This window comes from Paenibacillus thailandensis (assembly GCF_042685365.1).
Classification (GTDB): domain Bacteria; phylum Bacillota; class Bacilli; order Paenibacillales; family Paenibacillaceae; genus Paenibacillus_AP; species Paenibacillus_AP thailandensis.
In genome coordinates, this window is record NZ_JBHUMY010000006.1 from 115,344 (window position 1) to 172,185 (window position 56,842).

At 55.7% G+C, this 56,842-nt stretch carries 57 protein-coding genes (2 of these 57 only partly in view); 48 read left to right on the forward strand and 9 right to left on the reverse strand.

Going from position 1 to position 56,842, the window contains the following annotated elements:
• From ACFSW5_RS05420 to ACFSW5_RS05465, 10 genes are all read left to right on the forward strand, one after another.
• Positions 1-700, forward strand: the 3' portion of a protein-coding gene (locus tag ACFSW5_RS05420; RefSeq protein WP_379270393.1) for a glycoside hydrolase family 88/105 protein. The gene continues 335 nt to the left of window position 1, outside the view; the window shows 700 of its 1,035 coding nt (coding positions 336-1,035); its start codon lies off the left edge, out of view; the stop codon is at positions 698-700.
• 253 nt (positions 701-953) lie between these two features.
• Complete coding sequence (locus tag ACFSW5_RS05425) at positions 954-2,255, forward strand: ABC transporter substrate-binding protein (protein ID WP_379271015.1); 1,302 nt, start codon at positions 954-956, stop codon at positions 2,253-2,255.
• Positions 2,256-2,424: 169 nt separating this feature from the next.
• Positions 2,425-4,035 carry a serine/threonine-protein kinase gene (locus ACFSW5_RS05430; protein WP_379270394.1) on the forward strand — a complete coding sequence of 537 codons (1,611 nt, stop codon included), beginning with the start codon at positions 2,425-2,427 and terminating at the stop codon, positions 4,033-4,035.
• A 203-nt stretch (positions 4,036-4,238) separates the two neighbouring features.
• Positions 4,239-4,937 carry a response regulator transcription factor gene (locus tag ACFSW5_RS05435; RefSeq protein ID WP_379270395.1) on the forward strand — a complete coding sequence of 233 codons (699 nt, stop codon included), beginning with the start codon at positions 4,239-4,241 and terminating at the stop codon, positions 4,935-4,937.
• Entirely contained in the window at positions 4,934-6,289 is a 1,356-nt protein-coding gene (locus ACFSW5_RS05440; RefSeq protein ID WP_379270396.1) for a HAMP domain-containing sensor histidine kinase, read from the forward strand. The genes ACFSW5_RS05435 and ACFSW5_RS05440 overlap by 4 nt, the downstream gene beginning before the upstream one ends.
• An 11-nt stretch (positions 6,290-6,300) precedes the next feature.
• On the forward strand, positions 6,301-7,164 hold the full coding sequence (locus ACFSW5_RS05445) for a carbon-nitrogen hydrolase family protein (protein WP_379270397.1): 864 nt from the start codon (positions 6,301-6,303) through the stop codon (positions 7,162-7,164).
• Between the two features lie 55 nt (positions 7,165-7,219).
• Positions 7,220-7,897 (forward strand): GNAT family N-acetyltransferase, encoded by a 678-nt coding sequence (locus ACFSW5_RS05450; RefSeq protein WP_379270398.1) that lies wholly within the window; start codon positions 7,220-7,222, stop codon positions 7,895-7,897.
• 37 nt (positions 7,898-7,934) lie between these two features.
• Complete coding sequence (locus tag ACFSW5_RS05455; RefSeq protein WP_379270399.1) at positions 7,935-8,606, forward strand: GNAT family N-acetyltransferase; 672 nt, start codon at positions 7,935-7,937, stop codon at positions 8,604-8,606.
• A complete protein-coding gene (locus ACFSW5_RS05460) occupies positions 8,603-9,379 on the forward strand; it encodes an MBL fold metallo-hydrolase (protein WP_379270400.1) in 777 nt (258 codons plus the stop codon). Before ACFSW5_RS05455 ends, ACFSW5_RS05460 begins: the two co-directional genes overlap by 4 nt.
• A 469-nt stretch (positions 9,380-9,848) precedes the next feature.
• Entirely contained in the window at positions 9,849-11,891 is a 2,043-nt protein-coding gene (locus ACFSW5_RS05465; RefSeq protein ID WP_379270401.1) for an endonuclease MutS2, read from the forward strand.
• 91 nt (positions 11,892-11,982) lie between these two features.
• Here the strand turns inward: ACFSW5_RS05465 and ACFSW5_RS05470 are convergent, their stop codons facing one another.
• Positions 11,983-12,621 carry a thiamine diphosphokinase gene (locus tag ACFSW5_RS05470; RefSeq protein ID WP_379270402.1) on the reverse strand — a complete coding sequence of 213 codons (639 nt, stop codon included), beginning with the start codon at positions 12,619-12,621 and terminating at the stop codon, positions 11,983-11,985.
• Between the two features lie 179 nt (positions 12,622-12,800).
• Between ACFSW5_RS05470 and ACFSW5_RS05475 the strand changes: the two genes are divergently transcribed.
• Positions 12,801-13,448: a trimeric intracellular cation channel family protein gene (locus ACFSW5_RS05475; protein WP_379270403.1), complete on the forward strand. Its 648-nt coding sequence runs from the start codon at positions 12,801-12,803 to the stop codon at positions 13,446-13,448.
• A 163-nt stretch (positions 13,449-13,611) separates the two neighbouring features.
• Positions 13,612-14,091 (forward strand): low molecular weight protein-tyrosine-phosphatase, encoded by a 480-nt coding sequence (locus tag ACFSW5_RS05480; RefSeq protein ID WP_379270404.1) that lies wholly within the window; start codon positions 13,612-13,614, stop codon positions 14,089-14,091.
• An 84-nt stretch (positions 14,092-14,175) separates the two neighbouring features.
• On the opposite strand, the gene ACFSW5_RS05485 is transcribed toward ACFSW5_RS05480, so the two are convergent.
• On the reverse strand, positions 14,176-14,916 hold the full coding sequence (locus tag ACFSW5_RS05485; protein ID WP_379270405.1) for an alpha/beta hydrolase: 741 nt from the start codon (positions 14,914-14,916) through the stop codon (positions 14,176-14,178).
• A gap of 291 nt (positions 14,917-15,207) precedes the next feature.
• Between ACFSW5_RS05485 and pdhA the strand changes: the two genes are divergently transcribed.
• From pdhA to ACFSW5_RS05535, 10 genes are all read left to right on the forward strand, one after another.
• The gene (gene pdhA, locus ACFSW5_RS05490) at positions 15,208-16,275 is read left to right on the forward strand and encodes a pyruvate dehydrogenase (acetyl-transferring) E1 component subunit alpha (protein WP_379270406.1); all 1,068 of its coding nucleotides are present in this window, start codon (positions 15,208-15,210) and stop codon (positions 16,273-16,275) included.
• A gap of 33 nt (positions 16,276-16,308) precedes the next feature.
• The gene (locus tag ACFSW5_RS05495) at positions 16,309-17,286 is read left to right on the forward strand and encodes an alpha-ketoacid dehydrogenase subunit beta (RefSeq protein WP_379270407.1); all 978 of its coding nucleotides are present in this window, start codon (positions 16,309-16,311) and stop codon (positions 17,284-17,286) included.
• A gap of 142 nt (positions 17,287-17,428) precedes the next feature.
• On the forward strand, positions 17,429-18,721 hold the full coding sequence (locus ACFSW5_RS05500; protein ID WP_379270408.1) for a dihydrolipoamide acetyltransferase family protein: 1,293 nt from the start codon (positions 17,429-17,431) through the stop codon (positions 18,719-18,721).
• Positions 18,722-18,724: 3 nt separating this feature from the next.
• The gene (gene lpdA, locus ACFSW5_RS05505) at positions 18,725-20,140 is read left to right on the forward strand and encodes a dihydrolipoyl dehydrogenase (RefSeq protein ID WP_379270409.1); all 1,416 of its coding nucleotides are present in this window, start codon (positions 18,725-18,727) and stop codon (positions 20,138-20,140) included.
• Positions 20,141-20,399: 259 nt separating this feature from the next.
• A complete protein-coding gene (locus ACFSW5_RS05510; protein WP_379271020.1) occupies positions 20,400-21,341 on the forward strand; it encodes a thymidylate synthase in 942 nt (313 codons plus the stop codon).
• Between the two features lie 31 nt (positions 21,342-21,372).
• The gene (locus tag ACFSW5_RS05515) at positions 21,373-21,867 is read left to right on the forward strand and encodes a dihydrofolate reductase (protein WP_379270410.1); all 495 of its coding nucleotides are present in this window, start codon (positions 21,373-21,375) and stop codon (positions 21,865-21,867) included.
• 340 nt (positions 21,868-22,207) lie between these two features.
• The gene (locus ACFSW5_RS05520; RefSeq protein ID WP_379270411.1) at positions 22,208-23,695 is read left to right on the forward strand and encodes a glutamate synthase subunit beta; all 1,488 of its coding nucleotides are present in this window, start codon (positions 22,208-22,210) and stop codon (positions 23,693-23,695) included.
• Between the two features lie 114 nt (positions 23,696-23,809).
• Entirely contained in the window at positions 23,810-24,130 is a 321-nt protein-coding gene (locus tag ACFSW5_RS05525) for a hypothetical protein (protein ID WP_379270412.1), read from the forward strand.
• A 51-nt stretch (positions 24,131-24,181) separates the two neighbouring features.
• The gene (locus ACFSW5_RS05530) at positions 24,182-25,327 is read left to right on the forward strand and encodes a hypothetical protein (protein WP_379270413.1); all 1,146 of its coding nucleotides are present in this window, start codon (positions 24,182-24,184) and stop codon (positions 25,325-25,327) included.
• A 16-nt stretch (positions 25,328-25,343) separates the two neighbouring features.
• On the forward strand, positions 25,344-27,692 hold the full coding sequence (locus ACFSW5_RS05535) for a type IA DNA topoisomerase (RefSeq protein WP_379270414.1): 2,349 nt from the start codon (positions 25,344-25,346) through the stop codon (positions 27,690-27,692).
• A gap of 140 nt (positions 27,693-27,832) precedes the next feature.
• On the opposite strand, the gene ACFSW5_RS05540 is transcribed toward ACFSW5_RS05535, so the two are convergent.
• Positions 27,833-28,567, reverse strand: coding sequence for an HAD family hydrolase (locus tag ACFSW5_RS05540; protein ID WP_379270415.1), 735 nt, complete (start codon positions 28,565-28,567; stop codon positions 27,833-27,835).
• 150 nt (positions 28,568-28,717) lie between these two features.
• On the opposite strand from ACFSW5_RS05540, the gene ACFSW5_RS05545 reads away from it, so the two are divergent.
• On the forward strand, positions 28,718-28,855 hold the full coding sequence (locus tag ACFSW5_RS05545) for a hypothetical protein (RefSeq protein WP_379270416.1): 138 nt from the start codon (positions 28,718-28,720) through the stop codon (positions 28,853-28,855).
• A gap of 149 nt (positions 28,856-29,004) precedes the next feature.
• Here the strand turns inward: ACFSW5_RS05545 and ACFSW5_RS05550 are convergent, their stop codons facing one another.
• On the reverse strand, positions 29,005-29,229 hold the full coding sequence (locus ACFSW5_RS05550) for a hypothetical protein (RefSeq protein ID WP_379270417.1): 225 nt from the start codon (positions 29,227-29,229) through the stop codon (positions 29,005-29,007).
• A 154-nt stretch (positions 29,230-29,383) separates the two neighbouring features.
• Here ACFSW5_RS05550 and ACFSW5_RS05555 point away from each other — a divergent pair, with 154 nt between their 5' ends.
• From ACFSW5_RS05555 to ACFSW5_RS05605, 11 genes are all read left to right on the forward strand, one after another.
• Complete coding sequence (locus ACFSW5_RS05555; RefSeq protein WP_379270418.1) at positions 29,384-30,109, forward strand: phosphonate ABC transporter ATP-binding protein; 726 nt, start codon at positions 29,384-29,386, stop codon at positions 30,107-30,109.
• Positions 30,110-30,191: 82 nt separating this feature from the next.
• Positions 30,192-30,806: a DUF3298 and DUF4163 domain-containing protein gene (locus ACFSW5_RS05560; protein WP_379270419.1), complete on the forward strand. Its 615-nt coding sequence runs from the start codon at positions 30,192-30,194 to the stop codon at positions 30,804-30,806.
• Positions 30,807-30,851: 45 nt separating this feature from the next.
• On the forward strand, positions 30,852-31,520 hold the full coding sequence (locus tag ACFSW5_RS05565) for a response regulator (RefSeq protein WP_379270420.1): 669 nt from the start codon (positions 30,852-30,854) through the stop codon (positions 31,518-31,520).
• Positions 31,498-31,785: a hypothetical protein gene (locus tag ACFSW5_RS05570; protein ID WP_379270421.1), complete on the forward strand. Its 288-nt coding sequence runs from the start codon at positions 31,498-31,500 to the stop codon at positions 31,783-31,785. Before ACFSW5_RS05565 ends, ACFSW5_RS05570 begins: the two co-directional genes overlap by 23 nt.
• Positions 31,786-31,800: 15 nt before the next feature.
• Positions 31,801-32,115, forward strand: coding sequence for a hypothetical protein (locus ACFSW5_RS05575; protein WP_379270422.1), 315 nt, complete (start codon positions 31,801-31,803; stop codon positions 32,113-32,115).
• A gap of 242 nt (positions 32,116-32,357) precedes the next feature.
• A complete protein-coding gene (locus tag ACFSW5_RS05580) occupies positions 32,358-33,047 on the forward strand; it encodes an MOSC domain-containing protein (RefSeq protein WP_379270423.1) in 690 nt (229 codons plus the stop codon).
• A complete protein-coding gene (locus ACFSW5_RS05585) occupies positions 33,031-34,053 on the forward strand; it encodes a phosphotransferase (RefSeq protein ID WP_379270424.1) in 1,023 nt (340 codons plus the stop codon). Before ACFSW5_RS05580 ends, ACFSW5_RS05585 begins: the two co-directional genes overlap by 17 nt.
• 137 nt (positions 34,054-34,190) lie before the next feature.
• The gene (locus ACFSW5_RS05590) at positions 34,191-35,120 is read left to right on the forward strand and encodes a polysaccharide deacetylase family protein (RefSeq protein WP_379270425.1); all 930 of its coding nucleotides are present in this window, start codon (positions 34,191-34,193) and stop codon (positions 35,118-35,120) included.
• Between the two features lie 156 nt (positions 35,121-35,276).
• Complete coding sequence (locus tag ACFSW5_RS05595) at positions 35,277-36,236, forward strand: AAA family ATPase (protein WP_379270426.1); 960 nt, start codon at positions 35,277-35,279, stop codon at positions 36,234-36,236.
• 13 nt (positions 36,237-36,249) lie between these two features.
• Entirely contained in the window at positions 36,250-37,374 is a 1,125-nt protein-coding gene (locus ACFSW5_RS05600) for a DUF58 domain-containing protein (protein WP_379270427.1), read from the forward strand.
• On the forward strand, positions 37,371-38,699 hold the full coding sequence (locus ACFSW5_RS05605) for a DUF4129 domain-containing protein (RefSeq protein WP_379270428.1): 1,329 nt from the start codon (positions 37,371-37,373) through the stop codon (positions 38,697-38,699). Before ACFSW5_RS05600 ends, ACFSW5_RS05605 begins: the two co-directional genes overlap by 4 nt.
• 103 nt (positions 38,700-38,802) lie before the next feature.
• Here ACFSW5_RS05605 and ACFSW5_RS05610 read toward each other — a convergent pair whose 3' ends face one another.
• The gene (locus tag ACFSW5_RS05610) at positions 38,803-39,786 is read right to left on the reverse strand and encodes a YpdA family putative bacillithiol disulfide reductase (RefSeq protein ID WP_379270429.1); all 984 of its coding nucleotides are present in this window, start codon (positions 39,784-39,786) and stop codon (positions 38,803-38,805) included.
• A gap of 139 nt (positions 39,787-39,925) precedes the next feature.
• Between ACFSW5_RS05610 and ACFSW5_RS05615 the strand changes: the two genes are divergently transcribed.
• The gene (locus ACFSW5_RS05615; protein WP_379270430.1) at positions 39,926-40,447 is read left to right on the forward strand and encodes an ADP-heptose synthase; all 522 of its coding nucleotides are present in this window, start codon (positions 39,926-39,928) and stop codon (positions 40,445-40,447) included.
• Between the two features lie 30 nt (positions 40,448-40,477).
• Here ACFSW5_RS05615 and xerS read toward each other — a convergent pair whose 3' ends face one another.
• Positions 40,478-41,572 (reverse strand): tyrosine recombinase XerS, encoded by a 1,095-nt coding sequence (gene xerS / locus ACFSW5_RS05620; protein ID WP_379270431.1) that lies wholly within the window; start codon positions 41,570-41,572, stop codon positions 40,478-40,480.
• Between the two features lie 270 nt (positions 41,573-41,842).
• Between xerS and ACFSW5_RS05625 the strand changes: the two genes are divergently transcribed.
• From ACFSW5_RS05625 to ACFSW5_RS05640, 4 genes are all read left to right on the forward strand, one after another.
• On the forward strand, positions 41,843-42,559 hold the full coding sequence (locus ACFSW5_RS05625) for a cell wall hydrolase (RefSeq protein WP_379270432.1): 717 nt from the start codon (positions 41,843-41,845) through the stop codon (positions 42,557-42,559).
• Positions 42,560-42,748: 189 nt separating this feature from the next.
• Positions 42,749-43,828 (forward strand): GNAT family N-acetyltransferase, encoded by a 1,080-nt coding sequence (locus ACFSW5_RS05630; protein ID WP_379270433.1) that lies wholly within the window; start codon positions 42,749-42,751, stop codon positions 43,826-43,828.
• 122 nt (positions 43,829-43,950) lie between these two features.
• The gene (locus ACFSW5_RS05635) at positions 43,951-44,904 is read left to right on the forward strand and encodes a nucleoside hydrolase (protein ID WP_379270434.1); all 954 of its coding nucleotides are present in this window, start codon (positions 43,951-43,953) and stop codon (positions 44,902-44,904) included.
• Between the two features lie 91 nt (positions 44,905-44,995).
• Complete coding sequence (locus tag ACFSW5_RS05640) at positions 44,996-46,015, forward strand: oxidoreductase (RefSeq protein WP_379270435.1); 1,020 nt, start codon at positions 44,996-44,998, stop codon at positions 46,013-46,015.
• A gap of 185 nt (positions 46,016-46,200) precedes the next feature.
• Here the strand turns inward: ACFSW5_RS05640 and cdaS are convergent, their stop codons facing one another.
• A complete protein-coding gene (cdaS, locus tag ACFSW5_RS05645; protein WP_379270436.1) occupies positions 46,201-46,821 on the reverse strand; it encodes a sporulation-specific diadenylate cyclase CdaS in 621 nt (206 codons plus the stop codon).
• A gap of 178 nt (positions 46,822-46,999) precedes the next feature.
• Here cdaS and ACFSW5_RS05650 point away from each other — a divergent pair, with 178 nt between their 5' ends.
• Complete coding sequence (locus ACFSW5_RS05650) at positions 47,000-47,887, forward strand: hypothetical protein (protein ID WP_379270437.1); 888 nt, start codon at positions 47,000-47,002, stop codon at positions 47,885-47,887.
• A 170-nt stretch (positions 47,888-48,057) separates the two neighbouring features.
• Here the strand turns inward: ACFSW5_RS05650 and msrA are convergent, their stop codons facing one another.
• Both msrA and ACFSW5_RS05660 read right to left on the reverse strand, forming a co-directional pair.
• Complete coding sequence (gene msrA / locus ACFSW5_RS05655) at positions 48,058-48,573, reverse strand: peptide-methionine (S)-S-oxide reductase MsrA (RefSeq protein WP_379270438.1); 516 nt, start codon at positions 48,571-48,573, stop codon at positions 48,058-48,060.
• 27 nt (positions 48,574-48,600) lie between these two features.
• Complete coding sequence (locus ACFSW5_RS05660) at positions 48,601-49,083, reverse strand: GAF domain-containing protein (RefSeq protein WP_379270439.1); 483 nt, start codon at positions 49,081-49,083, stop codon at positions 48,601-48,603.
• A 154-nt stretch (positions 49,084-49,237) separates the two neighbouring features.
• Here ACFSW5_RS05660 and ACFSW5_RS05665 point away from each other — a divergent pair, with 154 nt between their 5' ends.
• The 8 genes from ACFSW5_RS05665 to ACFSW5_RS05700 form a co-directional block, all read left to right on the forward strand.
• Positions 49,238-50,236 (forward strand): ABC transporter substrate-binding protein, encoded by a 999-nt coding sequence (locus ACFSW5_RS05665; RefSeq protein ID WP_379270440.1) that lies wholly within the window; start codon positions 49,238-49,240, stop codon positions 50,234-50,236.
• Positions 50,237-50,283: 47 nt separating this feature from the next.
• Entirely contained in the window at positions 50,284-50,622 is a 339-nt protein-coding gene (locus ACFSW5_RS05670) for an antibiotic biosynthesis monooxygenase (RefSeq protein ID WP_379270441.1), read from the forward strand.
• 384 nt (positions 50,623-51,006) lie between these two features.
• Positions 51,007-52,227 carry a branched-chain amino acid ABC transporter substrate-binding protein gene (locus ACFSW5_RS05675; RefSeq protein WP_379271022.1) on the forward strand — a complete coding sequence of 407 codons (1,221 nt, stop codon included), beginning with the start codon at positions 51,007-51,009 and terminating at the stop codon, positions 52,225-52,227.
• A 19-nt stretch (positions 52,228-52,246) separates the two neighbouring features.
• A complete protein-coding gene (locus tag ACFSW5_RS05680; protein ID WP_379270442.1) occupies positions 52,247-53,233 on the forward strand; it encodes a branched-chain amino acid ABC transporter permease in 987 nt (328 codons plus the stop codon).
• A gap of 8 nt (positions 53,234-53,241) precedes the next feature.
• Positions 53,242-54,534 (forward strand): branched-chain amino acid ABC transporter permease, encoded by a 1,293-nt coding sequence (locus ACFSW5_RS05685; RefSeq protein WP_379270443.1) that lies wholly within the window; start codon positions 53,242-53,244, stop codon positions 54,532-54,534.
• Positions 54,531-55,316, forward strand: coding sequence for an ABC transporter ATP-binding protein (locus tag ACFSW5_RS05690; RefSeq protein ID WP_379270444.1), 786 nt, complete (start codon positions 54,531-54,533; stop codon positions 55,314-55,316). Before ACFSW5_RS05685 ends, ACFSW5_RS05690 begins: the two co-directional genes overlap by 4 nt.
• Positions 55,313-56,017, forward strand: a complete 705-nt coding sequence (locus ACFSW5_RS05695) for an ABC transporter ATP-binding protein (protein ID WP_379270445.1) — start codon at positions 55,313-55,315, stop codon at positions 56,015-56,017. The genes ACFSW5_RS05690 and ACFSW5_RS05695 overlap by 4 nt, the downstream gene beginning before the upstream one ends.
• A 2-nt stretch (positions 56,018-56,019) precedes the next feature.
• Positions 56,020-56,842 carry the 5' portion of a DMT family transporter gene (locus tag ACFSW5_RS05700; protein ID WP_379270446.1) on the forward strand. It continues 194 nt past the right edge of the window, so 823 of the gene's 1,017 nt are visible here — the first part of the coding sequence; its start codon is at positions 56,020-56,022; the stop codon falls past the right edge of the window.

Genomic DNA, 56,842 nt, shown 5'->3' on the forward strand with positions numbered 1-56,842 from the left:
CGGGGACGGCATATTTCAGCACACGGTCAATTCCGAGGAGTATGTGTTCCCCGAGCAGGCTTGGGTCGACACGATGATGATGGCCGGCTACTTCCTGGTGCGGATGGGCAAGCTGCTCGACAACCAAGAATATATGGAGGACGGCATCAAGCAATACCATGGCCACGAAGAGTATCTTCAGGATCCGGTTACGAACCTGTATTACCACGGCTGGGATAATGTAGCCAAAAACCATATGTCGGCCGTCTTCTGGGCGCGCGGCAATTCCTGGGCGGCGCTGACGATGGCGAAGGCGCTGCGGGAAGTGCATGTGGCGCATCCGGCGTATATGATTATCGAGGGTTCGCTTCGCGACCAGCTCAGCGCGCTGGTGCGGCTGCAATCCGAAGAAGGCTTGTGGCACACCGTATTGGACGATCCGACTTCCTACCTCGAAACGTCCGGCTCGGCCGGCATCGCGACCGGATTGTTCGCTTTCGGCTCGCTTTACAACAAATACATTAACAAGTCGATCAAGGGCATCTTGAGCCAAATTGACGCAGACGGCTCCGTGCGCAACGTATCGGCCGGCACGGCGGTTATGTTCGACAAGGAAGGCTACAAAAACACGGGCCGCAAACGGGTGCAAGGATGGGGGCAAGGGCTGGCGCTTGCGTTCCTGGCCGAGCTGCTGAATTCGAAAAAAAGAACTTTTTCCTAAGATTGTAAAATGACGAGATGAAAACCTTGCTATTGCATAGATAATCCTATGTAAAGGCAAGGTTTCTCTTTTTTCTGAAATAAGGTTCGGCTATAGTTTTTTATGGCTATCTGTGTAAATATCTGTTTTTTTAACAAAAAAAGCGGTTTTTTAATATTCCGTAAGCGATTACATTGGCATATACTGATGGTGTGACTTTCATTCAGCCGTTTAGTAACGAAAGGGGAGTTTTCACGTGAAGCAAAAGAAAAAGATGCTTACCTTCGCGGCGGCCGCGATGCTTCTGTTCACTGCCGCTTGCGGCGGTAACGGGGGAAGCGCAAACGAGGATGCCGCGGCTTCCAACGCCGGTGGCGACAGCAGCGGCAATAAGCCCGTAACGCTTCGGATCGCTTGGTGGGGCGGCGACGCCCGCCACGAGTACACGAAAAAAGTGATCGACATGTACGAAGAGAAAAATCCGAACGTGACGATCGAAGTCGAGTATGCCAACTATGACGACTACTGGAAAAAAATCGCGCCGCAAGCGGCGGCCGGAGAACTGCCCGACATTATTCAAATTGATACAAGCTATTACTCCCAATACGCCGGCAAAAAGCAGCTTGCGGATCTGACGCCGTTTTTCGGCAAAGAAATCGACGTCACCAACATCAGCGAAAACGCGTTAAACGCGGGCATTTACGGCGACGGCAACTACGGCATGAACTTAGGCGTCAACTCGCTTGGCTTCCAATACGATCCCGAGCTGCTCAAAAAAGCGGGCGTCGACAGCATTCCCGAGAACTGGACTTGGGACGACTACGTAGCCATCGCGGCCAAGGCGAAGGACGCGGGTCTCTTCATCGACGACGGCATGCGTCCGGAAATTTTCTTCGCCTATTATCTCCGTACGAAAGGCGAAACGCTCTATAATGCGGAAGGCAACGGCCTGGGCTACGAAGACGATTCCCTGTTCGTCGATTATTTCGGCCGCATCGCCCAGCTCGTCAAAGATAAGGCGTCTCCTACGGCCGACGCGAAAGCGCAAATCAAAGGCTTTGAAGACAACTTCTTGACGAAGGGCACGCAAATCGGCATTTGGCAATGGTCGAACCAATTCGTAGCGCTGCAGCAAGCGGTAAACCGTCCGCTGGAATTCGCGCCGATGGTCGGGCCGGATATGCAGAAAGGCCTTTACCTGAAACCAAGCATGTTCTTCTCGATCGCGGAAAGCTCCAAGTTGAAGTCCGAAGCGGCGAAATTCATTAACTTCTGGGTCAACGACGTAGAGGCGAACAAGCTCATTCTCGGCGAACGCGGCGTTCCGGTGTCCTCGGCCGTGCAGGAAAGCATCAAACCGCTTCTGAGCCCTGCGCAGCAGCAAGTGTTCGAATACGTCGCTTGGTCCGAAAAGAACAGCTCGCCGGCGGATCCCGTCGATCCGATCGGTTCCGCCGAAATCATCGACAAGCTGAAGACGCTCTCCGAGCAGATGGAATACGATCAAATTACGGTGGAAGACGCGGCGAAAAACTTTAGAACCGAAGCGAACGCGATTCTTGGCAAAAATAAATAAGTCCCGCTTGTCATTGGCGGCAGCGTATGGTAAATTACTGCTGAAATGACAGACGGGAAAGAATCCCGGTCACGTGCATGCATTGCGCGAGACCGGGATTTTTTTGTTGAAATATAAGAATTTATAAGTTTTGCGCTATAAATTGTCTTCTAATGGGGAGGAATTGGGCATGGCGTCGCAACAGTTATCGGAATGGAGCGCAGGAAGCGTGATCGGCGGCCGTTACCGGATTGCCGGAATATTGGGGAGAGGGGGCATGGGCACCGTTTACGCCGCGGAAGACTTAAAGCTTCACGGCAAGCTCCGCGCCATTAAAGCGCCCGGCGGACAGGCGGGCAACAAGCGGTCCTTCGCCGAAGAGGCGGAGGTGCTTATGAAGCTGAGCCATCCCCATTTGCCGCAAATCGTCGATTATTCGCCTCCTAACGAAGAAGGGCCGGCATGGTTTGCGATGGACTACATTCCGGGCGATACCATTGCGACGTTAATCCGGGAGCGCGCGAGACCGATTCCGTTTACGGATATAATCCGGATCGCGCTGCAGCTTTGCTCGGCGCTCGCCTATATGCACGGGCAAAGCCCGCCAGTCATCCACCGGGATTTGAAGCCGTCCAACGTCATGATCGACAAGAGCGGGTATGTCCGGCTGATTGACTTCGGCATCGCAAGAAGCTATAAGCCGGAAGGCGGGGAGGACACGGAGCTGCTCGGCACGCCCGGCTTCGCCGCCCCGGAGCAGCAGGGAGGAAGCCAAAGCGGCGTATGGACCGACGTGTACGGGCTTGGGGCGCTTCTCTATTACATGGCCACGGGCGGCAGAAGGTATGAAGGCGCTGGAAGGCGCGGAGAGCCGTGGAAATGGCTCAAGCCCGATATTCCGGTGCCGTTCCGCCGGGTGCTGGAGCGGATGCTGGACGAGGTTCCGTCACGCCGCTACGTTTCCATGGACGATGCGGCGGCTGCGCTGCAATCGATTCTGCCGGAGGAGCAAGGGCGTTCGCCGCGGGAGCCGGGAATGACGGCAAGCGGAACGTTTGCCGTGCACGTATTGTCTCTATCGGGAGGAACCGGAGGAAGCTTTATCGCCGTTACGCTGGCGAAGCTGCTCGCCAAGCAAGGAGTGAAGGTTGCGGCCGCGGAACATCCGCTGGTCCGGCCCGAATGGCATGCGCTGATCGGCGGAGGGGCCGGAAGGTTATGGAGGAAAGGACCGGCGGTCCGCGCCGCGGACGCATCCGACAGCCGTTATATGACGTGGACAAACGCCGATAACGTATTGTGGCACGGGCTGAAGCCGGACGGACCCGCGGATTGGCACGGCGGCGGCCGGGAGTCGTTTGAGCTGATGCTTCAAGCCGTTTCGGCTTCCGTTACGGTGATCGACCGGTCCGCCTATTGGGAAGAAGAAGCGGCGCGGAAAGAGCTGCTTGATGCGGACGCAGTCGTGATCGTGGCCGATCCGTTCCCGTCGAAATGGCGGGCGGCCCGGCTCGAGCTGTTGCGCCGGCTCACGCTCGAGCGCGGCAAGGACGGCAAGTATACGGTATGGATCGCGAACAAGGATATGCCTTTTCGCGGGCGCCTGGAGTGGCTGGACTTGCTGCCGCCCGAGGGGACGATACGCTTTCCGCTGATGCCGGCGGCCGAGGTATGCGGCTTGGTCTGGAAAGGGCTGTGGATGACGGACGACAAGAAGATGGCGGCAGCCGCGGAACGGGCGCTCCGTCCCTTGCTGGACGGCTTGAAGCGGCGGCTGCGGACAAGGGCGGGGCGGCTATGATACAATGGTACGGACGGAAATCGCCGATCCGTTACGAAAGTTCTATTAGAACGATAGGCGCCAAGTCCTTGTCGTTCGCTGCATGATTGCATCCCGCCAAGCCGGTCCGCCTCCGCAGCGGACGGGCTAGCTTGCTTTTCAATATCAGCTTCTTTATGATGAAATCAATGCAGCCATTATTGGAAGAGCAGGTGACATAAACGATGAAACAAAATATATTGGTCGTAGAAGATGAAGCGGGAATCGCCCGCATATTGCAATTGGAGCTTGAACATGAAGGTTACAATGTAGGGATGGCCGCCGACGGGCGCACTGGCTACGAAATGGCCGCTTCCGGCGAATGGGAGCTGGTGCTGCTGGACGTCATGCTGCCGGAATTAAACGGCATCGAGGTTCTCCGCCGGCTGCGTCAGGCGGGCAATCCCGTTCCGGTCATTTTGCTGACCGCAAGGGATACGGTGCCGGACAAGGTCAGCGGTTTCGAGCACGGGGCGAACGATTATATTACGAAGCCGTTTGCGATGGAGGAACTGCTTGCCCGCGTCCGCAACATACTGCGAATATTCCAGCAAAATCCGCGCGAAGCGGAAGGCAACGACATCATGAAGGTCGGGGATTTGACGATCGAGCTGCGTACCCGCAAAGTGTTCCGCAAGGATATCGTTATCGAGCTGACGCCGCGCGAATTCGAGCTGCTCGTTTATTTGGTCGAGCATAAGAACGAGGAGAAATCGCGGGAAGATATTTTGTCCGACGTATGGGGTTACGATTTTATCGGCGAGACGAATCTCGTGGACGTTTATATCCGATACTTGCGCCAGAAGCTTGACAAAGGCTACCGGCACAAGCTGATCCACACGGTGAGGGGCGTCGGTTACATGATTAAGGAGCCCGATGCATGACCCTTCGCAAACGATTTACGCTGTTCACGATTTTTTGGCTCATCTTTATTTTAATTTTGTTCAATATTTTCGTTTATTTTTACGTGATCAAAATCACGACGGACAGCGAAGAGCGGGTGCTTACGAATAAAGTGAACCTGATTCTGGAAAACCCGAAAATCCAGAACAGCACCGGCCTCAGCGATCCGGACCTGCTGAAGGAATATTACAACGTCAACGAGCTGATCCGGATCGTGCTGCCGGACGGCAAGGTCGCGAACATTACCGGATCCGACCCGACATTGCTCGAGCTGCCGGCGGAATTTAAAACCCAGCACAGCACCGGGATGATTAGCCGGGGCGGCGAGCGGATTTTGCAAATGCAGGTCCCGCTGTACGATGGACAGGACATCGTGGCCATGCTTGAAATCAACCGGGTGCTGAACGAGCTCGACAGCTATTTGCAAATATTGGTCGCCGCGCTAACGGTTACGACGGTCGGCGCTATTTTGTTTGCGATTTTCGGGACGTATTGGTTTACGTCGCGGCTAACGTCGCCGATTCAGCAAATGGTGTCGACGATCCGCGAAATCGACCGGAGCGGCAAGCTCCGCAAAATCGAAAATACGAATCCGGAGGAATCGGCCGAGCTGCAGCAGCTCGTTCGCGCCTTCAACCAGATGATCGACCGGCTGGACCGGACGTTCGAGGCGCAGAAGCAATTCGTTGCGGACGCTTCCCATGAGCTGAAAACGCCGCTTACCGTCATCAGCAGCTATACGACGATGCTGAAACGATGGGGACGCAACGACGAGAACGTCCGCAACGAAGCGATCGAAGCGATCGACAAAGAAACGGCGCGCCTGCAAAGCCTGATCAAGTCGATGCTGACATTGGCCGAGGCGGAACAGGAGGATTGGCTGAATCAGGAGCAATTCGACGTTGTCCAGCTGGCGAACGAAACGGCGTCCATGCTGCAAACGACGTTCCAGCGCCCGATTCGCGTCAAATCTTCGGCGAAGGCCGTCCGCATGTATGCGGACAAAAACAAAATCAGGCAGCTGCTCGTTATTTTGCTGGACAATGCGATCAAATACAGCAAAGATCCGATCGACGTATCCGTTACGCTTATGAAGAACATCGTTCAGATCGAAGTGAAGGACAAAGGGATCGGCATTCCCGAGGAAGACATTCCGAACCTGTTCGAACGGTTCTTTCGGGTCGACGGGGCGCGTGCCCGTTCAACGGGCGGCGTCGGCCTTGGGCTGTCCATTGCCAAACGGATCGTCGATCTTCACGAGGCGAAAATCGACGTCTTCAGCTTGCCTGATCTGGGCACGACGATTACGCTGCAATTCAAACAAAAACGCTAGGGGGAAACGAATTGAAATACCGCGTCGCAGCCGTTCAATATCATCTGGAGGATATAACGTCATTCGAGCAATTTGCCGCGCAAGTCACCCATTATGTGCGCAACGCGGCGGAATACGGGACGGAATTTCTGCTGTTCCCGGAATTTATGACGACGCAGCTGCTGTCGATCGGAGACGGGAGCGGCGGCGCATTGCCGATTGAAGCGCTCCCTTCGTTTACGGATCGATACGTGTCGCTGCTTGGCGGGTTGGCGGCCGAATACGGCATGTATATCGTCGGCGGCACGCATGTCGTGGACGCGGGCGAAGGGAAGCGCCAAAATACGGCGTTTCTGTTCCATCCCGACGGCAAAGTCGACCGCCAAGCGAAGCTTCATTTAACCCCGACGGAAGTGAAGGATTGGGATATGGCTCCGGGGGAAGGGCTGCAAGTATTCGAAACGCGTTTCGGAACGGTCGCAATGCTGACCTGCTACGATATCGAGTTTCCGGAAATCGTTCGGATGGCGCGGGCGAAGGGCGCGGACGTCATTTTTTGCCCGTCCTGCACGGACGACCGGCACGGCTTCTACCGGGTCCGTTATTGCTGCCACGCAAGAGCGGTGGAAAACCAGGTGTACGTCGTCACGACCGGTACGGTCGGCTCGCTCCGCAAAGTCGATTTCATGCGGGCGAACTTCGGTCAGGCTGCCGTCATCACGCCGAACGACATTCCGTTTCCTCCCGCCGGCGTTATGGCGGAAGGGGTTATAAACGACGATATGCTTATCGTGGCGGACATCGATTTAAAGCTGCTTGAAGACGTAAGGGCCGCAGGCTCGGTTACGACCTGGCGCGACCGCCGCACCGACCTGTATCCCGACTGGCGGCCGTAAGAAGCGGGCGGCCGGGGCATACAAGAGCATCGAAGCATTGGCGAGGAGGGATACGTTGTACAAGAAACTGATCGTATTTCATGACGGCAAGCCGGTGCCGGCCATTATCCGGAATTATACGAAACATGACTTCGCCGGATTGATCGCGCTGCAGAAGGAAAGCTTTCCTCCTCCTTATCCGGAGGAGCTGCTATGGAACGAGACGCAGCTGACGGCGCATGTCGATCATTTTCCGGCCGGCGCGTTATGCGTCGAGACGGGAGGCCGCATCGTCGGCTCGATGACCGGCCTGATTATCCGGCTGGACGATTACGGACATCACCACAGCTGGGAGTCCATAACGGACAACGGCTACATTCGAAACCACGATCCGGAAGGGGATACGCTGTACATAGCCGACGTGTGCGTAACGCCGGAGTACCGCAAAGCGGGCATAGGCAAGTGGCTGATGCAATCGATGTACGAAACCGTCGTTTATCTCGGATTGAAGCGGCTGCTCGGAGGAGGGCGGATGCCGGGGTACCACCGGTATGCGGACGAGATGACGGCGAAGCAATATTTGGAGAACGTGGTGCTCGGTCAAATCAAGGATCCGGTCATCACGTTTCTGCTTCGCTGCGGCCGGATGCCGATCGGCGTCGCCGCCAATTATTTGGATGACGAGGAATCGTGCAATTACGCCGCGCTGATGGAATGGAACAATCCGTTCCTGCAGCAGGCCGCAACCGAATAACAGACGATAAAAAGAACGGGAGAAGGAGAGGGTGACTATGCTTTACCATCGCATCGTTTCGATCGAGGATCCGTATTTCGCCAAGCTGCATCAGTTGCTGCAAAACATTTTTCCGCCGGAAGAGGTTCTGGCGTACGAGCTTTGGAAGGAGCCGCTGGAGGACGAAGGAATCCATGTCTATGTAGCTGTACATGACGGAGAGGTAGTCGGCGCCACCGAATACCGTTATTATCCCGACATGAAGGTGGCGATGACCGACTTTACGATTATCGGCCGCCCGGCCTTAGGTATCGGACGATTTCTGCTGCGCAACCGGGAGCGGGATCTCGAGCGTCTGGCGCGGGAATCCGGAACGGCGTCGATCGGCATGTTCGCCGAGGTGTACGATCCGTACCGGGACCTGGGACACGGCTTCGGAGACGTCTCGCCGATGAATCCGCATGTGCGGCGGGAAGTGCTGTCCCATATCGGTTATAAGAAACTGGACTTGCGGTACGTTCATCCTTCGTGGGACCACGAAGGGCAAGCGGTGGAAGGGCTTGATTTATGCTTCCTGCCGGCCGACGAGGAACGCTCCGATATTCCGGCTGCGCTTGTCGCGCAATTTTTGAAGACGTATTATTCCGCGCTGCCGAATAAGCCGCAGGCTTGGCTCGATATGGTCGAGGAGCTGGAGAAGCGGGAGACGATCGGGCTGTTGCCGTTATGACTACGATTACGTTTAGAGGCACCGGCGACTCGATGGGAGTGCCGCGCGTCTATTGCGATTGCGCCGTATGCGAGGAAGCGAGGACGACCGGGGCGAATCGGAGACTTCGGTCGCTTGTTCAGATCGACGACGAAGAGGCGGGCACGGTTCTAATCGACTGCGGACCGGACTGGGGCCGCCAGATGGAAGCGGCAGGACTGAAGCGTCTGGACCAAATGTTGATTACCCATGCCCATTTCGACCATATCGGCGGTCTCGTGGAATGGGCCGACGCGTGCCGCTGGCTCGGCGAACGCGGCGACGCTTATGCGCCGGCCGAGGTGATCGGGGAAATCGTAGCGCGGTTTCCTTGGCTGGACCGCCACATCGCCTTCACGCCGATCGACGGACCGTTGATGCTCGGCAGCTGGCGAACGTACTGCTGGCGGGTCAACCACGGCAAAAACGGCTATTCGTACGCCTACCGGTTCGACAACGTCCGCACGGGGAAGAAGTGGGTTTATTGCTCCGATTCGATCGGGTTGACCGAAGAGATGCAGCGGCATATGTACGGTCTCGATTTTCTTGTGCTCGGCACAAGCTTCTATCAGGAGCCATTCGCGTACGAGACCCGATCCGTCTACGATGTGGTGGAAGCGTTGGAATTGCTGAACGTTTGGCAACCGGCGCAAACCGTCTTTACCCATATGTCGCATGACATCGATATATTGCGCGACTATGGACTTCCGGAAGGCGTCCGTTTTGCGGAAACGGGAATGAAGGTCGTTCTGTAAAGGAATGGAAAAGGATTTGTTGACAGGAAGCCTGTCCGTCATTTATGATGTATTTAACTTTTTGTCGTTTAGAAAGGGGCAATTTTAATGATTACGGGTGTTCTTAACTCCTAATTGGATAGCCGGGACTCGTTTCCCGCCGAGCGGTTGTACGGGCTTAACGCATTTCGGATGCGCCGGAAGCTCTGTTTGCTGCTGCGATGCGGATAGGTCCCGCTCCTAGAGTTAAGAACATGCGTACTCCCCCGCCTAAACGATGAATTCGGCAGCGGATAAGGAAACCGTGCTCTTGCGGCACGGTTTTTTTGCGTTGATTTTAGGGTATGCCTGCTCCGATTGAGCAGGGTTTTATACCGGTCAGCGTTTTTTCCGCATACGCCGGCAATCCGACAGGAACGGAGCGCGACACGCGTTCTGTTCCTGTTTTTTTGTTTTTCGAGCACAAAGCTACTGAGGAGGATGAATCGGTTTGAATCACAAGGAATCGGCATTAAAGCTTTTGGAATTTACGCAAATCAAGGCTAAGATGGCGGCTTTCGCCGTCTCGCCCGCCGGCCGGGCGTTGGCCGAAAGTCACGAGCCAACAGACGAGCTTCGCAGAGTTGCGGCGCTGCTGAAAGAAACGGAAGAAGCGGCGGCGCTTCTCGCATCGGGCGCAAGCGTCCCGCTCTCGGCCATGGAAGGGATCGATCCGTTTATGGCGCTTTTGGGCAAAGGAAGAATATATACGGAAAGCGAGCTGGAGCAGCTGTCGGTATGGCTCGCCTCCGTGTCCCAGATGAAAAAGTATATGGACAATAAGCGCCATATCGCTCCGACGATTGCGGCTTACGCCGATTCGATGCACGAATGCCGCGATTTGCGGGAGGAGCTTGTGCGCTGCATCCGGTTCGGACGGCTTACCGATCAGGCGAGCCCGTACTTGGCCGACATTCGGCGCCATATATACGCGGCAGAGCAGCGGATCGAGAAAAAGATGGAGCAGACGCTTACGAAATACCGCTCCGCTTTGCAGGAACAGCTTGTTACGAAGCGGCGAGGCAGGCTTGTTATTCAAGTGAAGCGCGAGCTGAGGAAGCAGGTGCCCGGCACGGTCTGGGACGAATCGGCCAGCGGGCAAACGCTGTTCGTCGAGCCGGCCGACGTAGCGGAGCTTCAGCTCGAGCTGCAGCAGCTGCTTGCCGACGAGGAACGGGAGCGGACGGTTATTTTGTCCGGGCTGTCCGAGCTGGCGGAAGGTTACGCCCATGAACTGTCGCAGAACGTCGAGGCGATGGCTTCGTTTGATTTTATTATGGCAAGAGGCAAGCTCGGGTGCGAATACGGCGGAATCTCGCCGCGATTGTCCGAGAATCCCGTCATCCGCATCGTGAACGGGCGCCATCCGCTGCTCGGCGAAAAAGCGGTGCCGCTGAACGCGGAGCTGGGCTACGGCTATAAACAGCTGATCATTACGGGGCCGAATACCGGCGGCAAAACGGTCGCCCTTAAAACGATCGGGCTGCTGGCGCTGATGGTTCAGTCCGGCCTGCTCGTACCTGCCGAAGCCGGTACGGAATTCGGCCTGTTCCGGCATATTATGGCCGATCTCGGCGACGGTCAAAGCCTTGAGCAATCTCTTAGCACGTTCTCTTCCCATCTGACGGCCGTAAAGGCGATGCTGGACGCCGCCGGACCTCGGTCATTGTTTTTGCTCGATGAGCTGGCGGCCGGCACCGATCCTTCGGAAGGAATCGCTTTGTCCGTCGCGGTGCTGGAGACGCTGCTGGAAAGCGGCACGTTAACGGCCGCTTCAACGCATTTTAACGAGATTAAAGCGTACGCCGCGCGTACCCCCGGCTGCATGAACGCCCGTATGACGTTCGATCCCGAGACGCTTCGCCCGCTGTATGCGATGGAGACCGGCGAGGCTGGCGAAAGCCACGCTTTTGCGATCGCAAGGCGCATCGGACTGCCGCTTGCGGTCATGAACCGGGCGGAGCGATGGTATGAATCCGCGCGCAGAAGGAACGCCGCGGAAAGCGGCAGCGGGCCGGTGAATGATGCGGAAAGCATCGAGCCGACGCCGGTGCCGATGTCCGAGGTCGAGGCTCCGGCGGCAGATATGTCAAGCGCGGAAAGCGGCGGGGAGGGTGCGTGCGAAAGGAACGGCAGTGCCGCAAAGCGCCGCCATTCGGATAAAGGAAGCGGAAAATCCGATGCCAAAGCCGTCAAACGGCCTGGAGAGCCTTTCGAAAAAGGGGACGCGGTCTGGATTTATCCGCTGCGGCGCAGCGGGATCGTATTCCGCCCGGCGGACGAACGGGGCGATGTAATCGTGCAGGTGGAAGGCCGCAAGCTGACGTTCAACCGGAAACGGTTGAAGCCTTACATTAAAAGAGAAAAGCTGTATCCCGGCAGCGATTACGATATGGATATCGTGTTTGATACGAAGGAAAACCGGAAACTGCGCAAGATGATGTCGCGCAAATATATGGAAGGGGCTTCCATCGTTACGCCGCCGGAACAATAACGGCTTTCGGGCTGCATCCGTCCCCCGGCGGATCGCTTCGGTCCGTCAGGCCGGAGTTCCGCCGGAATCCAAGCCTTGCCGCGATCCGGCGTTAATCGCGGCTTTCGATGACGAGCAATCGTCCTTCGCGCAGCTCGATCAGCCCCGAATCGCCGTCCAGCACGTTGCTGATGCCTAACGATTGCCCGATCCGGAGGGTCGCGTCGCAAAGCGGGTACCGGAAGCCGGTCAACGTGATTCCGGTGACCCGCTCGGTAAGCGGCAACAGCGATACATGGGTGAACTCGCTTTTCTCCACGCTCATGGATCGACCCGTGATGGATATCCGGTTATGCTCGTCGATAATGGAAGCTTCGACGCCTTCGTCCAGCGCGGTCGACAGCAGATGAACGTTGGCAAGCGTATGGTCGAACCGCGTGCCGGTAGCCCCAAGCAGCTTAATGTGCCGCGGCTTCATCCCGAGCGCAAGACGAAAGGCAAGCTCGGTGTCGGTATAGTCTTTGTCGACCGGATCGCATGGCGACACGGTGTCGCTGCTTGCACGAACGAGCGCAAGCTGCTCCTCTTCGACCGAATCGAAGTCGCCGAGCGCCGCGTTCATCCGGAAACCTTGCGAAGCAAGGAAATAAGCGCCTTTGTCCGCTCCGATCAAAAAATCGCAATGTTGAAGATGCGGCAAAGCCCAGTCTCCCAGACTGCCGCCCGTGCAAATGACGACTTGCTTGTACATGGTGCAATATCTCCTTCAAAAAAACTCAATAGTGTCAGTATAATGCGAAAGGAACGGCAAATACAGCCAAAATGCCGCGTGCGAAAAAATTAACTTTGCATAACCGCCGGGCCGCGGATACAATGGGTAAGGACTTATTTACCTCAGAACAAACAAGCGAGCATCGGGAGGAGTATTCGGTGGATATTTTCGCCATATTCAGCATCATTGGCACCATTGCCTTCGCGGTGAGCGGCGCCATTGTCGCCATGGAGGAAGAATACGACATTTTGGGCGTATTTGTGCTCGGTCTCGTCACGGCATTCGGGGGAGGCGTCATCCGGAACGTGCTTATCGGCGTCCCCGTCACGTCGTTATGGTCGCAGGGGCATCTGTTTATCGTCGCGATGGCCGCGATGACGATTACGTTCGTGCTGCCGGTTTCGTGGATCGGCCAATGGCGCAAAAGCGAAGCTTTTTTTGACGCGATCGGGTTGTCCGCGTTTGCCATACAGGGTGCGTTGTACGCAGCGGGAATGAATCATCCGTTAAGCGCCGTTATCGTCGCCGCCATGCTGACCGGGATCGGAGGCGGGCTGCTGCGCGACGTGCTGGCCGGACGTAAGCCGCTTGTACTGAGAGACGAGATCTACGCCGTCTGGGCGATGTTGGCCGGTTTCGCCATCTGGCTCGGCTGGTTTCGCACGACGCTCGATCTGCTGTTCCTGTTTACGTTCATTACGGCGATGCGCATGTTGTCCGTTTATTATAAATGGCGGCTTCCGAGGCGTGCGCTTCCCCCGCTCTCGAGGCAAACGGCCAATAAAATGGACCACAGGATGCATTAGGCGGGTTTTCGATATCGATGGCGGTGGCGTAATCGGCATAAAGGCGCTATTGGTATAAGCTTGATCGTTGGACCAATGAACGAAGCGGCGGCTCCCGCAGCTACGTCTGCGTTATTACAGAACGCGGCTTTATGAAGCCGCAATTCGTCTCAGGAGGAACGCAATGAAAGCGAATGTTTTGTTCGTATGTTTGGGCAATATTTGCCGGTCGCCGATGGCGGAAGCCGTATTCCGGCACGAAGTGAATCAAGCGGGGCTGCAGCAGCATATTACCGTCGATTCCGCAGGAACGGGAGATTGGCATGTCGGCCGTCCGCCGCATGAAGGAACCCGGAAGCTGCTGGGCAGGCTCGGCATATCGTATGAGGGAATGCGCGCGAGACAGTTCGGGGCGGAGGATTTCGAAACGTTTGATTATATTGTTTGCATGGACAGCAGCAACGAGAAGGACGTGAAACGGATCGTCGGGCCGAAGGCGCAGGAGGGGAGCAAAGTGTTCAAGTTCATGGACCTTCTGCCGGAAAGCGGAATCCGCGACGTTCCGGATCCTTATTATACCGGAAACTTCGAGGAAGTTTACGAGATGGTCCAAAGCGGCTGCGAAGCGCTGCTTGCCCGCGTGAAGGCGGATTTGAAGCTTTAGCTCATGGACGGCCAAAAGAGGACGGGGTGTGCCGGTTTGTTCCGGCGCCCGTCCTTTTTTGTTACTTACTGTGAAAGCGCCGCATTAAGCCTGCGGCAAAAAATATTTCAGCGCGGCGGGAAGCTCCTTTTGCCAGAAACCCCACTGGTGCTGCCCGTCTTTTTCCTCATAATAAAGCTCCGCGCCGTAACGCTCCAGCAGCGATTTGGCCGCCCGGTTAAGCGCCACGAAGTCGTAGACGCCGCGGTCGGTCGTTTCGTAAGCCGTCTCCTGCAGGCCGACGATCATATACATTTGGAGCCAGCTCAAGTCGCGCGGCACCTCCATAATCTCGAGCGACCGCTCGAAGAAAGCGCCGGACATCGAAAGAACCCGGGTGAACAGATGAGGGTAATTCAGGGCGATATGAAAGGACACGCTGCCGCCGAGCGAATCGCCCGCAAGAAGCCGCTGCTCCGGCTCGCGCCGTACCGGATAACGGTCTTCGATCCACGGAATCAGCTCCTCGCCGAAAAACCGGACGTACGCCTCGTGCCGGTCGCCGTCAGGGGCGTATTCGTCCGTGCGCACCTTTTTGTTGACTTCCACCCCGACTATAATGAAAGGCTCGACGCCGTCGTCCAAAATAATTTGATTGGCGATCGTGGCGATTCTCCCGAAGTTGAAAAAATCTTCCCCGTCCTGGCAATAGACGACCGGATAGCTGAGCACTTCGTTATAGCCCGGCGGCAAATAAACGCGCAGCGCCCGTTCGCCTTCCGGCAAATGCCGGCTCGGCACCGTTTCCTTTTTGATTGTACGTTTGAAATAGCGGTCATCGGTCATGCGATCTCCTCCGTGCGTCGTTCGAGATTGAATGGAATAGCTGGAAGGTGGGCAAACAATAGAAAGGAAAACTAGTGTGATTTCTGTGAAAGCGTTCTATTGTATTACCCTGTTATACTGAAATTTAAAATCTGTTACATATACAATTTCTTAATGAAAGGGTCCAAATTAGCATAAAAACAACGGTATTTTTGTTTTTTGCTTTGACCATTTTCGGTGAACAGGTTTATAATAATTCTATAACAGAGGACCCCATTATTCAAATATAATTGATCGAGGTGAGCGTTCAAAATGAGCAAACTGCCACACGTAGTTCATGCGGATCCGGTAACGCCGCTTTCCGTATTGTCTCTCGATGGTGAAGTTGTTAATCCGGACATGATGCCGGAACTTTCCGATGAACAATTGAAAGAAATTATGTACCGCATGGTATTTACCCGTACTTGGGACGATCGTGCCGTCAACCTGGGACGCCAAGGCCGTCTCGGCTTCTACGCGCCGGTATCGGGCCAAGAAGCGTCGATGGTCGGCAGCGAATACGCTTTGAATAAAGAAGATTTCATTTGTCCGGGCTACCGCGACATGCCGCAGCTCGTATGGCACGGACTGCCGCTGTACCAGGCGTTCCTGTATTCCCGCGGCCACCAGCACGGCGGCCAAATTCCTCAAGACGTCAACGTGCTGATGCCGCAAATTATTATCGGCGCGCAAGTTCTTCATGCGACGGGCATCGCGATGGCGTTCAAGAAACGCGGCGAGAAACGCGTTGCTATCACGTACACGGGCGACGGCGGTTCCTCGGAAGGCGATTTCTACGAAGCGCTTAACTTTGCCGGCGCGTTCAAGCTGCCGGTCATTTTCGCCGTGCAAAACAACGGTTACGCGATTACGACTCCGTTCGCGAAGCAAACCGGCGCCCAATCCATTGCCCATAAAGCGGTGGCGGCCGGCATTCAAGGCGTTCAAGTCGACGGCATGGACGTTCTGGCCGTCATTAAAGCCGTGTCCGACGCGGCCGAGCGCGCTCGCAACGGCGAAGGCGCGACGCTGATCGAAATTTTGACCTACCGTTTCCGTCCGCATTCCATGTCCGACGACGCGACGAAATACCGGACGAAGGAAGAAGAAGCGGAATGGTCGCTGAAAGATCCGATCGTTCGCTTCGGCAAATATTTGGAGAAAAAAGGCCTCTGGACGGAAGAAGATTCGGAGCGCGTAAGAGAAGAAGCGAAGGCGACGGTCAACGAACACATTAAGAAAGCCGAAGCGACGGAAAAAATGACGGTTCCGGGCTTGATCGACTCGATGTTCGAAACGACGCCAGCATATCTGGAAGCGCAAAAGGCTGATTTTCAATAATTAATCGGAACGGTAAGGGAGGATTTAGCGAACATGGCACAAATGAATATGTTGGAAGCGATTCGCGACGCGATGCGCGTGGAAATGAAACGCGATCCGAACGTGCTTGCTTTCGGAGAAGACGTAGGTAAAGTCGGCGGCGTGTTCCGCGTGACGGAAGGACTTCAGGAGGAATTCGGCGAAGAGCGCGTATTCGACACGCCGCTTGCGGAATCGGCCATCGCCGGTATGGCTGTCGGCATGGGCACGCAAGGGTTCCGTCCGATCGCCGAAATTCAATTCGTAGGCTTTATTTTTGAAGCGCTCGACCAAATGTTCGTGCAAGCAGCCCGGATGCGTTACCGCTCCGGCGGCCGCTACAACGCGCCGATCGTGTTCCGGACTCCGTTCGGCGGCGGCGTTAAAGCTGCCGAGCTGCACACGGACTCGCTCGAAGGTCTCGCGCTGCAAACGCCGGGCATGAAGGTGATCGTGCCTTCGAACCCGTACGACGCAAAAGGCCTTATGATTTCCGCGATCCGCGACAACGATCCGGTATTCTTCATGGAGCACCTGAACTTGTACCGTAAGTTTAAAGCGGAAGTGCCGGAAGGCGAATATACGATCGAGATCGGCAAAGCGAACGTTGTCCGCGAAGGCAGCGACGTAACGATCATCGCCTACGGTATGATGGTGCATACGGCGGTTGCCGCAGCCGAAGAACTCGAGAAATCCGGCATCAAAGCCGAGGTTATCGACCTGCGCACGCTGATGCCGCTTGACATCGAAACGATCGTGGCTTCGATCAAGAAAACGAACCGCGCGATCGTCGTGCAGGAAGCGCAAAAAACGTCCGGCGCGGCAGCGGAAATCATCGCCCAAATCAACGAGCATGCGATTTTGCACCTGGAAGCTCCGGTGCTTCGCGTAGCGGGTCCGGATACCGTATATCCGTTTGCGCTAATCGAAGACGCTTGGCTTCCGACGCCGGCACGCATCGTGGCCGCCGCGAAAAAAGTTATCGAGTTTTAATTCAAACTTCAATATATACCAGTCAAGTAAATAATGACGCGGCAGCTTGCCGGCGGAAGAAGGCGGACAAGTCGTCCCGGGCGTTCGGTCCGGCCGAGTCCGGCTTCGCGCCGCGGCGCCGCAGCTTAAGGAGGTTCGTAAGGTGGCCAAGTTTAACTATTTGTTCCCAGAGCTCGGCGAAGGCCTGCACGAGGGCGAAATCGTGAAGGTCTTGATCAAGCCTGGCGATAAAGTAACGGACGAAGACATCATTATGGAAGTGCAGAACGACAAGGCGATCGTCGAAGTGCCTTGCCCGGTTAACGGAACGGTTCTTGAAGTGCGCGTGAAGGACGGCCAAGTATGCCACGTCGGCGAAGTCGTGGCCGTCATCGACGCGGAAGGAGATATTCCGGAGCAAGCCGAGCCTGCGGCAGCGGAAGCGCCGGCGGCAGCCGAAGCTCCAGCAGCGGTTGCAGCAGCGGCTCCTGCTCCTGTATCGGCGGAAGCGCCTAAAGCAACAGGCGAGCTGGTGCTCGCAACGCCAAGCGTGCGCAAATACGCCCGCGAGAAAAACGTGGATCTGACGCAAGTGAGCGGAACCGGCAAAAACGGCCGCATTACCCGAGAGGATGTCGACAACGCCAGCGGCGGCGTAACGGCTGCTCCTGCAGCTGCCGAGACGGAAGCGGCTGCTCCGGCGAAGGCTGCCGAAGAAGCGAAGCCGGCAGCGGTTGCGGCAGGCACGCCGTACCGTCCGGAAGAGCGCGTGCCGTTCAGAGGCATCCGCAAAGCGATCGCAAACGCGATGGTGAAATCGGTATACACCGCTCCGCACGTTACGATCATGGACGAAGTGGACGTAACCGAGCTGGTAGCGCTGCGCGCGAAATACAAGCCGTACGCCGAGAAGAAAGGCGCGAAGCTCACTTACCTGCCGTTCATCGTAAAAGCTCTTGTTGCGGCATGCCGTCAGTTCCCGATCATGAACGCAACGCTGGACGAAGCGAACCAGGAAATCGTTTATCGCAAATATTACAACATCGGCATCGCAACCGACACCGACAACGGTCTGATCGTACCGGTTATCGAGGACGCCGACCGCAAAAACATCTGGATGGTTGCCGACGCTATCCGCGATCTTGCCGTACGCGGCCGCGAAGGCAAGCTGGCCCCGAACGAGCTGAAAGGCAGCACGATTTCGATCTCGAACATCGGCTCCGCAGGCGGCATGTTCTTTACGCCGGTCATCAACTTCCCTGAAGTTGCGATTCTCGGCACGGGACGTATTTCCGAGAAGCCTGTCGTACGGAACGGGGAAGTCGTTGCGGCTCCGGTTATGGCGCTGTCGCTCAGCTTCGACCATCGCCTCATCGACGGCGCGACGGCTCAAAATTTCATGAACTATATCAAACAGTTGCTGGCTCAGCCGGAACTATTCATTATGGAGGTGTAAGTAATGGTAGTTGGAGACGCTTCTCTCGATATCGATACTTTGGTTATTGGTGCAGGTCCCGGCGGTTATGTGGCGGCGATTCGCGCCGCCCAGCTCGGCCAAAACGTGCTCGTAGTGGATAAAGAATACGTCGGCGGCGTTTGCTTGAACGTAGGCTGCATTCCGTCCAAAGCGCTAATCTCCGCCGCTCATCAATACGAGTCCATCAACCATGCTTCCGCATTCGGCATCGAAGCCGGCGAAGCGAAAGTGAACTTTAGCAAAGTGCAAGAGTTCAAGAACGGCGTTGTTAAGAAACTGACCGGCGGCGTCGCTTCGCTTCTGAAAGCGAACAAGGTTCAATACTTCAACGGCGAAGTGATGTTCATCAACGAAAACGAAGCGCGCGTCTTCAACGACCAGGAGGCGCCTCGCTACCGGTTCAAAAACTGCATCATCGCGACGGGTTCCCGCCCGATCGAGCTGAAAGCTTTCCCGTTCAAAGGACGCATCATTTCCTCGACCGGCGCGCTTTCGCTGCCTGAAGTTCCGAAGAGCCTCATCGTCATCGGCGGCGGCTACATCGGCATCGAGCTTGGCCAGATGTACTCCAAGTTCGGTACGAAAGTGACCGTCATCGAAGGCGGAGACACGATTCTTCCGGGCTTCGACAAAGATATGTCCTCGATCGTCGCGAAGAAGCTGAAGGGCACGAACGTCGACATCGTTACCGGAGCAATGGCGCAAAGCGCCGAGCAAACCGACAGCGACGTGACGCTTACTTACAAAGTCGGCGATAAAGAAGAGAAGGTTACGGCAGAATACTTGCTCGTTACCGTCGGACGCCGTCCGAACACGGACGGAGAGCTTGGCCTGGAGCTGGCGGGCGTTAAAGTGTCCGAACGCGGCTTGATCGAAGTCGACAGCCAAACGCGCACAAGCAACCCGAACATTTATGCGATCGGCGACGTTATCGCCGGACCGGCGCTGGCGCACAAGGCGATGTACGAAGGCCGCGTAGCTGCAGAAGCGATTGCGGGACTTCCGAGCGTAGTCGACTACAAATGCATCCCGGCCGTATGCTTCTCCGATCCGGAATGCGCAAGCGTAGGCTACACGGAAAAAGAAGCGAAGGAAAAAGGCCACAACGTGAAAGTCGGCAAATTCCCGTTTGCCATCAACGGCCGCGCTTTGTCTCTTAACGCGACGGAAGGCTTCGTGAAGCTTGTCGCCGATAAAGACACCGGCCTCGTGCTTGGCGCGCAAATCGTCGGCAGCGAAGCTTCCAACATGATCGCCGAGCTTGGACTTGCGATCGAAATGGGCGCAACGCTCGAAGATATCGCCCTCACGATCCATGCGCATCCGACGCTGGGCGAAATCGTGCTCGACGCCGCGGAAGTGGCGCTTGGCCACCCGATTCATACCGTTGTAAAATAATATTCGCTCTACAGCGAAACAATAAAAGAAATGGCGATGCACCGGTTAATTCCGCGCATCGCCATTTCTCTTTTTATTTTATAGAGGACAAAAGCGCCCCTTGCTTGTATGATGATTTACGGGACATCCCCTTTGTTATGACGACGCTGCGCTTAAGGGGCATTACCTATCTATTTCAGGTGCAGAATAGTCGAATTAATGATAAAATAGATTGAATAGAAGTAGGGGGATCGCGCTTATGAACAAAGAGACAAGCGAGATGCAATATATTCGGTTGCTGCAGGACGTATTGGCGAACGGCGCCCGCAAGGACGACCGGACAGGCACGGGCACGGTTTCGGTTTTCGGCCGGCAAATGAGGTTTGATTTGAATGAAGGTTTTCCGCTGCTGACGACGAAACGCGTGCCTTTTAAACTGATCGTAAGCGAATTGTTATGGTTCATTAAAGGCGATTCCAATATCCGCTATTTGCTGCGCCATAACAATAATATATGGAACGAGTGGGCTTTCAAGAAGTGGGTGGAAAGCGAGGAATACGCCGGTCCGGACATGACCGATTTCGGGCTGCGTTCGCAGACGGACGAGCCGTTCCGCCTGCAATACGAAGAGCAGATGGAGCTGTTCAAGCGGCGGGTGCTCGAAGACGACGCCTTTGCGGAGAAGTACGGGGAGCTCGGCAACGTATACGGCAAGCAGTGGCGGGAATGGCGGACGACGAGAGGCGGCGCGATCGACCAGCTTCAGGACGTCATTCGTACGGTTAAGACGAATCCCGACTCCCGCAGGCTGATCGTATCGGCGTGGAATCCGGAAGACGTGCCGGGTATGGCGTTGCCGCCCTGCCATACGCTGTTTCAATTTTACGTGAGCGAAGGCAAGCTGTCTTGCCAGCTGTATCAACGGAGCGGCGACATCTTCCTTGGCATTCCGTTTAACATTGCCAGCTATGCGTTGCTCACCCATCTGATCGCGCATGAATGCGGCCTCGGCGTCGGAGAGTTTGTCCATACGCTGGGCGACGCGCACATTTATTTGAACCATATGGAACAGATTCGCGAGCAGCTGTCGCGCGAGCCGCGCGAGTTGCCCGTTTTGCAATTAAACCGGGAAGTAAAATCGATATTCGATTTCGACGTAAAGGACATTTCAATCGAGAATTACAATCCCCATTCGGCCATCAAAGCGCCGGTAGCGGTATAGCGGCCGGTTTACGGAAGGAGGCTGTGGCCTGATGACGATTACGATGATCGCGGCGATGGCGAACAACCGGGCTATCGGCTTCGAGAACGGCTTGCCGTGGCGGCTGCCCGCCGATATGGCCTATTTCGTCCGGATGACAACCGGCAAAACGGTGCTGATGGGACGCAAAACGTTCGAGTCGTTTGGCGGCAAGCCGCTTCGCAACCGGCGAAACGTCGTTTTTACGAGACAAGAAAACGCGTTTTTCGAAGGATGCGAAACGGTAAACAGCGTCGAAGAAGCGCTTCGGCGGTACCGGGATGAAGAAGAGCTTATGATTATCGGCGGCGGAGAAATTTACAGGCTGTTTATGCCTTACGCCGATAAGCTGCTGTTGACGGAGATCGATCTCGACGTCCAAAATGCCGACTCTTATTTCCCGGAGGTCAATCCCGGGCAATGGGCGCTAACGAACAGCGTGCAAGGGGTTCTGGACGAGCGCAACCGATATCGCCACGTTTTCCAGACGTATACGAGGATTGGTTAAAACTTGTTGGGTTAATGCGACAATTCCGAACGATGTGCAATTAAGTGCAAATGATTGTGCGGATAATCCATTAACGGACCTCATGCGTAATGATAGCATAATTGGAAAGCTTGTCGTGTGCGGAGTAGCGAAATCGTTACATTTTACGCCGCTTTGAAGCCATTCGGACGTGTGCGGCGGCCGATGTAAGGGGAAACTTCCGGTTGCACGTGTTGAACGGATATGTGAAAATTTATCGCTTTTTCGCGAAGTTTGTAGTTGTATATTTATACGATTCCCGATATAGTTTTAAATAAAAACAATATGGTTTATGGGAAAAACGGATGGAGGAACTACGATCATGTCTACACCAACAGGTTTCATGCAATATCAACGACAAATTCCGGCAGATCGCGATCCGATCGACCGGATTAAAGATTGGGAAGAATTTCATAAGCATCTGTCCGACGAAGAGCTCGCAACGCAAGGCGCCCGCTGCATGGACTGCGGCACCCCATATTGCCATACGGGGATGGAGCTTGCGGGTACGGTATCCGGCTGCCCGATCAACAACCTTATTCCGGAATGGAATAATCTAGTATATCGCGGGTTGTGGAAGGAAGCGCTGGACCGTCTGCACAAGACGAACAACTTCCCGGAATTTACGGGCCGCGTATGTCCGGCGCCTTGCGAAGGCTCTTGTACGGTAGGGCTTATCGGCGATGCGGTCACGATCAAAACGATCGAACAAGCTATTATTGACCGCGGCTTCGACGAAGGTTGGGTCGTTCCTCAGCCTCCGAAGGTTCGCACGGGTAAGCGCGTTGCGGTCGTCGGTTCCGGACCTGCAGGTCTTGCTACTGCGGCTCAGCTGAACAAAGCGGGCCATACCGTCACGGTATACGAGCGGGCGGACCGGATCGGCGGCTTGTTGACTTACGGCATTCCGACGATGAAGCTGGACAAAGCCGTCGTGCAGCGCCGGGTCGATCTGCTTGCGGCGGAAGGAATCGAATTCGTAACCAATACCGAAATCGGCAAAGATATTCCGGCTGCGGAGCTGCTGAACACGTTTGACGCGGTCGTGCTTTGCGGCGGCGCTACGAAAGGCCGCGACGTGAACATCGAAGGCCGCAACCTGAACGGCATTCATATGGCAATGGATTATTTGAACGGAACGATCAAAAGCTATCTGGATTCCAATCTCGAGGACGGAAATTATATTTCGGCCAAAGACAAGAACGTTATCGTTATCGGCGGCGGCGACACAGGCACGGACTGCGTGGCAACGGCTTTGCGCCACGGCTGCAAATCGGTTACGCAATTCGGCACGCATCCGAAAGCTCCGCTCGTTCGCGATACGGTCAACAACCCATGGCCGCAATTCCCGAACGTGTACACGCTGGACTATGCGCATGAGGAAGCCAAAGCGCTGTACGGCGAAGATCCTCGCGCTTTCTCCATCCTGACGAAGAAATTCGTAGGCGACGAGAACGGCAACGTGAAGGAGCTTCATACGGTTCAAATCGAACGGACGGTTGACGAAAACGGCAATAAAATTTATAAAGAAATTCCGGGTACCGAAAAAGTATGGCCGGCGGATCTCGTGCTGATCGCCGTCGGTTTCGAAGGTCCGGAAAATACGCTTATCGAACAGCTTGGCCTGGAGCAGGACCGCCGTTCCAACGTTAAGGCGCCTTACGGCAAATATACGACGAACGTCGATAAAGTTTTTGCCGCCGGCGATATGCGCCGCGGTCAAAGCTTGGTCGTCTGGGCGATTAACGAAGGCCGCGAGGCTGCCCGCGAAGTCGACAAATATTTGATGGGATCTTCGATGCTGCCTTAAGGATTGGTTATAATTAAATAGAAGTTGACGAAAGAAGCGCCTTCGGGCGCTTTTTTTACCGAATCGGACCATTAAAGTTCAGTAAAGCGTTAAAGTACGACGGAGGGATAGTAGATGATAAAATACGGGCTCGAGAAGGTTATGGAGCTTCGATTCAAGAAGTTTTACGCCAGCATGGAGCGGCGCAACGGGCAGTTGGTCGATATCGAGCTTCGGTTCGACCTTGCGGACGAAACCCCGGCGCCGGATGATTTAATTGATTTTACAGCGCTCGTCATTTGCACGGTTGACGGCACGATCGCTCAAATTGTGCCGCAAGACGTCGGATGCGACTGCGAATATCAATTTACAGTACAGGAGAAAGAGCAGATCGCGGCCTATATCGGCCGGGAGGACGTGCAGCGGGAGATCGCCAATCTTCCCTCCCCAACTTAAGGAAAGTTGTGGTAGAATCGGTTAGAGATGACGTGAAGGAGCGAGATCGTCATGCCTGCCGAAGCAAAGGAAGCTTATGTGCTGTCGCCGTCCGACTTAAGCAAAATCCGAAGCTACGTTCAAATGAAATACGCGGCGATGCCGCAGGAGAAAAAAGCGGAGATCGTTGCCGATGCGGTAACCCGAATCATCGATAGGCAGCTTCCCCAGCTTGAAGAGGCCGTCAAAAAGCAAATGACCGCCGAGCTTATTCGCCGTTCGGTGTTGAAGCAGCAAAGTCCCGTCCGGCCGGAGGATATTATGCAAGCTTGCTTGAAGCTGAACCGGAGGGATGAGCTTTATATGGAAGCGATGCGGCGCTGGGTTCAGGTCCGTCTGGGGGTGGAGCCGGACAAGGATGCTTTTGCCGCCGCAATGGACAAGCTGCTGGAGGCTGAAAAATCGGTTCCGGATGAAACGGTATCCCCGAATCAGCCGGTTTCGGCTATGGAAACGCTGCGGACCTTATTGAGGCACGAATCTGCCGATCAGGAAGCGGAGTCTACAGAATTAATAACGGCGGATGTCATTGTGCATCCGTCTACGGCAGCTTTGAGGCATACGGGCGTGTTGCGGCGTCCGGCCGTTTATGTCGTGCTTTGCGTCGTGCTGCTTCTTTCCACGATGGCCTACGGCTGGTCGTTAACGATGCCGTCGCAAGACGGGCTTCAGCCCCCGGTTGCGTTAAATCCCGTTAAGGAGCTTCCGCCGCAAGACGGCTTGCCGTCCGAGCTGCGGTATACGGTCATCGACGAGAAGCGGCTGTCGGCCTATTTGACGGAACGTTCTTCCGTGCTGGCGGAGGAGCCGTATATGACCGCGATTATCGAAACGGCTGAGAAGTTCGATATCCATCCTTTGCTGTTGTTTGCGATAACCGGGCAAGAGCAAGGGTTTGTCCCGACGACGAACAAGCAAGCGAAAACAATCGCCAACAATCCTTTTAACGTGTTTCATAGCTGGAAGGAGTATAACACCGATATTTACGATTCGGCGGCGATCGCTTCAAGGACAATCGTCAGATTAAGCAAAGGGCGTCCCGAAGGATACGACCCGATCGACTGGATTAACCGCGAATACGCGGAAGACCCGAATTGGTCCAAAGGGGTCAAGTCCATATTTAAGGCGTTGCAACGTGTAACGGGAACGCCGGGCTAGCGAGGCGATGAAACAATTGAAGACATTAATTATTGCGGAGAAGCCCGATATGGGGCGTTCGATCGCCGCGGTCGTAGAACCGAAGGCGGTTAACCGGAGAACGCATCTCGAAGGCGAACGCTATATTATAACATGGGCGATCGGCCATCTGGTTACGCTGGCGGAGCCGGATCGATACGATGCCCGGTACAAAAAATGGAACGATCAGGATTTGCCGATCATCCCCCCTGTATTCAAGCTGTGGCCAAGCTCCCGCACGAAAGATCAGCTGAAAGCGATCGGCGAGCTGGCGAAACGGTGCGACAGGCTGGTAAACGCCTGCGATGCCGGGCGCGAAGGCCAGCTGATCTTCCATTATATCCGCCGTTATCTTAAGCTGCGGCAGCCGGCGGACCGGTTATGGATTTCCGATTTGACGCCGGAAACGATCCGGAAAGGCTTTGACGCGCTGCGCAGCGACGAAGAATTTATGCCGTTAACGAAAGCGGCGGTCGCCCGAAGCGAAGCGGACTGGCTCATCGGGATGAATGCGTCGCGTGCGTTCACCATCCGTCATAAAGCTTTATTGTCCGTAGGAAGGGTGCAGACACCCGTCCTGGCGCTGCTTTACGATCGCCATAAGGAAATCGCCGCCTTTCAAGCGGAAACGTTCTACATCGTCCGGGGGACATTCGAGCAGTCCGGATTCACCTATACGGGCATTTGGCAAGGCGATCGGCTGACGGATAAAGCCAAAGCGAAAGCGATCGCGGCCAAAGTGCAAGGCAAAGAAGGCATCGTTGCCGAATATAGCGTAAACGAAACGAAAGAATATCCTTTTAAGCTTTACGACCTTACGCTGCTGCAGCGGGAAGCGAACGCCCGTTACGGTTATCCGGCCAAAAAAACGCTCGACATCGCTCAGGCGTTGTACGAGAAGCATAAACTGATTACTTACCCGAGAACGAATTCCAATTACGTAACGGAAGAAAACTTGCCGGTGATGGGCAAGGTGCTTGGCATGCTGCAAAATACGGAGCAATACGGCGAGCTTGCAGCCGGCGCGGACCGAAGCAGGGTTCATAAAGGGAACAAGGCGGTATGCAATCCGGCCAAGGTGGAGGATCACCATGCCATTCTGCCGACGCCCAAACGCCCTGGCACGTTAAATGCGGAAGAGCGTAATCTATACGACATGATCGTCCGGCGGTTCTTGTCGCAATATTACCCTCCCGCCCGGTACAATAACCATGTCGTCATTACGGTTGTGGCGGAGGAAACGTTCCGCACGAAGGCGAAAGAGCTGCTGGAGCCCGGCTGGAAAGTCGTTCAGCAGTCCGATGCGGAAGCGGGAACGAAACGCAAATCAAGCCGTAAAAAAAACGAGGCCGATCCGGAAGACGAAGAAGAAATGCTAACAAGCGGCCCTCTTCGGATTTCTCCCGACGTACCGGTTGCATGTTCAAAGGCGCAGGCGGACGAGAAAGAGACGCAGCCGCCTAAGCCGTATACGGAAGGCACATTGCTGAAAGCGATGGAAAGCGCGGGGAAATCGGTCGACGACGAGGAGCTTCGGGAAGCGATGAAGGATACGGGATTAGGAACGCCTGCGACCCGGGCGGCCACGATCGAGCGTTTAAAGCAGGTGGGCTATATCGCTTTGACCGGCAAACGGCTTGAAATTACGAAGAAGGGTTGCGCCGCGATCGAGCTCATTCGCGCAGCGGGCGTCGAGCTGCTCGCATCTCCCGAAATGACGGGAAGATGGGAGCAGCGGCTTCATCAAATTTCTAGAGGCGAAGCTTCGGATGAGCGGTTCATGCAGCAGGTGAAGCAATTTGCGGAAATGATTGTAAATAAAGTCCGTCAGCAGCAGCCTGCCGCGGCCGGAACGTTCGAGGACGCCGCAGAAGGGAAAAGCCGCGGCAAGAAAACGAGAGGCGGCGCTCGATCATCCGGCGCTGCCGCCCGTCAAGCACATAAGGGCAAAACGGCGGCTCGTTCGGATGCGCAAGGAAAAGAGGCATCCCATTCCGGCGAAGCGGGCCCGCCGGCAAAAGCCAAACGCGAGCAGGCGAAGCAGCTGTCCGATACAAGCCCTAAGCCGATAGCGCCATGCCCGAGGCCGGGCTGCGGCGGCACGATTATCGAAGGGAAACGGGGATACGGCTGCAGCGCCTTCCGCGCAGGCTGTACGTTCGTGATATGGAAGGAACAAGCCGGCAAGAAGCTGACGGCTGCGATGGCCAAATCGCTCATCGAGAAAGGAAATACGAGCTTGCTTTCTTTTAAGGAAGAAGCGAGCGGACATCCGTTCAAAGCCCGGTTCGTCCTGGCGGACCGCACGAAGGGGATCATCCGGGTTGAGAAAGCGAATGAAGGCTGAAGGACTCCATTATAATGTTATAGAAACAACAACAAAGCAAAAAGCACTGTCAGCTTGGACTTATCCTCGCAGGCAGTGCTTTTTGTTTGGTTGATTAAGTTAGAATAGATCATTTCGGATCCGGCAACAATCTTAGAATCTTAGCGTTGAATGTATTGATGGATCGTGTCCGGAACGTCCAGCAGCCGTTCCAGCGTATAAAATGCGCCTTGAGGCTCGATCGTAACCGGAACGATATTGTAATGCCATTCCGTCTCGGCAAGCATATGAATGGCATGAAGTCCGGCCGTTAAGGCGGGGATAACGTCCGTACGGAGTGAATTGCCGACCATCCACGTATGCTTTCGGTCAAACGTTCCTTTGTTTAATATGCCTTCGAGCGCTTCATAGTTTTTGTGACGACGAATATAAATACGGTCGCCGAAGTAACGCTCCAGCCCCATATTGTTGATCTTGCGCTGTTGAATAAGCATCTCGCCCCCCGTATACAGATGAAGCTCATGCCCGGAGCCGGCAAGCCGGTCCAGTGTTTCTTCCATATAAGGATACGGTTCGGTCTCCAGTTCGTACACGCTTAAGCCAAGCTTCCAAAGCGTCTCTTCGTCGGCGGCGGAGCGCCTTCGCCCGGTCAAATCCGAGAAATAACGGTAGCTGTCCACGAAGGATTGGGGGAAATGCTCGCTCTTGAATCCCATCGCGGAAACGCCCGCAATATCGATCTCGATTTGCTTGTCGCGAATCGCTTCCGGCGTTACCTCGTCGTAGCCGGCGAACCATCCGCTCATTTGCTGCACGAACCGGTCGATGACGAGATAAAAATATTTATTGCAATGAATTAATGTGTCGTCCAAATCGAATAATATTTGCTGTTTCATCAAGCACGGCTCCTTCGGCCAAAAAATTGTCGTAAAACCAATCTACCCTACGTGAAGGCTTGAAGTCAACGGAAGGAGCCCGGCCAGAGGCAAAAAGAGGCACATAAATTAAAACGCTTCATCTCAAAATGAGTTCAGGGGGTGAACGACATGCCTTACAACAGAAGCGAAAAAATGAACAACCGGCAAAACGATTCAAGCATCAACGAAAAAGCGGCCGGCATTAAACTCGGGAAATTCGCGAAGCGGCCGCCAAGTCTTAACGGCATTAACAAACAGCTGCCGTAAAGCAGGAAAGGCGTTAGGCCGCTTCCGCAACTTCTCTCTCCGGCGGGTGCGCCGGCATTTGACGCCAGACGGAAGACCGTCAACCGCATCATGATCCTGACGCACAGCCACCGAATTTCCGGGAGGAGGGAGTTTTCGCGCCCTCTTCCTCAGGCGTATTTTTGAATCGATGCCGTCAGTTTGTTCTTAATATATTCCAACCGTCTGCGAACGTAGAAGTCCATGCTGTCCCCTCGAAGGTCGTTCGGCGAGATTACCTCGTCCGCATCGTTATCGATAATCGTAAGCTTGCCGTCGTCGTAAAATTTGAACGTCAAGTCTCTCCAAGGTTTGCCCTTCTCCATATATCGAAAATTCTCGCAGCCTTTATTCATGGTAATCCAGCCTCCTTCGGGTTTATCTACTTCTATATTTGCAAATAAAAGGAACGTTTGTTCCCTTTTTCATTATACCAAACATTTGTTCGCGTGGAAACTGGTTTTTGAATAAATTAAACTAGATTCATAGAGAAGAGAAGGAGCAGCGCACATGATTCGAATTGATCAATTGACGAAACGGATACCGGGCGGACCTACGGTGTTGAACCGGGTCAGTTTCCTCGCCCAGCCCGGCGAATTCATAGCCGTCAAAGGAAGCAGCGGCAGCGGCAAGTCGATGCTTCTCCGCTGTCTGGCCTTGCAGGAGAAATGGGACGCGGGCGAGTATTACGTCGACGGGGAAGACGTATTGAAGAAAGGGTTTGCCGGCAAGCTTAAGGTCCGCCGCGAAGTGGCCTACCTGGAAGAGAAGCCCGTGCTCTATCCAAACAAAACCGGCTTGAAAAACGTCATTATCGGATCGGTAACGCAAACGCCGGCCTGGAGGCGCTGGACGGGCATGGTCCGCAGCGACGACTATATGGGCGCCATGGATACGATCGAGAAATTGGGCCTGCTTGATAAAGCGCATCAGCGCGTAGATCGAATGAGCGGCGGGGAGCGGCAGCGCATCGCCATAGCCCGCGCTTTGGTGCACGGCGCCAAAGTGATCGCGGCGGACGAGCCTGTGTCCGGCCTTGATCCGCACACAGCCGATCAGGTGCTCGGCGACCTGAAGCGGCTTTGCAAGGAGCAAGGCGTCATCGTCATCGCCGTCCTCCATCAGGGCGATTGGGCGGAACGATACGCCGACCGGATTATCGGCCTGAACGCGGGACAGCTTGTTCTCGACGTAAAAGGGCGCCGATTGACCGAAGCTGAAAAACGAAAGCTGTAAGCTTACGTTCCGAATAAGGCATGAGGGTTTCGCGCGGAACATACAATGTATCATCTTCCTTATGTTAGGCAGGTGATCTCCCGTGCCTTTTCAGTTTCAGCCGCCCGTAATCGTTCACGCCTACAAGGCGGAGTTTCCGAAAGCGGAGCTGTGGATACCGTATATTAGCGGCGGGCCTGACGACGCAGCCGTGCATGCCGTCAACGAGCATATACGCCAATCGGCTCAGGAGCTTGTAAACGGCCAAGGCTCGCTAGACGATCCGAGGGCCGAAATGTTCGGCTACTTCGAAGTGAAAAACAATCAAAAGGATGTATTGAGCCTGTCCTTATTTAATTATGCCTACACGGGCGGCGCCCACGGCATGACTTTGCAGCAATCTCTTACGTTCGACGTGCCGACGGGGAAGCTGTATTCGTTGTCGGAGCTGTTCAAGCCGGGCAGCGATTATGTCAAACGGCTGTCGGCGCTTGTCGCGAAACAAATCGCGGCGCGTCAGATCGAGACGCTGGAGCCGTTCAAGGCGATTAGGCCGGATCAAAGCTTTTATGTCGCGGACCGTTCGCTGGTTCTTTATTTCAATTTGTACGAATTGGCCGCATACGTCTACGGATTTTTGTATTTTCCGATTTCGGTGTACAGCATTCAGTCGATTATCGATGAGCAAGGCCCGCTCGGAAAGATGCTTGAGAGCTGACCGCACGGGGGAATGACGTTTAAGGCGGAAAAAGGAGTCGACTGCATGCTAGCGTTTATCATATTGATGACGGTTTCTTTTCTCGGAGCAGCATGGTTCGTTATCTATCTGTCTAAGCCGGGACAAAGCGAAACCGTCAGCCGAACAGGATCGAAGAGCGGACCGCTCCGTCCGTCCGGCCGCCTTTTTGAACCGGCATATGCCGCTCAAGCGGAGGAACGGGACACGGCGTTTTCGCGTTCGGACAAGCCGGAGCTTGCACCCGTTTCGTCCCGCCCGGATAGCGGGGAGGAGGCGGAATCGACCGGTCGACCGCCGGTTATTTTGATTGTGGACGATCAGAAGGCGATACGGGATATGCTGCTTTCGTTATTTGCCGCGGAAGGCTTCGAAGCGCACGGCGCGGAGAACGGGCAAGCGGCGCTGCGGCAGACCGCGGCCCTGCGAGCCGATTATGTTCTGCTCGATTTGGGCCTCCCCGACCTTAGCGGCATTGAGGTGCTTCGACGAATGCGAAGGGCCGGATGCCACGCAAAGGTCGTGCTTATAAGCGCATTCGTCGATCCGGGCATCCTGCCGGAAGCGGAGCGGCTTGGCATGATGGACCAATTCGCGAAGCCGTTCGACGTGAAGGAGCTTCGCGGGCGCATATTGGCGGATTGGAAGCTGACGGTCAGAGGGGGCGAATCGATTGAAGGCCTGGACCTGGGTTAGTTTCGCGTGCAGCTTCGGATTAGGTTGTCTGTTCCCTTATGCGCTGGCCGGGGTCGTCGTGCTCGGCTACGGTTTTATGTCGCCTCCGACGCCGCAGCAGCGATGGTTGGCCGTCGTGCTCGGCGCTTTGTACGTGCTGGCGCTTGGAGCGGTCGTATGGCTCGGTCTCCGGAATGGGGGTAAGGGCAAAACTCGTCTGTATCGTTTGCTTCTGCTCCTTCTGGCGTGGCTGGCGGCAGCCGCCTTGTCCTTCATGATGCAGTAAGAACAGCCCGATAGCATGCAGCGAAAGACCGCCTCATACAATATCGTAGGAGGCGGTCTTCCTGCGCTTGCCGTTCGTTGTTCGCTTCTTGCGCTCGTCTGCGCCGCCGTCATGCTGCCGGCAGTGTGGCCCGAACGATCGGGTCGGGAGCATCATCGGACCGGCATGGGCAAGCACGGCCGTCATCGTCATTCGCCGGCAAGCGTCGGCATGCTTGCTGTTGTTCGGTTCCGCCATCGCGGCTTTGGACCGGTTATGCGGCGGCCGTCATCTGCGGCGATGCAAGGGAGGCTGAAGCAGCCGAGCTCCAAATACGTCGGAATTGAATGAAAATTCCGTTATTAACGGCAGGAATCCGATCCGGGCCGGGAAATAGAAGCGCTGTTCCGCTTTAAAATATTTCCCGGGGAAGCGCAATTCTCAACAGAAACGTAACCGATTCGACAGGAGCGGCGACAACGCTGCGACAGATTGTGTCAAATTATTATGCGGTTTAGATTTTTTTGCCAGCCGGGAAATGTACCGTTTATAATAGAGAAAACGATTATGGAATGAAGAGGAGTAGGGAAACGATGCCTGTTGTGGGTAACGAAACGAAAATTATTTCCTTGCAAGTCGGCCGGCCGGCTCCGGTCATGCACGGCTCGAAGCAAGTGGAAACCGCAATATTCAAGCGCGTATCGACGGAAAAGCACTGGCTTGGCGTTGACGGATTGGAAGGCGACGGGCAGGCGGATACGGTGCATCACGGCGGTCCCGACAAGGCGGTTTGCGCTTATTTCGAGGCCCGTTACCCGTATTGGAAGGAATGGCTCGGAAGAGATGTCGAAAACGGCAGCTTCGGCGAAAACTTTACGCTTTCAGGCTGGACCGAGGAAGACCTTTGCATCGGCGACATCGTACAAAACGGGCAAATCACGCTGCAGGTGAGCCAGCCGCGCGTACCTTGCTTTAAGCTGGGCATCCGCAACGAAGAGCCGCGCATCGTGGCGGAGTCGCAGCAAACCGGCTACACCGGCTTTTATTTTCGCGTGCTTCAGGAAGGGGAGGTTCAGGCGGGGGACCGTTTGGCGCTTGTCGAACGCCATCCGGCCGGCATCAGCATCGCCGAAGCGAACCGCATTATGCACGTCGATAAAAACGATCGGGCAGGCATTGAAGCGCTGCTTGCCGTCGGGGAGCTGGCGGCCGCATGGCGGGATACTTTGGAAGCCAGGCTTGAACGATTGACGGGAGGCGGCAAGCTTGGCAGCAACGGCTGACCGCTCCCCGGCCTTCGATTCGATCCTTGGCCAATATCCGCAGCTGGAAGCGGGCTGGCATGTCGAAGAAGGCGAAAGCGGCATGAACAACACGACGAGAATGGTTAAGGCGGCCAATGCCGGGCAGGCATATATGCTGCGCATCTATAACAACCATCGCGACGAAGAGATCGTTCAATTGGAGCATGAAATATTAACGGCGTTAAACCGCTCGGCATTTGAGCTTCAAGTGCCCGTTCCGGTGAAGAACCGGCAAGGAAGCACGGTGACGAGAGCGGAGGACGGACGGATTGCCGGCTTATGCCAGTACATACCCGGGGAGCGCCCGTCCGTCGCGAACAAGCGGCAGCTGATATCGCTTGGCCGGGCCGCGGCGAGCTTGATGCAGTCGTTCTCCGGGCTGCCGATCGGCCGAAAGCCGATCTACGAGCCGTATTTTATGCTGGAAAGCACGTACGGGCACCCCGGAGACGATGTTTTTGTCCGGCTCGCGGACGCTTCCGGCAAGCTGGCCGGGAGCGCGGAGCAGCTTCGGACGCTGCAGCGCGAGCTCGGCCGGTGCGGGCAAGTGTGCGAGGCGGCGAGGCGGCTGCCCCGTCATTGGATTCACGGCGATCTGGTCATGAACAATACGGTCGCATCCGGTGACGACATTATCGGCTTGCTCGATTTTGAGTTTTGCACCGTCGACGCCAGAGCGATGGAACTCGCCGTATCGCTGATGGATATTGTTCAGGCCGGGCAAGAGGGGGACCCGCTTGGCCGCGCTGCCGATTTTTGCGAAGGGTTCCGCGCGGGCATGGCGCTTACTTCCGAAGAGATCGACCTGCTGCCCGGACTGATGAAGCTGCGGATGCTGGATGTGTCGCTCCATTTCATCAATCGTTACAACGAAGGGCTTGACGGCATTGAAGTGTTGGAGAACATTGTCATTGGAGCCGGGAATGCGTGCGCTTGGGTCGCCTCTTGCGAGACGGAGCTGAAACGTCTGCTGAACGCCCGGTAACGGGTCGCGACTATCGGCAGGCGAGCTCGGGCGCGTACCGGCGAAACGTACCGCAGCTGCGCCGGGACAGAGATTGGATTGAAGATCGGCTTTCCGGAAGCCGGCCGGACGAATGTTTTCGAAAGGACGGGATACATATGGTTCAAACGGGAAACGGGACGACGGCGGAGGCGTTAGGCTATGCGGCGAACGACCGGCTGTTGATCGTTAACGCGGACGACTTCGGGTTATGCCACTCCGTCAACTCCGCCGTATTCGAGCTGTTGGAGGACGGCGTCGTAAGCTCGGCTTCGCTTATGATGCCCTGCGGCTGGGCTGCGGAAGCCGCAGCCTGGTGCGCTGCGCGTCCGGAAGCGGACGTCGGCGTGCACTTGACGTTCACAAGCGAATGGGATCGATTTCGGTGGGGACCCGTCAATCGAGCCGGGCAAGCTTCTTCGCTTACGGACCGGTTCGGTTATTTCCCGAAGGACAACGTCTCCGTCGAGGAGAACGCCGACCCTGCCGAGATGAAAGCCGAAGCTTGCGCCCAGATCGAAATGGCTCTCCGGCTCGGCGTCCGTCCGAGTCATGCGGACAATCATATGGGGAGCGTCTACGGACTTGCGACGGGGCGGCATTTTCTGCCGGTTATTTTCGAGGTGTGCGCCGCTTACGGGCTTCCTTTCCGGCTGCCGAGGTACGTTACGGCCGACGACGGGCAGGCGGCGCCGAAGGAGCTGGCCGCACTGGCTCTTCAACTTGCGCAGCTGGCCGAAGCGCACGGCGTCGTCGTTTTGGATTATCTCGTCACGCTTCCGTTCCAGAAGCAAGAGAACGAAAGCTACGAGTCGTTCCGCGAACAGATGAAACGTCTTATCCGGGGGTTGCGTCCCGGGGTTACCGAGCTGTACGTGCATCCGTCACGCGTGACGGACGAATTGAAAGCGTTTCACGGATCGCCGGAAAAAAGAGGCTGGGAGGCTCAGGTGTTCCGGGATGCCGAGGTGCGGGAAACGCTGGAGGCCGAAGGCATCAAGCTGATCGGCTGGCGCGAGCTGCAGCGGCTTCAGCATAGCCGCAAGTGATTCGGATTTACGCTTGCGGGCGTCGCCGGCATATCGTTGCGGTTACCGGTTGAAGCTCGTCACCCAATATAGTCTGCGAGCGAAGTAAATGCGGCAAGCGTGATCGAAGGAAGCCTGCCGCGCTGCGATTCCATTATCAGCGAAGGAGCTGTCCCTATGTCATTTGACGAAATACGCGAGCTTGCCAACCGGTTACGAAACAATATCGCCCAAGTGATCGTCGGGAAGGAGCAAACCGTCGATTTGCTGCTGACCGCGCTTATTACGTCGGGCCACGTGCTTCTCGAGGACGTTCCGGGAACGGGCAAAACGATGCTCGCCAAAACGCTCGCGAAATCGCTGCGGCTGCAATTCCGCCGCGTCCAGTTTACGCCGGATTTGCTGCCGTCCGATCTGAGCGGCATCCATTATTATAATCAACAGGAAGGCGCGTTCGAGTTTCGGCCCGGCCCGCTGTTTACGAACCTGCTCTTGGCGGACGAGATTAACCGGGCAACGCCAAGAACGCAGTCCAGCCTTCTGGAATGCATGGAGGAGCGGCAAATTTCGATCGACGGCGAAACGATGCGGCTCGAACGCCCGTTTATGGTTATCGCCACCCAAAATCCGGTCGAGCATCAAGGCACGTATCCGCTGCCGGAAGCGCAGCTCGACAGGTTTTTGTTCAAGCTGCGGATGGGCTATCCTTCGCGGGGCGAAGCGATAAGGATCCTGAAACGGTTCAAGGAAGCGGACCCGCTGGAAGGGCTAGAGCCGGCCGCCGACGCGGAAGCGATCGTTCGCGCTCAAACGGCGTATAAGAGCGTAAAAGTATCGGACGAGCTGCTTCATTATTTGCTGGAGATCGTGGAGCAGACGAGGCTGCGGGAGGACATAGCCGTCGGCGTAAGCCCGCGCGGCAGCCAGGCGCTGCTAAGGGCGTCGCAGGTTCAGGCGATATTGCGGGGCCGGGATTACGTAACGCCGGACGATATTAAGTTCATGGCGCCGTATGTGCTTGCGCATCGTCTCGCGCTCAGAGGCTTGCAGCGGACGCAGCGGCAGGCTGAGGAAATCGTCCGCTCGATTTTGAATCAGGTCGCCGTGCCGGCGGAGCCGGATTTGGCTGCCCGTTAAGGAGCGCTTAGGCATGATCGTTTTTTGGTTTGCCGTTGCCGCCGTTATTTTCCTGTATTTGCAAAGCAAGCTGTTCCAACGTTTCGGATGGTCGAGATTGACCTATACGAGGAAATTTCAGAAGCGGGCTGTATTTAGGGGCGAGCAGCTTGAGCTGGTCGAGCAGCTGACGAACGCGAAATGGCTGCCGGTGCCGTGGCTTCGGGTCGAATCGCAGCTTTCTTCGAGCTTATTGTTCCAGCGTCAGGACAATTTCGCCGTGAGCAGCGGACAGCTGTATCAAAACCACAAAAGCTTTTTTGCTCTTATGCCTTATTCCCGGATTACGCGCAGACATCGCGTTAAATGTTTAAAGCGGGGCCTATACCGTCTGGATTCGGTCACTCTCACGATAGGCGATCTCGCCGGCTTCTCCCGCAGCGCGAGGCGAATGTTATTATCGGACGAGCTGGTCGTTTATCCGGCGCCGGCGCCGGTATCGGTCTCGGAACTCCCTTCGCACGGCTGGCAAGGCGAGACTTCCGTCCGCCGCTGGATCGCGGAGGATCCGTTCGTCCGGTCGGGTACCCGGGACTACCGGCCGGGAGACACCTTCAAGCAGATCAACTGGAAGGCGACGGCCAGGTCGGGCAAGCTGCAGTCGCATCAATACGACTATACGGCCGACCGGAAGCTGATGATTTATTTGAACGTCGACGACCACGAAGGGATGTGGCGGGACGTCGCCGATAAGGAACTGATCGAATGCGGCATCGAATGGGCGGCCGGAGCCGCGGAAGCGGTGGTGGACGAAGGGATGGAGGTCGGGTTTGCCGCCAACATGCCGCTTGCCGGAGCGTCCGAGAGCGTATTTATCGAGCCGCGGAGCGGCGGAGCGCAATTATACGAGCTGCTGGAGGCGATGGCGAGGCTTGAGCTCGTGCGGACAGAGCGTCTGGTCGACTTGCTCGTCCGCGAGGCGGACCGTGGCTATACCGGCCGCGACGTGCTCATTATATCGACTTATTGGAACGAAGCGCTTGAGACGGAAGCCCGCCGTTTGCGCGGCGGCGGCAACGAAGTGGCGTTCTGGCGGCTTGAAGCCGGTCCCCGCTCCGGCATCAACGGCGATAGCGGGAAGGACGGTGCTACGGCATGACCGAACCGACCGCCCCTCGCATCGGCCGCGTATCCCGGTTTCTGATACAAGGCTTTGCGGAGCTTTTCTTTTATTTGCCCGTCCCATTAATCGCGGCGGTTTATGCGCTGGATACGCCGGCGGCATGGGTGTGGCTCCTGACGGTTCCGATCGGCTACGCCGCCTGCGCGGAGGCGGAGCTGAAATTCAAGCCCGCCCGGCCGATTACCCGGATGATAGCGGCGGCAGCCGCGGGCATCGTTTATTTGTTTATCGCCTTCATGTTTACCGGCCATGCGACGGCGTTATTGCTGCCGCTTGCGCTGGTCGGCGCCGCAGCCGCGGTTCAAGGGCAAAGGGCGGCCCGGCTCGGCTCGTGGGCGGCAGCCTTTCCCGGCCCGGCTATATTGGCCGGCATCATCCTGCATTTGGCGGGACAGCTGGCAGCCTCCAATCTTGCGGCGCTTGCGGATTACGGCCCGTTCATGGCCGGCTGCGGCATCGCGGCGGTCGCTGCAGCGCTGTTCATCCGCAATGAGCGTCAGCTAAGCGGCGAAGACGAAGGCCGGCCCGGCCCGGCAATGGCCGCGTTTAAGCGGCATAATCGCGGGTTGACCGCGATCCTGGTTGCCTTCATCGTGATCGTCGGCCTGTTTCGCATCTGGCAGCAATGGCTCGAAACGGCGGCGGCCCGGATCGCGAATGCCGTTATAAGCTGGCTTTCCCGTCCCGGGAAGGAATTGCCGACGGAAGAGCCGCCTCCTGCTCCTCCCGCGCCGCTGCTGCCGGAAGCCGAAGCGCCACGGGAACCGGCCGCCTGGCTTGTCTGGCTGGAGCAAGCGTTCAAGTGGATTGTCGGGATTCTTGTTGTTGCCGCGCTTGCCGCCGCCGCTTTTTGGCTCGGGCGCGCCCTTTATCGGATCGCCCGCAAATGGCTCGGCCGGCTGCTGCAGCGGTCCCGGGACACTCGCGAATTCAGCGAAGGCTATGAGGATGAAGTCGAAAGCTTAATGACGTTAACGAAATGGTCGGAGCAGTGGAAAGGCCGGCTTGCGGAGATTATGCCGGGACGGAATGGCGGGAAAGCGTGGAACCAAATGCCGGGATCGCAACGGGTCCGTTATTTGTACGGCTCGATGCTGAAGCGCAGCATCCGGAAAGGATACGCGTTCAAGCCCCATTTGACGCCGCAGGAAACGGCATCCGATATTCAAAGCTGGAGACAAGCGGGGAAAGACGGGGAGAAGGAGCTTATCCGCATTTACGACGACGTTCGTTACGGCGGCGCCGAACCGCCGCTCGAAGAGACGGAACGGCTTAAACGGCTGCTCGAGGAGCCGAATTAACAGGAATCGAAAAAGGAAGACGCACCGGCGTCTTCCTTTTTCGATTCCGTTTAACGAGCATATACGCGCAGCGATTTCACGGGTAATCCAAAAAGAATCGCCCTTACGCTTGTTGCTTGGATTTTAAGTACTCCGCGATTTTGCGGCCATGGAATCGTCCCGACTCGATAAAAATTTCGTTCGCTTCGTAACGGGACGCGACGACGCCGGCGATAAACAAGCCGGGAACGTTCGTCTCCATCGTCGTCTCGTCGAAATGCGGGAAGCCTTCCTCTTCGATGCGAATGCCGGATTCGATCATAAATTGCCGGTCCGGGTGGAAGCCGGTCAGAGCAAGCACGAAATCGTTCGCCAGCTTCTCGCGCGTGCCGTCCGCCTTCTCGATCGTTACGGTGCGCGGTTCGATCTCCACGACCCGCGAGCCAAAGCGGATATCGATCAAGCCCTTGCTCACTTTGCCTTCGATCGAAGGACGGACCCAAGGCTTGATGCTGCTCGAGTACGTATCGCCGCGGTAAACGATCGTCACTTTAGCTCCTACGCGCTCCAGCTCGAGGGCTGCGTCGATCGCCGAGTTGCTGCCGCCGATAATCGCGACGTTCATTCCCGTGTAAGGATGGGCTTCGCGGAAGAAATGGGTCACTTTGTCCAGCTGCTCGCCGGGAATGCCCAAATAGTTCGGGTGATCGAAGTAGCCCGTCGCGATAATGACGTTGTCGCTGTAATACGTTTTCGATTCGCCGAAGCGGTCGACGCTGGTCAGCTCGAAGCACCCGTTTGCTTGTTTTACGGACGTAACCGTCTCGAAGGCGTTCACTCTCAGCTTGTGGCGAAGCGCAACGGTCCGGTAATAGTTAAGCGCTTCAAGCCGGGACGGCTTTTCGTTCGCGGTCGTAAACGGAATGTCGCCGATCTCCAAATTTTCCGGAGAGCTGAAAAAATGCATATAAGTCGGATACATGGAGATGGAATGGGCGATGTTTTGCTTTTCGATGATAAGCGGAACGATGCCGGCACGCTGCAGTTCGACTGCCGCGGCAATGCCGCACGGCCCCGCGCCAATAATAATCGCTACTTCTTTATGCAAGGCGATCAGTCCTCCTGTCGTTTTCAATTGTACAGCGGCCGGCCGCCGGATGGCAAATTTGGCCTCTCGTTATCTTGTACAGGCGTCGGAATATTGTATAATAGGATGAAACCTTATAATTTTAGAGGAGGATCATCCGATGCGGCGGCGTTTTGTAATTGAAGCAGTGATGGTGGCATCGTATGGGCATCTTCTCGTTCCAAGCCGTCCGGTTGACTACGTATTGCCTTATTCCTCGGTACTTGAGCTATACGAGATGAGAGACAGCGGAGAGCCGGTGATGGATAATCCGGAAGATGATCGCCACGTTAAAAATAAAATCAGCGAGCTTATCGAGTTTTTCGAAGAGCCGCTTAACCGCAAAAAAATCGAAAAAGCGCTTCAGGTTCCATGGCGCGAAAGCGCTCCGCTGCTGCTGAGCGACACGATTCAATTTACCGTCGTTAACGCGGTAGATAACGCGCAATACGGCGAGATGTTCGATCCGATCGAAACCGAGCTTATTTTAACGGGCATGAAGCTGAATATTCCGCTCCTGTCGGACCAGTTCGAATACGAGGACCGGCTGATCGAAGCGGGAGTCCCGGTGCAAGTATATGATATCGAGGATTTTGAGTTTGCGGTGGAGGAAGGCATTTCCGCCGACGATCTTCGCGTATAGCGTTAACGTCAGCAGAGGCCGTCTTCGACGCTAAGCGTCGGAAGAGGCCTCTTTGCGTTTGTCGATGGCGAGCGCCATCGTTTTATCGGTCAGATGCGCGTAGATTTGCGTCGTCTCCGGCGATGCGTGGCCAAGCTGCTCCTGCGTTTTGTAAATATCGTTGCTCAAATAGTAGTCGGTCGCAAACGAATGGCGCAGCTTATGAACGGACAAATACGGCTTGCCGAACCGTTTCGCGTATTTGATGACCATTTCCTGAATCGCCCTGCGCGTCATCCGCGAGCCTTCCCGCTTGCCGTTCGCAACGGCCAGAAACAGCGCCTTTTCTTTCTTGGGGGCGTGATAGCGGGTATCTCTGAGACCGATATACGCCTCCAGGTCGGCAACCGCATCCTGCCGGAAATAGACGGGAGTTTTGAACGTTTCGTCGTTTTTCCCTTTGCGGTATACGTAAACGAGCTTTTTCTTCAAGTCGACGTCGTCCATATTCAAGTTGAGCAGCTCGGAAACGCGCAGCCCGGAATGAAGAATAAGGCTGATGATGCAAGTATCTCTTGTCCGGTTCAAATTATAGGCGTAAAGCGCTTGCTTGTTCCGCGCGACATCATGGCCGTAGCCTTCCCGCACGTACCCAAGAAATTCCTCGATTTCCTCTTCCTGGAGCAGTTTTCCTTCCAGCTTGGCTGCCGTATCTTTCGGCTTATGCGTTCTCTTGATGGAAATTTTGGCCATGACGTTCCGTTTCAGCAACGGATAAAATTCATCGTCTTCGGCAATTTGGCTCAAATAATGAAACAACGAACGGAGCGAGGACAGCTTCCTCGTAATCGTCGTCCGGGTGTTGCTATGCTTCTGGTTCGTGGCCAGAAACATCCGGAAATTGTCGATGGCGTCCATATGCAAACGCTCGAGCTCCGCCAACTCCACATCCCGGATTTGTTTGGCTTGCGACAGACCTTCCGCGATAAGCCATCCCAGAAAAATTTCGTAATCCCGAACATACTCCAGCAAGGTGGAAGGCGACAAATCGGGCAGCTTGTAGCCGATGAATTTCTCGATGTACCAAGGCATGGACGGGATCCGTTTCTCCAGCTCCTGCCTGTCTTTTACCTTGATGATGTTCATTTGCGTCACCTCATGATCAACAGCGTTTCAGCCTCCAAGCCTTTCCTAATATTGTACCAGCGATCGGCTGCTTTGAACAACCGCGGCCGTTCGTACCGGAAGCTGTTTTAAAATTAGCAAATAAATGCAATTAATGGTTTCGGGTTACATCCTTTATCGAACTATGCTAGAATTACAAAATCGTAAATCGATAACCGGCCGGTTGAGACTACAAACGATTTTTCATGCGGATTTGGCGCTGCCGCAGGATAAGGAGATTGAAACTCGACCATGATAAATAGGCTTATACACAGAAGTATAGCCTGCTTATTCGTTCTTGTTTTTGCATTGGGTCTGCCGCTGCATCTTGTTCAGGCGGCGGGCATTCAGGCTGTTCTTAACGAGGAGGATGCCTCAGGCGCATCCGTAGAACTTCTGCTCAAAGATACACCGGAATACGTGGACGACTCACTTCAGTCCTTTAACGAACCGCTTACGATACAGGCTTATCAGGATTATAGGGAAACAACCGAACGAATGAAGCAAGCTGCTCTAAAAAAGAAGCAGGAACAACTGGCAAAAGCGAAACAAGCCGAGGAGGCAAAACTTCGGAAGGCGAAAGCGAAAGCGGCTGCAGAAGCGGCGATGGCTGTCAGCGAGCGCGATCTTCATTTGCTGGCGCGCATCGTTTATGCCGAATCGCGGGGAGAGCCGTTTATCGGCCAAGTCGCGGTAGCGGCGGTCGTGCTTAATCGGGTTCAGTCGAGCGAATTCCCCGACACGATCGAAGGCGTGATCGAGCAGCCCCGGGCGTTTACCGCCGTCGACGACGGGCAATATGAGCTGCAGCCGGATTCGACGGCCTACAAAGCGGCAAGGGAAGCGCTTCGCGGAACCGATCCGACGGGCGGCGCGCTTTATTATTTCAATCCGAAGACAGCCACTTCGAAATGGATATGGTCGCGGACGCGAACGATTCAGATCGGACGGCATATTTTTGCAAAATAGCGTGCAAGGGCATGGTCTATCCCGTTATGGGCATGGGTCATGCTTTTTTTGCATCCGGAGAAGGAACACGGCCGGCGGAATGGAATGTGTTATAGGAGGAAAGCTTTGGAATCGCTATTGTTTCGTTAGTAAAAGGAAGCTGCCGGCGTAGAACGGTTAGATACTAATCCAAAAAAGCGGGGGATGATATTGGAACGCGAAGCCAACGTTCCGGCATTTACGTTCGGATGGATGAGCGCAGACATAGCCGCCGAAATTATGAAGTGGCAGTACCCTCCGCCGTATTCCGTTTACAGCATGAGCGGCGGCGAAGAGGAATTGGCCGAACTGATGAACGGGACTTATTACTACGCATTAAGCGGCGACGGGGAGATCGCCGGTTATTTTTGCGTAGGCGGTTCGGCAAGAGTGCCGGGGGGATTCGCCGTCGGACTTTATGCCGACGAGTTCTGCCTCGATATCGGGCTTGGCTTAAGGCCCGATATGACCGGTCGAGGGCTAGGCGCTTGCTTTGTGAAGCAGGTGATGGCATTCGTGGAAGAAGAGTTCCGGCCGCGCCGCTTGCAGCTAGTTGTAGCCGCTTACAATATACGGGCCGTTCGCGCCTATTTGAAAGCGGGATTTTATGAAATCGGACAATTTCAAAGCATGCTGGGGAATGAATGGGTGCCGTTCATCGCGATGAGATGCCATTTGAGACAGCCAACGCTCGTGACGGAGCGGCTGCGTCTTCGGCCGATGACTGAAGCGGACGCGGGCGATTTGGTTGAACTTGCGAAGCAGGACGATCGTGCCGGCCGCTCCCTTGGCGAACTCGAAGACGTATCCGGCGGCCGGTTATTAATCCGCGCTTGGAAACATCGTCATTATACGCTTCGGCAGCTTCAATGGGGCATTACGCGGCAGTCCGCGAATGCGGTTATCGGCTGGGTCGGGCTGAACGACTTGGATCCGGAACGCGAGCGGGCCGAGCTTGACCTTTATTTGTCGCCGGCTTTCCGCGGGGCGGCTTACGGCCGAGAATCGCTGCGCGCCGTGGCTTGGTACGGGCTGGAGCAGCTTCGGCTGGGCCGCATTCAAGCGGCGGCGGAGCCGGGCGACGAGGGATACCGGCGTTTGCTGGAAGCGACCGGCTTTAAGCCGGATAAGAAGCCGCAAGACCATTCGCTGCGGGAAGATGAGCCGGGCGCCGGCGGCCTGTATATTTTGCGGAAATGCGATACGGCCGGGATGAACGATTGGGCGTCCGCGTGCGGCGTAGTCTATTAAACGGGCTGAGATGCGTTGCAGGAAGAGGTGCCCAATTGATATAATACGTCCGTACATAAGGAACGATAAAGTCAGCCTCTGCAATAGGGAGGTTTCGTTTCAAGAGGAGGATAAAAACGATTATGTCACAAACTCATCGCATCATTATAGACGCGGATACCGGGATTGACGACGCGCTCGCCATTCTGTACGCCATTCACGCGCCTGAAATCAAGCTGGAGGGATTGACGACCACGTTCGGCAATACGGATGTGGATCAAGCGACCGACAATACGCTCCGTCTGCTCAAGCTGTGCGGCAAGGAAACCGAAATTCCGGTTGCCAAAGGCGCGGCGGGCCCGCTTAAGCGGGAATACGAGGGACCGGTGGTGAACGTTCACGGCCATAACGGCATCGGTGACGCCGTCATTCCGAAATCCGATCAACAGCCGCTTCCGGTTTCGGCCGCCGAGTTTCTCGTTCGGATGGCCAATGACAATCCGGGGGAAATAACGCTCGTGATGGTCGGCCGCATGACCAACCTGGCCCTTGCGCTGCAAATGGATCCTTCGATCGCCCGCAAGTTCAAGAAGGTCGTCATTATGGGCGGAACGGTACTTGCGCCGGGGAATGTAACGCCGGTGTCGGAAGCGAACCTGTGGGGCGACCCGGAAGCGGCGGCCGCCGTGTTCGAATCGGAGGTTCCGCTTACGGTCGTCGGACTCGACGTCACGATGAAAACCCGCTTAACCTACGAGCATTTGCATTTGCTCGACCGGAAAGCTCCGGAGCGCAACAAGGCGATGGTGCAGTTTCTGCACGATTCGCTGGGCGTTTATTTCGATTTCTACCGGCAGTCGAATTATTTCGCGGAATCGTGCCCGCTGCATGATCCCCTTGCCGTGCTTGTAGCCGTGAACCCAAGTCTTGTCAAAACGCAGACGTTCAAAGCGACGATCGATTGCGGACACGGCTTGACGGCGGGCATGATCGTCACGGACCGCCGGGCGCGCGCGACGGAAGGACGCGACATTCAGTTCTGCATGGAAGTCGACGCGGACCGCGCCGTCGGCCAAATGCTGTCGGCCTGGCTGTAAGTCGGCGAGTGGCCCTTGGCTTGCTTACGCATGACGCATGAGAGGAAACGAAGTTTCGGAGCGACTTTCCCATACAAGAAGGAGGAAGCTTATGAAGGAACATGCGGAACCGCTGCGGCCGTTTCGGGCGCTGCTGCTTGAGAAGGAGGAAAACGGCGGCGTACGGGCGGCGTATCGCGAAGTGACGGAATCGGAGCTGCCTCCGGGCGATGTGCTCGTTAAGGTCGCATATTCCGGCATCAACTACAAGGACGCGATGGCGCTGCAACGGACGCCGCTGATCGTCCGCTCCTTCCCGATGGTGCCGGGCATCGATTTCTCGGGCACCGTCGTCCGGTCGGATTCGGCCGCCTGGAAGGAAGGGGACCGCGTCATTATGACCGGATGGGGAGCGGGCGAGCGCAAATGGGGCGGATATGCCGAATACGCGCGCATGCCGGCGGAGCAGCTGGTTCCGCTCCCGGCCGGGATGTCGCTCCGGCACGCGATGACGATCGGCACGGCCGGGTTAACCGCGATGCTGTGCGTCATGGCTTTGGAGCGGCAGGGCGTGAAGCCGGATTCCGGCGAGGTGGCGGTGACCGGAGCGACCGGAGGCGTAGGCAGCTTTGCGGTGACGCTGCTCGCCGCAGCGGGTTATTCGGTGACGGCCGTCACCGGCAAGGCGGAACAGGCCGATTATCTCCGAAGCTTGGGTGCCGCTTCGGTCATCGGCAGGGAAGAGCTGAACGCACTCTCTTCCAAGCCGCTTCATTCGGAGCGATGGGCGGGAGCGGTGGATACGGTAGGCGGACAGCCGCTTGCGGCGCTGCTCGGGAGCACCCGTTACGGCGGAGCCGTTGCCGCTTGCGGCATGGCGTCAAGCTCTACGTTTCAGGCATCCGTTTATCCTTTTATATTGCGGAATGTCGCTCTTGTCGGCGTGGAATCGGTTATCGTGCCGACTGACAGAAGGCTCGAGGCGTGGAACCGATTAAACGAGACGCTTGCTGCCGAGCAGCTCGACCGGATCACGAATGACATCACCCTCGGCGAAGTTATGGCGCAAGCGTCCGCCATGCTCGAAGGCGCTTCGCTCGGCCGAACCGTCGTGGCGGTTGGCGGGTCATGAATTTTTACCTTCACTCCGTTAAATAACATTAATAAACGGCTTTCTGTCCTTGGCGCAAGGAACGGGAAAGCCGTTTTTTATTGAGGCAGCTAACGGGTTAAAAATTTAAAGGCGTTAAAAGCTTTAAGGCGTGGAAATCATTAATGCGCTCCGCGTGCGAAGCGTCCGTCCTCTTGCCGCCCGTTCTAATGCAGAATGACGGGGTACACATGCCCGTCCAATGCAAGCGAGGCGGCTCCGGTTTCTTCGGATACGACAAGAACGAGCGCATCGCTTCTTTCGGACAAGCCGAGCGCGGCCCGATGCCTCGTTCCGAATTTTTGCTTGTCTACGCTCGAGGATGACAGAGGAAGAACGTTGGAGGCCGTTACGATCGTATCGCCTTTGACCCATACCGCTCCGTCATGCAGCGGATTGCCCGGATAAAAGATCGACTCCAGCAGCGCGTGCGAGACGGCGGCTCCGATCGGAATCCCATGGCGGATGATCGCGTCAAGCGGTTCTTCCCTTTCCACCACGATAAGCGCGCCGATCTTGCGTTCGGATAAATGGAGCAGCGCCGTGGACAGCTCGTTGTATTTCGACGTATACGGCGAGAGATAGCAGTTCAGATAGAAGGCTCCCGCCGCCGATTGCACGCGGGAGAACTTGCGCTGGACCTGTTCCAGGCTGCTGAGCATGCAGCCGCCGTCATTGTCATCCAGCTTATCGACGATTGCCGAGATGTCGTCGATCATTTTGCGCAATTGGCCTTTGATTTGTTCCTTCATGGGCGAAAAATCGCAATTTTCATGAATATTCATCATAACGGTCCGCCTCTTTGCACGATTATCGCATACGGTTGTCATTGTAACCTCCGGCCGGGCATAATATGCAATTTTCTCCAACATGAGAAGGTTATCATGACGTATGAGAATTAATTAATCCAGCCCCGTTCGCAATTGCGGTAAACTGAACAACATAGCAGGGAGAGGTGAACCGAATATGGATACAAAACGTTGCGTATTTTGCGATCGGATCGTTCCGGTCAGGACCATAGGGCAATACGAGCAATTTATAGGCTGCCTGTGCGCCCCCGGCGGTCAATATCATCTGCTTGCGGAAAGCTATGATTGGTATTATGCGCTTGATTATACGACGAAACGGGAAATGTTCCCGATTATATCCGCCTACATAAGGGAGCTTACGGAGATGGAGGAGACGGTCGAGCTGAGTGCCGAGGATTTGGACAAAATCCGCCATTCGTCCCGTCTGCCCCAAACGATCGAGGAGAAAGGCGAGAAGCTGCTGCAGCATTTGTACAGGCAGTCGGGAGGCACGGACAAGCCGGTCGTCATTCATAAGCTGGCGGAGAGCTTCAATATTACGTATTCGCTTAATTTGCAGGAAATGGTCTATATTATCGAGAAGCTGAAGGAAGAGGAGCTGCTGGAGCGGAGAGGATCTACCTTCGTGCTTACGCCGAAAGGCATACGTACCGCCAAAGCGGGAATGGCCGGTCAAAAGCTGAAGCCGTGCTGCGTCCTTCTTTCGGAGGAGCTCGGACAAGAGTGGGCCAATAACGTGCTGCCGAAAATGTACCAGTGCGGCTATTCCCCGCAATTGGCGGAGCCGCTTGACGGAACGGGCGGCATCTCGGCCCAGCAGCTCGCCTCAAGCAAGCTCATCATCGCGGATTTGACCGGGCATCGGCCGGAAGTTTACTGGGCGGCCGGTTATGCGCAAGGCTTGCAAATACCCGTCATCTGGACGGTGCACCGCAGCGCGGCGGGGCAAATTAGAAGCAACCCGGGCCATATCCGCCCGATCGTGTGGGAGGACGGCGGACAGCTTGCCGCCCTGCTGCAGCAGCGCCTTACGGCGGCATCCTGACGCGTAAGCGGCGGATTATTTCCGCAAAAACGAAACCCCGGAGTCTGTCGGCTGCTTGCAGCTCATAGGCTCCGGGGTTTTAGGTTTTGTCCAATTACGTCTTCCCAAAAGGACGACGCAGCCGGTTCGGCTTGCATGTAGGCGAAGAATCCGTTCTACGCGGGCGCTGTTCACCAATGCTCCGCAATAAACCGGTCGCGGCCGGATTTCTCGCGGTCTTCCTTGTAATGTTTCGGATTTTTTTTATGGTAATTCTGATGATAGTCCTCAGCCGGGTAAAACGTTTCGGCCGGCCGGATTTCGGTTACGACCGGCTTGTCGAAGCGGCCGCTCCGCTTTACCGCTTCGCGGGAAGCGATCGCCTCCAGGCGCTGCTCCTCGGTATGATAGAAAATGGCGGTGCGGTATTGGCTCCCGCGGTCGTGGAATTGCCCTTCCGCGTCGGTCGGGTCGATCTGCGGCCAATACAGCTCGAGAAGCTTCTCGTAAGGGAACAGCTCCGGGTCGAACGTAATTTGGACGACCTCGATATGGCCTGTCGTTCCCGTCTTTACTTGTTCATAGGTCGGATTCGGCAGATGGCCGCCCATATAGCCGGACACGATGCCGTGAATGCCGGGCAGCTCCTCGAACGGGGTGACCATGCACCAGAAGCAGCCGCCGCCGAAAGTCGCTTTTTGCCTCATTGCTGCGCCTCCTTCCAAAAGCGGTTGTTATGAAATATGAGGAATTAGCGCCTCTACGAAACGTTCCAAATAAAGCTGGTCGGTTTCGGAGAAACGGTTCAAGACCGGGCTGTCGATATCGAGCACGCCCAGCAGCTCGCCGTCCTTGATGATCGGGACGACGATTTCCGATTGCGACGCCGCATCGCATGCGATGTGGCCGGGGAATCGGTGCACGTCTTCGACGCGGACCGTTTGACGGCTGGCCGCCGCCGTGCCGCAGACGCCTTTGCCGAGCCCGATGCGCACGCAAGCCGGGAGGCCTTGGAAGGGACCGAGCACAAGCTCGTCTCCTTTCAGCAGATAGAAGCCGACCCAATTGATCTCTTCCAGAAAAGAACCGAGCAGCGCGGATGCGTTGGCCAAGTTCGCAATGCGGTCGGTTTCGCCTTCCAGCAAAGCGGTAAGCTGTTTGATAACCGTTTCGTAGTTTTGTTCGATCGTGCCCGTATAAACCGTTTTTGCAAACATATCGTAGCCTCCGTTGCCTAAAGATTCGTAACAAATAACTTAACGCTTATCTCGCTGCAAGTCAATCGGGATTTCAAATAAGGATTGACATTGTTAGTGATAATCATTATCATTAAATAAGTTCAAATTGAGTCGATACTTACGGGAGGAAATCATGAACAGCAAGTTTCATATTCGCAAAAGCTTTTTCGGCGCACTGGCGCTGCTGCTGGTCGTGTTGCTGCTGGCGGCATGCGGAAGCAACGCCGGATCCAATAACGAAGGAGGCGCAACGGCATCGCCCGAATCGTCGAACACGCCGGCCGCTTCCGAGGAGAATACGGAGCGCGTCGTAACGGACGGCATGGGACACGAGGTGACGATTCCGGCCAATCCGCAGAAGGTTCTGGCTTCCTATCTGGAGGATCATCTGGTTGCCCTGAACGTGAAGCCGGTCGCGCAATGGTCCGTACCGAACGGCATTCAGGATTATTTGCAATCGGGCCTTGAAGGCGTGCCGAAGATCAGCTACGATCTGCCGGTCGAAGAGGTGGCAAGCCTGGAGCCGGATCTGATAATCATCGGTTCGGAATCGCAGGTGCAGAACGATCTGTACGGCCAATACTCGAAGATCGCTCCCACATACGTGCTTGGCGATAAAGTGAACAGCGATTGGCGCGCGGCGCTTACGACGATCGGCGACTTGCTCGGCAAGAAGGAAGAAGCGGAGCAGCTGCTTGCGCAATACGACAACAAGGCGCTTGAGCTGAAAGAGAAGCTGGCGGAGAAAGCGGCGGGTAAGAAAGCGGCCGTCCTGTGGCTTGTTCAGAAGCAGTTTTACATCGTCGGCGAGAACCAGTCCAGCGGACAAGTTCTTTACAAAGATTTGGGCTTGACTCCTCCGAACGTAACCGCCGAAATTCCGGCCGAGTCCAACGCGGTATGGAACCCCGTTTCGCTTGAGAAGCTGGCCGAACTGGACGCGGATTACATTTTCCTGGTGAACAGCGATACGGACGTGACCGAAACGCTCGACAGCGCGATTTGGAAAGGAATCCCTGCCGTGAAGGGGAATCGGGTTTATCAGATAGGTCCGGAAAGCAGCTGGTTGTACAGCGGCTTTAATGCCGGTCAAGGCATTATGGACGACGTGGCGAAGTCGATTTTGAAATAATAAAACAGCGGTATCACCCGCTTAATTTAGTCGAGGAGGTCGGTTTCATGTTCGTGCTTGTAAGAACGATGACAGTACAGAAAGGCTTTGCGGACAAGGTGATCGAAAGATTCGGGACTCCCGGCATCGTTGAACAGAACGAGGGATTCGTCGATATGACCGTTATGCTCAAAGAGGCAAAACGCGGCGACGAACATGAGGAGGTTGTCGTTACGACCCGCTGGGAATCGAAGGATGCGTGGAAAAACTGGGAGAAAAGCGACGCCCATATTCAAGGCCACCGCGAGAACCGCGGCAAGCCGCAGCCGGAATTTCTGATCGGCGTTACCCATGCCGCTTATGAAGTGAAAGCCGTCAAAACCTATCGTCCTGCAAACGTTCAATAACCGGCATATTGCCCCGGCTGTTCCTCCAACGAGAGCGGCCGGGGCTTTTTTTGCGGAAGTTACATGTCATATTAATGTAATATATACGAACATAAACTCTGTTAAAACGACTAATTGTTGACATTACGATTACATATCATATAATATGTGTAAAGGTGTAGTTAGTATTACGTAATTTTATATAACATTATAGTTATGCGACTCCGTTAAGGCATCTCCGCGAAGACCGATCATAGCATTTGTAACCATAGCGATAGGCATATAGGACAGCTTGCAAAGAATTCACCGGCAAATACTCGGTATTCTTGAACATGCTGTCCTTTTGCGTATAGCAATCAGCGCTTCACATTTTCAAGCAAAAATGAGGAGGTCAGGAAAATGGTTATGAAACGAAAAATGATCCCGATCTTGGTTGCCGTGATGTTGACGGCGCCGCTTGCGGCTTGCGGGTCTCCGAACGGAGACGGGGCGGCGTCTCCATCTCCGTCGCCGTCGCCTTCGGCGGGGGCGAAAGAAGAACTGACGGTCATTAAAATCGCAAGCCAATCTCCGCTTTCCGGCGGCAGCGCGGTTCAGGGCGAAGCGATCAAGCTCGGCGCGCAGATGGCGCTTGAAGAGCGCAAGGCGGAATTCGAGGAGCTTGGATTCGATCTGCAATTCGTCCCTTACGACGACCAGGCCGATCCGAAGAAGGGCGTGGCGAACGCCGAGCTGATCGGCGCCGATACCGGCATTGTTGCGGTGGTCGGCCATATGAACTCCGGTGTCGCGATTCCGTCCTCGGTCGTTTACGAGAAATACGCCATTCCGATGGTTTCCCCGTCCAACACGGCTACGGAAGTCACCGACCGCAACTTGAAGTCGGTCAATCGGATCGTGGCCCGCGACGACTTCCAGGGGCCGGCCGCAGCCGAATACGCGGTGAAGACGGTCGGCGCCAAAAACGTCTTCATCATTCAAGATAAAACGGCGTACGGGCAAGGACTGGCGGACGCGTTTAAGGCGTCGGTCGAAGAGCTTGGGGCTGCGGTAGCCGGCTATGAAGGCATCACCGTCGGCGAAAAAGACTTTAACGGCGTGCTTAACCAAGTGCTGAACAAGAAGCCGGACTTTATCTTTTTCGGCGGCGTGTACGGCGAAGGCGGGCTGATCGTCAAGCAGGCCCGGGAGAAAGGCATTACCGTGCCGATAATGGGCGCCGACGGCATTGACACGGTCGGGATCGTGGACATCGCCGGCGAAAGCATCAAAGGCGTATTGTACACGTCCATCTCGACCGATATTACGAAGACCGACGCCGGCAAAAAATGGGCCGAAGACTATAAAGCGAAATTCGGCAAAAACGTCGACGGCTACTCCGCTTACGCCTACGACTGTATGAACGTTATTCTGAACGCGGTGAGAAGCGCTGCGGAAACGAACGGCGGCAAGCTGCCGAGCCGCGAGCAAGTGCGCGATGCGGTCCGGGCGACGAAAGATTTCGAAGGGCTTGCCACCAAAGTTACGTTTGACGGCAAAGGCGATAACGACTATGCCAAAGTGTACATCTACGAATACAAGGAAGCGTCGTATCCGGGCGTGCTGACGTCGGAAATCGCAAAATAACTCTTTGAGGAGGTGTGAGATGATATCCGGCATAATCGGCACGCTTCCGCAAGTGTTGCTAGACGGGCTGACGTTGGGGGCAGTTTACGCGGTTGTCGCGATAGGCTATACGATGGTCTACGGCATTCTCGAGCTGATCAACTTTGCCCACGGCGAAATTTTTATGACCGGCGCGTTCGTCGGCACATCGACGCTGCTTCTGTTTCAATCGGCAGGTTGGCTGAGCGATCTGCCCGGCTGGCTCGTTTATTTGTTTTTGCTTATAACCGCCATGGTCATCACCGGTTTTCTCGGAGTCGGCATCGAAAGGCTGGCTTACCGTCCATTGCGCAATGCGCCGAAGCTCATTTCGCTTATTTCGGCAATCGGCATCTCGTTTCTGCTGCAGGATCTGATCCGGTTCATCGCCGAGCTGAAAACGGGAAACTACATCGTCAGCGCGCCTGCCATTTATAACGGCAACCTGCAGGTCAGCGCCTCCGGCTTGTGGGATCGGTTCGGAGACGGGTTTCTTAAAGTCAATTCCCTTATCGTCGTATCGGTAGCGATCGTGCTGATGGTCGGCCTTGATTTGTTCATCAAGCGGACCAAATGGGGCATGGCGATGCGCGCTGTCGCCCAGGACAGGGAAACGGCTTCGCTCATGGCCATCAGCGTTAATAAGGTGATCGCGATCACGTTTTTTATCGGCTCGGCGCTGGGCGGCGCGACCGGTGTTCTGTTCGCCCAGCAATACGGGACGATCGACCCGTTTATCGGGTACGTGCTAGGCATCAAGGCGTTTACGGCAGCCGTTCTTGGCGGCATCGGCAACATCCGGGGTGCGGTGTTTGGCGGACTGCTGCTCGGCATTCTCGAAATGTTTGCGTCCGCCAACCTCGGCATTTTGACGAGCGGCAGCTTCGGCGGCGAATATAAGGATGTGTTTGCATTCGCCGTTCTGGTTATCGTTTTGATCTTCAAGCCGGAAGGCATGTTCGGCAAAGCCGTTAAGGAGAAAGTGTAGGTGAGCCTATGTTCAAGCTGAAACGGACGTTGGCGCGCAATCGGATCGCCCAGGGAGCCGCATTGGCCGCTTTCGTAGCGGCGTCGGGCCTTTCCGTTTACTTCATGGATAAATCGGTCGTCAGCTTTCTGCTGCTGCTCGGCTCTCTTTTGCTGCTGTATTATACCTCGTTTTCCGCGCGGGTCAAGTGGCTTGCCGGCTCCGCGATGCTCGTATTCGTCATCCCGTTCGCCACATCCGGAGGCCCGTCCCACGAATCGTACATGGAGGTGGCGACGCAATGCGGCATTTTTGTGGCGATGGCGCTTGGGTTAAATGTCGTTGTCGGCTTTGCGGGACTGCTTGATTTGGGGTTCATCGCCTTTTTTGCGGTTGGAGCGTATTCGTATGCGATATTTTCCACCCCGCAGGCGGATAGCTTTATGCCTGGCGGCTGGCAAGCCGTGCCGGGGTCATATTTCTGGGTCTTTATATTTATAGGAGGTTTTCTTGCGGCGTTGTTTGGCATCCTTCTCGGATTGCCGGTTCTGCGCGTAAAAGGGGATTACCTGGCTATCGTGACGTTAGGCTTCGGGGAAATCATCCGGATCGTCTTCAACAATCTCGATAAGCCGGTCAACATTACGAACGGCGCCATGGGCATCTCTTCCGTCAGGCCGCCTGACTTGTTCGGCTACCTGTTTACGTTTCCGCATCAATTTTATTTTATCGTGCTTGCCATTCTCGCGCTTGTACTGTTCGGAGTGAAGCGGCTCGAGCATTCGCGGCTGGGCCGTTCCTGGAAGGCGATCCGCGACAACGAAATCGCGGCTCAGGCGATGGGCATACCGCCCATTCGAACGAAGCTGACTGCATTTGCGATCGGCGCATCCTTTTCCGGAATGATGGGAGTCGTGTTTGCGGCCAAGCAGACGTTTGTCGATCCGTCCAGCTTTACTTATCTTGAATCCGTCACCGTTCTGGTCATGGTTATTCTTGGCGGCATGGGCAGCGTGCCGGGCGTCATCCTTGGAGCGAGCGTCATTACGATTCTCAATTTGCAGGTATTGACCGAAATTACGGGCTGGCTCAATTACCTAACGATGGAAGGGATCGTTCAAATTCCGAATGCTTTGTCTCCGGCCAAAATGCAGCGGTTCATATTCGGCGCCGTGCTTGTGCTGATCGCCGTATTCCGGCCGAACGGGCTTATCGCCGCCGGAAACCGCAAGATCGATATGGCCAAGGCGCGATCAAGGCGCTATTCGAAAGGGTTACGTTTGAACGAAACAAAAGTGAATAGCGGAGGGACCGTTAAATGAGCACGCTTACCGTAACGAAATTGACGAAGAGATTCGGAGGTTTGATCGCCGTTAACGGGGTCGATTTTACGTTTCGCTCTGGCGTCATTTCGGCTGTCATCGGGCCGAACGGTGCCGGGAAGACGACTTTTTTCAATATGATTACGGGCCTGTACGCCCCGGACGACGGGATCGTTGAGCTGGACGGCCGCTCGATAGGGGGAGCGAAGCCGAATCGCATTACGTCGCTCGGAATCGCCCGAACGTTTCAGAACATTAGGCTGTTCGGGTCGATGACGGTTCTGGAGAACGTGATGGTCGGCATGCACGGCCGGCTGAAAGCCGGCCTGTTCGGCTCGATATTCCAGCCGCCCCGCGTGCGGCACGAGGAGATTGAAGCGACGCTCGAAGGGTATCGCCTGCTCGAATACTTCGGGTTGGAGGAATGGATGAACGAAAGGGCGGACAGCTTGCCATACGGGGCCCAAAGAAGGCTTGAAATCGCGCGGGCGCTGGCGACGAAGCCGAAGGTGCTGCTGCTGGATGAGCCCGCGGCAGGGATGAATCCGCGCGAAACGGCGGAATTGACCGCATTGATCAAGCGGATGCAAGGAGAGCTTGACATGACGGTCATTTTGATCGAACATGATATGAAGCTGGTGATGGGGCTTTCGGAGCATATTCTCGTGCTTGACTACGGTACGAAAATCGCGGAAGGAAGCCCCGACGAGATACGGAACCATCCGCGGGTGATCGAGGCGTATTTGGGCAAAAGCGCCGGGGAAGCGGAGGTGATCGCATGAGCTTGCTGGAGCTTCGGGGCGTTCAAGCGTATTACGGCCGGATCGAAGCGCTTAAGGGGATTGACCTGAAGGTAAGCGAAGGGGAAATCGTTACGTTAATCGGCTCGAACGGCGCCGGCAAATCGACTACGCTTAAGGCGATTTGCGGGCAGGTTAAAGTACGGGGCGAGGTTCTGTTCGACGGCAACCTTATGACGTCGCAGCCGCCGCACCGTACCGCCCTTCGAGGCATCGCGCATGTGCCGGAAGGAAGGCGCATTTTTCCGAGACTAACCGTTAAGGAAAATTTGGAGATGGGCGCATTTGCCGTCAGGGAACGGAAGCTCGTCCGTGAACGGATGGAGCGGGCGTTCAATTACTTTCCGCGGCTGAAGGAGCGTTGCGGCCAGCCCGGCGGCACGCTTAGCGGCGGCGAGCAGCAAATGCTGGCTATAGCCCGTGCGCTGATGATGAAGCCTCGTATCCTGCTGCTGGATGAACCTTCCATGGGTCTTGCGCCTTTGTTGGTCGAGCAAATATTCCGCATCGTTCAAGAGTTGAACCGGGAAGGGATGACGATTTTGCTCGTCGAACAAAACGCGTACCAAGCGCTCCAGATCGCCCATCGCGGATACGTCATTCAGTCCGGCGAAATTATCATGGAAGACGCCGCAGGCAAGCTGCTTGCGAGCGAACAGGTCAAGGAGGCCTACTTAGCTTAAACATGAAACCGATTTTGATTGGCCTTTTGGCTTCGCTATTTTTTTCTGCAACGTTCGTATTGAATCAATCGATGAAGTTTTCCGGCGGCAATTGGATGTATGCCGCCTCTTTGCGTTTTATATTTATGGCGCCGTTCCTTGTAGCCATTGTAGCGTTCCGGGGCAACTTAAAGCCGCTGCTCCGGGACATGAAAGCCCGCTGGAAAACGTGGTTCGGCTGGAGCTTCGTCGGCTTTTTCGTCATGTACGCGCCCGTATGCTTCGCTGCCGAATTCGAGCCGGGTTGGCTCGTTGCCGGGACGTGGCAAATCACCATCATCGCCGGACTTCTTGTCGCTCCGCTATTTTATAAAGAGATGTCGACGCCGGACGGTACCGTGAGGATGAGAGAGAACATTCCTTGGCGTTCCTTGCCGATGTCCCTTGTCATATTGGTCGGGGTGGCCCTTATGCAATGGGGGAACGCGGAACGGTTATCCGTCTCCGATATTCTGTTCGGGATACTGCCGGTTGCCGTCGCCGCTTTCGCTTATCCGCTGGGAAACCGCAAAATGATGGAAGCATGCAAAGGCAAGCTCGATACGTACCAGCGCGTGCTGGGCATGACGCTTGCCAGCTTGCCGCTGTGGCTGCTTCTCGCGCTGGTCGCCTTTATGCAGGACGGTCCGCCAAGCGCCGGCCAGACGGGCCAGTCGCTGATCGTAGCCGTCAGCTCGGGCGTCATCGCGACGGTTTTGTTTTTCGCCGCAACGGACATGGCGAAAGGCTCCGCGCAGAAGCTTGCCGCCGTAGAAGCGACCCAGTCGGGCGAGGTGGTGTTCGCGC

What these genes read in the sequence shown, in the direction of transcription:
- ACFSW5_RS05575 (WP_379270422.1), top strand. Translation starts at nt 31,801, where the DNA reads ATGCAGCGAAAGACCGCCTCATACAATATCGTAGGAGGCGGTCTTCCT.
- msrA (WP_379270438.1), bottom strand. Translation starts at nt 48,573, where the DNA reads ATGAGGCAAAAAGCGACTTTCGGCGGCGGCTGCTTCTGGTGCATGGTC.
- ACFSW5_RS05525 (WP_379270412.1), top strand. Translation starts at nt 23,810, where the DNA reads ATGATAAAATACGGGCTCGAGAAGGTTATGGAGCTTCGATTCAAGAAG.
- ACFSW5_RS05550 (WP_379270417.1), bottom strand. Translation starts at nt 29,229, where the DNA reads ATGAATAAAGGCTGCGAGAATTTTCGATATATGGAGAAGGGCAAACCT.
- ACFSW5_RS05485 (WP_379270405.1), bottom strand. Translation starts at nt 14,916, where the DNA reads ATGACCGATGACCGCTATTTCAAACGTACAATCAAAAAGGAAACGGTG.
- ACFSW5_RS05470 (WP_379270402.1), bottom strand. Translation starts at nt 12,621, where the DNA reads ATGTACAAGCAAGTCGTCATTTGCACGGGCGGCAGTCTGGGAGACTGG.
- ACFSW5_RS05670 (WP_379270441.1), top strand. Translation starts at nt 50,284, where the DNA reads ATGTTCGTGCTTGTAAGAACGATGACAGTACAGAAAGGCTTTGCGGAC.
- ACFSW5_RS05615 (WP_379270430.1), top strand. Translation starts at nt 39,926, where the DNA reads ATGCGGCGGCGTTTTGTAATTGAAGCAGTGATGGTGGCATCGTATGGG.
- ACFSW5_RS05565 (WP_379270420.1), top strand. Translation starts at nt 30,852, where the DNA reads ATGCTAGCGTTTATCATATTGATGACGGTTTCTTTTCTCGGAGCAGCA.
- ACFSW5_RS05430 (WP_379270394.1), top strand. Translation starts at nt 2,425, where the DNA reads ATGGCGTCGCAACAGTTATCGGAATGGAGCGCAGGAAGCGTGATCGGC.
- ACFSW5_RS05435 (WP_379270395.1), top strand. Translation starts at nt 4,239, where the DNA reads ATGAAACAAAATATATTGGTCGTAGAAGATGAAGCGGGAATCGCCCGC.
- ACFSW5_RS05680 (WP_379270442.1), top strand. Translation starts at nt 52,247, where the DNA reads ATGATATCCGGCATAATCGGCACGCTTCCGCAAGTGTTGCTAGACGGG.
- ACFSW5_RS05695 (WP_379270445.1), top strand. Translation starts at nt 55,313, where the DNA reads ATGAGCTTGCTGGAGCTTCGGGGCGTTCAAGCGTATTACGGCCGGATC.
- ACFSW5_RS05650 (WP_379270437.1), top strand. Translation starts at nt 47,000, where the DNA reads ATGGATACAAAACGTTGCGTATTTTGCGATCGGATCGTTCCGGTCAGG.
- ACFSW5_RS05600 (WP_379270427.1), top strand. Translation starts at nt 36,250, where the DNA reads ATGATCGTTTTTTGGTTTGCCGTTGCCGCCGTTATTTTCCTGTATTTG.
- ACFSW5_RS05690 (WP_379270444.1), top strand. Translation starts at nt 54,531, where the DNA reads ATGAGCACGCTTACCGTAACGAAATTGACGAAGAGATTCGGAGGTTTG.
- ACFSW5_RS05480 (WP_379270404.1), top strand. Translation starts at nt 13,612, where the DNA reads ATGAAAGCGAATGTTTTGTTCGTATGTTTGGGCAATATTTGCCGGTCG.
- ACFSW5_RS05510 (WP_379271020.1), top strand. Translation starts at nt 20,400, where the DNA reads ATGCAATATATTCGGTTGCTGCAGGACGTATTGGCGAACGGCGCCCGC.
- ACFSW5_RS05625 (WP_379270432.1), top strand. Translation starts at nt 41,843, where the DNA reads ATGATAAATAGGCTTATACACAGAAGTATAGCCTGCTTATTCGTTCTT.
- ACFSW5_RS05540 (WP_379270415.1), bottom strand. Translation starts at nt 28,567, where the DNA reads ATGAAACAGCAAATATTATTCGATTTGGACGACACATTAATTCATTGC.
- ACFSW5_RS05520 (WP_379270411.1), top strand. Translation starts at nt 22,208, where the DNA reads ATGTCTACACCAACAGGTTTCATGCAATATCAACGACAAATTCCGGCA.
- ACFSW5_RS05530 (WP_379270413.1), top strand. Translation starts at nt 24,182, where the DNA reads ATGCCTGCCGAAGCAAAGGAAGCTTATGTGCTGTCGCCGTCCGACTTA.
- cdaS (WP_379270436.1), bottom strand. Translation starts at nt 46,821, where the DNA reads ATGATGAATATTCATGAAAATTGCGATTTTTCGCCCATGAAGGAACAA.
- ACFSW5_RS05495 (WP_379270407.1), top strand. Translation starts at nt 16,309, where the DNA reads ATGGCACAAATGAATATGTTGGAAGCGATTCGCGACGCGATGCGCGTG.
- ACFSW5_RS05425 (WP_379271015.1), top strand. Translation starts at nt 954, where the DNA reads ATGCTTACCTTCGCGGCGGCCGCGATGCTTCTGTTCACTGCCGCTTGC.
- pdhA (WP_379270406.1), top strand. Translation starts at nt 15,208, where the DNA reads ATGAGCAAACTGCCACACGTAGTTCATGCGGATCCGGTAACGCCGCTT.
- ACFSW5_RS05515 (WP_379270410.1), top strand. Translation starts at nt 21,373, where the DNA reads ATGACGATTACGATGATCGCGGCGATGGCGAACAACCGGGCTATCGGC.
- ACFSW5_RS05605 (WP_379270428.1), top strand. Translation starts at nt 37,371, where the DNA reads ATGACCGAACCGACCGCCCCTCGCATCGGCCGCGTATCCCGGTTTCTG.
- ACFSW5_RS05675 (WP_379271022.1), top strand. Translation starts at nt 51,007, where the DNA reads ATGAAACGAAAAATGATCCCGATCTTGGTTGCCGTGATGTTGACGGCG.
- ACFSW5_RS05665 (WP_379270440.1), top strand. Translation starts at nt 49,238, where the DNA reads ATGAACAGCAAGTTTCATATTCGCAAAAGCTTTTTCGGCGCACTGGCG.
- ACFSW5_RS05580 (WP_379270423.1), top strand. Translation starts at nt 32,358, where the DNA reads ATGCCTGTTGTGGGTAACGAAACGAAAATTATTTCCTTGCAAGTCGGC.
- lpdA (WP_379270409.1), top strand. Translation starts at nt 18,725, where the DNA reads ATGGTAGTTGGAGACGCTTCTCTCGATATCGATACTTTGGTTATTGGT.
- ACFSW5_RS05590 (WP_379270425.1), top strand. Translation starts at nt 34,191, where the DNA reads ATGGTTCAAACGGGAAACGGGACGACGGCGGAGGCGTTAGGCTATGCG.
- ACFSW5_RS05635 (WP_379270434.1), top strand. Translation starts at nt 43,951, where the DNA reads ATGTCACAAACTCATCGCATCATTATAGACGCGGATACCGGGATTGAC.
- ACFSW5_RS05640 (WP_379270435.1), top strand. Translation starts at nt 44,996, where the DNA reads ATGAAGGAACATGCGGAACCGCTGCGGCCGTTTCGGGCGCTGCTGCTT.
- ACFSW5_RS05455 (WP_379270399.1), top strand. Translation starts at nt 7,935, where the DNA reads ATGCTTTACCATCGCATCGTTTCGATCGAGGATCCGTATTTCGCCAAG.
- ACFSW5_RS05545 (WP_379270416.1), top strand. Translation starts at nt 28,718, where the DNA reads ATGCCTTACAACAGAAGCGAAAAAATGAACAACCGGCAAAACGATTCA.
- ACFSW5_RS05660 (WP_379270439.1), bottom strand. Translation starts at nt 49,083, where the DNA reads ATGTTTGCAAAAACGGTTTATACGGGCACGATCGAACAAAACTACGAA.
- ACFSW5_RS05595 (WP_379270426.1), top strand. Translation starts at nt 35,277, where the DNA reads ATGTCATTTGACGAAATACGCGAGCTTGCCAACCGGTTACGAAACAAT.
- ACFSW5_RS05440 (WP_379270396.1), top strand. Translation starts at nt 4,934, where the DNA reads ATGACCCTTCGCAAACGATTTACGCTGTTCACGATTTTTTGGCTCATC.
- xerS (WP_379270431.1), bottom strand. Translation starts at nt 41,572, where the DNA reads ATGAACATCATCAAGGTAAAAGACAGGCAGGAGCTGGAGAAACGGATC.
- ACFSW5_RS05555 (WP_379270418.1), top strand. Translation starts at nt 29,384, where the DNA reads ATGATTCGAATTGATCAATTGACGAAACGGATACCGGGCGGACCTACG.
- ACFSW5_RS05685 (WP_379270443.1), top strand. Translation starts at nt 53,242, where the DNA reads ATGTTCAAGCTGAAACGGACGTTGGCGCGCAATCGGATCGCCCAGGGA.
- ACFSW5_RS05460 (WP_379270400.1), top strand. Translation starts at nt 8,603, where the DNA reads ATGACTACGATTACGTTTAGAGGCACCGGCGACTCGATGGGAGTGCCG.